Source organism: Curtobacterium sp. Leaf261, assembly GCF_001422205.1.
In the GTDB taxonomy this organism is placed as follows: Bacteria; Actinomycetota; Actinomycetes; order Actinomycetales; family Microbacteriaceae; genus Curtobacterium.
Map to the genome: position 1 here is coordinate 574,682 of NZ_LMMJ01000001.1, position 57,671 is coordinate 632,352.

A 57,671-nucleotide genomic window follows, 5' to 3' on the forward strand; every position below is an offset into this window, starting at 1 on the left:
GGGAGTTCTTCCGGCCGTACCGCGCCTGAGCGCCGCCCGCGGACAACTGCGCGTCCGGACGACATGTGCGCCGTCTGACGACCGAGCACTCGTCGCCGGGGCGAGCGCTCCGTGCCGAGCAGCTACGCCCCGGCGGCGTCGCGACCGACGAGACCGTGCTCGTGCGCGAACACGACCAGACGCACCCGGTCGCGGAGCCCGAGCTTCGTGAGCACCCGGGAGATGTGCGTCTTGACGGTCGCCTCGCTGACGAACTCGTGCCCGGCGATCTCCGCGTTGCTCAGTCCTTTCGCCGCGAGGTCGAAGATCTCCCGCTCCCGGGGCGTCAGGTCGGCGAACGCGGGTGGGACCGTCGGAGCATCCGCACGGTCCTCGAACCGCCGGAGGAGGTCGCGGGTCGCAGCGGCCGCGAACACCGTCGTCCCGGCGTTCACCGTCCGGATCGCGGCGAGCAGGAACTCCGGGTCGGCGTCCTTCAGGACGAACCCGCTCGCGCCCGCACGGATCGCCTTGGCGGCGGCCTCGTCGAAGTCGAACGTGGTGAGGACCAGCACCGACGGCCCGCCCTCGTCCGCCTGCTCGTCGACGATCCTCGACGTCGCGGTGATGCCGTCCATCACCGGCATCCGGACGTCCATGAGCACGACGTCGGGGCGCGTCCGCCGGACGAGGTCGATCCCGGCGGCACCGTCCCCGGCCTCTCCCACGAACTGCAGGTCCGGCTGCGACTCGATGAGCATGCGGACGCCCGTGCGGAACAGCGCCTGGTCGTCGACGAGTGCGACGCGGATCCGCTCGGCCGGCTCGGCTGGCGTGGTGGTCGTCATGGCGTGGTGCGCTCCGCTGTCTCGGTGTGGTCGACGGGCGGCCGGTCGGCGGCACCCGCGTGGTCGGTGTGCCCGGCGCCGGGCTGCTGCGTCGGGATGCGCACCTCGACCCGGAAGTCATCGCCACGGACGCCGGCGGACATCGACCCGCCGGACAGGGCCGCACGCTCCCGCATCCCGACGAGACCGTGCCCGGTCCCGAGCCCACGCATCCCTCGGGCGATCATCCCCCGGTCGAACTGGCCGGTGCCCGCGCGTCGGTTCACGACGAGGATGTCGACGCTGTCCGGGCGGTAGTCGAGCTCGAGCCGGACCGGAACGCCGGCATCGCCGTGCTTCAGGGCGTTCGTCAGGCACTCCTGGACGATCCGGTAGACCGCGAGCTGCGAGGTCGTCGGCAAGTGTCCGTGGGCACCGTTCCGCTCGAACCGGACGTCGAGGCCGACCCCGCGCATCTCGTCGACGAGCATCTCGAGACGATCGATGTCCGGTGTCGGCGCCGTCCCCTGCTCGTGCCGGAGGGCGCTCAGCAGGTCGCGGACGTCCGACAGGGCTCGCCGCGCCGTCGTGCCGATCGTCGTGAGCGCCGTGTCCGCGCTCTCCGGCGAGGCCCGGAGCGCGTACCGGGCGCCGTCCGCCTGCGCGATGACGACCGCGAGTGAGTGCGCCACGATGTCGTGCATGTCGCGGGCGATCCGGACGCGCTCCTGCTCCACGGCGACGGCGCGGTCGGACCGGGCGGCGTCGCGCTCCGCGAGCAGCTGCGCCTCGCGACTCCGCCGCGCCACACCGCGGGTGCGCACCACGAGTCCCGCGAGCCACGGGAGCAGCAGCAGCGCGAGCAGGACGAGGAAGAGCCCCACGCCCGTGATCACGACGTTCAGGGCGTCGCTCGCGCCCATGGTGAGGGAGCTTCCGTACCGGAAGTACGTCTGGAACGCCAAGAGGTAGATGGACCCGACGAACGTCCCGACGATCGCCGAGACCAACCCGAGCCGACGGAGCAGGTCGCTGCCGTACGCGCTGCTGGCGTAGACGATGGCCGGGATGAACAGGTCGGCCAACCGGTAGGGCGAGGTCCACCCCAGCGCGAAGAGCATCTGCGCCACCGCAGCGACCCACGCGACGGCCAGCGCGAGCGACGGCGACCACCGGCGGAGTGCGAGTCCGATGCCGAGCACGATCGTGACGACGATGCCCTCGGTCTCGGCTCCGAGCAGCAGGACCAGCGCGGTGAGGACGAACGCGAGCGCGACGTCGAACACCAGCTGGCTGCGCAGGAGGGTCCGGAACACAGGCCTACCGTACGGCCCCCGACGGGTGTCCGCAGCACGGATCGGCGCATCTCCGTCCACAACGGGACGGCGCGTCATCCGAGCGGATGACGCGCGGTGGTCGGAACGGTCTGGAGGCCCGGTGCCGGTCCCTGGGACCGGTGCCGGGCCTCCAGACCGTCACGTCGCGTCGTGCGTCGACTCAGAAACCCAGGCGCCCCAGCTGCTTCGGGTCGCGCTGCCACTCCTTGGCGACCTTGACGCGGATGTTCAGGTACACGTGCCGTCCGAGGAGGTGTTCGATCTCGGCGCGCGACCGGGAGCCGACGTCGCGGAGTCGCTCTCCGCGGTGCCCGATGACGATCGACTTCTGGCTGTCGCGTTCGACGTACAGGTTCACGTAGACGTCGAGGGTGTCGTCGGCCTCGTCGTCGCGCTCGACCATGTCCTCGACCGAGACCGCCAGCGAGTGTGGGAGCTCGTCGCGGACACCCTCGAGCGCCGCCTCGCGGATGAGCTCGGCCACCCGGTCGGTCGAGGTCTCCTCGGTCACCGCATCGGCACCGTAGAGGGGCGGTGACACGGGCATGAGCTTGATGATCTCGCCGAGGAGGTCCTCGAGCTGCAGGCTCTTCGTGCCGGACGTCGGGACGATCGCGGCCCAGTCCTCGCGGAGCTGCGAGACCGCGAGCAGCTGCTCGCCGACCTGCTGCTTCGACACCCGGTCGATCTTGGTGACGATCGCGACCTTCTTGGCGCGCGGGTAGTCGTCGAGCTGCGTGTTGATGAACCGGTCGCCGGGGCCGATCGCCTCGTTCGCGGGCACGCAGAACCCGATGACGTCGACATCGCCGAGCGTCGCCTGCACGAGGTCGTTGAGCCGCTCGCCGAGCAGGGTGCGCGGCCGGTGGATGCCGGGGGTGTCGACGACGATGACCTGCCCGTGCTCGCGATGCACGACGCCACGGATGGCCCGACGGGTCGTCTGCGGCTTCGAGGAGGTGATCGCGACCTTCTCGCCGACCACCGCGTTCGTCAGGGTGGACTTGCCGACGTTCGGCCGACCGACGAAGGAGACGAAGCCGGCACGGAAGGGGGTGGAGGCGTCGCCGTCAGGGGTGCTCATGCGGTGCGGTGTCCAGTGCTCGAGGTGGTTCGGTCCTCGTCGACGGTGCGGTCGGCGGCGTCCGCGGCCGATCGTTCGACGAGCATGGTGATCAGGTGACGTCGCTTGCCTTCGACCCGCTCGGCGGTGAGTTCGACACCGTCGACGACCACCGTCTCGCCGCGGACCGGCAGGTGACCGAGCCCCTTCGTGAGGAGACCGCCTGCGCTGTCGACGTCGTCGTCCTCGAGCTCGAGGCCGAACAGGTCGCCGAGGTCGTCGATGGGCATGCGTGCCGAGATGCGCCAGACGCCCGGACGGATCTCGACGCGGTCGACGACCGTGCGGTCGTACTCGTCCGAGATGTCGCCGACGAGTTCCTCGATGAGGTCCTCCATCGTCACGAGGCCGGCCACCCCGCCGTACTCGTCGACGACGAGCAGCAGGTGGTTCGTCTTGGCCTGCATGAGGCGGAGGGTCTCGTCGGCCGCCTTGGACTCCGGCACGAACTCCGCGGGACGCGCGCGGTTCCGGACGTGTTTGGTCGCCGAGTCCGGGCGTTCGTACAGCAGCCGGGCGACGTCGCGCAGGTACACCACGCCGACGACGTCGTCGCTGTCGCGGCCGATCACGGGCATCCGCGAGACGCCGGTCTCGAGGAACTGCTCCATCACGGCGGCGAGGGTGGCGTCCGCGTCGACGGTGGTCATGTCGGTGCGCGGCACCATCACCTCGCGCACCAGGGTGTCGCTGAACTCGAAGACCGAGTGGATGAGCTCGCGGTCGTCCGCCTCGAGGACGCTCCGCTCGGCAGCCTCGTCGACCAGGCTGAGCAGCTGCTCCTCGCTCGAGACGTTCGAGCCACCGCCACGGCCGGGGGTGACCCGGTCACCGAGCGCCACGAGGAGCCCGGCGAGCGGTCCGAGCACGATCCGGATCCCCCGGACCAGACCACCGGTCCAGACGAGGAGCCCGTCGGCGTGCGCCCGCCCGACGCTGCGGGGGCTCGAACCGACGAGCACGAACGACACGGCGGTCATGATGCCGGCCGCGACGAGGAGCGCCACCCACCAGACGTCGAGGAGCTGCACGAGGGCGACGGTCACCAGCACCGCAGCGGCCGTCTCGGCGAGCACCCGGAAGAAGTTCAGCGCGTTGACGTGCGCCCCGACGTCGTCGGAGATCGCCTGGAGCTGGCGGCGGTAGCGGCTGCGGTCGGCGATCTCGTCGAGGTCCGCACGGGACATCACGCCGAGCGCGGCGTCCGTCGCGGCGAGCAGTCCCCCGAGCACGACGAGCACCAGCGCGGCCGCGAGCAGGACGATCGCGAGGACCACCGGCGTCACCGGCTGCCGGACTGCGCGGCGAAGGCGGTGAGGATCTCGCCCTGGATCCCGAACATCTCGGCCTTCTCGTCCGGCTCGGCGTGGTCGAAGCCGAGCAGGTGCAGGACGCCGTGGCAGGTGAGGAGGAGGAGCTCGTCGATCGTCGGGTGTCCGGCCGTCGTGGCCTGCTCCGCTGCGACCTGCGGGCAGAGCACGATGTCGCCGAGGAGCCCGGCGGGTGTCGGGTCGTCCTCGGTCCCCGGGCGGAGCTCGTCCATCGGGAAGCTCAGCACGTCGGTGGGGCCCGGCTCGTCCATCCACTGGACGTGGAGCTGCTCCATGGCGCCCTCGTCGACGAGCACGATCGCGAGCTCGGCGTCAGCGTGCACGTGCATCGTGTCGAGCGCGAACGCCGCGAGCCGCTGGATGGCCCCCTCGTCGACCTCGACGCCCGACTCGTTGTTCAGTTCGATGCTCACCGGCTGCCTCCTGTGGCGGTCGTGGGGCGCTGCGCTGCCGGACGGTGCTGCTCGGCCAGGCGGTGCTGTTCGGCGAGCTTCTGCTCGTCGTAGACGGAGTACGCGTCGACGATCCGTCCGACGAGCGAGTGCCGGACGACGTCGTCGCTCGTGAGCCGCGCGAAGTGGATGTCGTCGACCTCGTCGAGGATGCCCGTCACGAGACGGAGACCGCTCGCCTGCGCCGGCAGGTCGACCTGGGTGATGTCGCCCGTCACGACCATCTTCGAGCCGAAGCCCAGTCGGGTCAGGAACATCTTCATCTGCTCCGGCGTGGTGTTCTGCGCCTCGTCGAGGACGACGAACGAGTCGTTGAGCGTCCGGCCGCGCATGTACGCGAGCGGGGCGACCTCGACCGTGCCGGCCGCCAGGAGCTTCGGGACGATCTCCGGGTCCATCATCTCGTTGAGCGCGTCGTAGAGCGGCCGCAGGTACGGGTCGATCTTGTCGGTGAGGGTGCCGGGCAGGAACCCGAGCTTCTCGCCCGCCTCGACCGCCGGCCGTGTCAGGATGATCCGGACGACCTCGCGACGCTGGAGCGCCTGCACGGCCTTCGCCATCGCGAGGTAGGTCTTGCCGGTCCCGGCGGGGCCGATGCCGAACGTGATCGTGTTCTCGTCGATCGCGTCGACGTAGGCACGCTGCCCGTCCGTCTTGGGTCGGACGGACTTGCCGCGGCTCGACACGATCGGGGTACCGAAGAGATCGGTGGGCCGACGGTCGTCGTCGAGGACCCGCGCCGAGGTCGAGACGTCCGCCTGGCCGAGTTCCTGACCGCGGCGGACCATCGTGACGAGCTCGTCGACGAGTGCTCGCGCACGGGCGACGTCCCGCTCGGCACCGGTGAGCGTCACACGGTTGCCGCGGACGAGCACCCGCACGTCGGGGTACTGGCGTTCGACGGTCTTGAGGAGCCGGTCCTGCGGGCCGAGCAGCTGCACCATCGCGATGCCGTCGACGGAGAGCTCCGACGTCGACTCCGGCGCGGTGGCTGGCTGCTCGTCGGGGTGCTGGGATGACCCAGTGGTGCTACGCGGCAAGGGTGCCTTCCTGGAGGTCGCCCGCGAGGACGTGGGCGTGGACGTGGAACACGGTCTGGCCGGCGGACTCGCCGGTGTTGAACACGAGGCGGAACTGGCCGTCGGCACGGTCGGCGGCGATCCCCTCGGCCATGGCGACCAGCTCGGCGAGGAGACCGGGGTCCCCCGCCGCCAGCTCGACGACGTTCGCGTACGCCTCGGTCTTCGGGATCACGAGCACGTGCACCGGTGCCTTCGGCGCGATGTCCTCGATGGCGATGAGGCGTTCGGTCTCGGCGACGATCGTCGCGGGGATCTCGCGCGCGACGATCCGCGAGAAGACGCTCGGTTCGGCAGTGCTCATGGGTCCATCGTAGAACGCGGCGGTGACACGCTCCCATTCCCGCCCGGAACCCGCAGCACACTCCTCCCACCCCGTCCACCGGTTCGGGACAGACGACCGACGAACGACCGCCGCCCGATGTCCCGAACCGGTCTCTTCGCGCGGGTCGCCGCACCAGCACCCCGTCCTCCACAGCCAGGAAGCCGTCCACAGGCAGACCTCCGGGCTCACGGAGAGGTCGCCGGCACCGCCAGCATCGCAGCATGGTCGTCATCGCCTCGACAGTCGAGGGACTGCTCCTCCGCCGCGCAGTCCAACCCACGGACTCGCGCGCCCGGCAGCTGAGCCGCGAAGCAGCCCGCGGCACACTGGAACGCGTCGCACGCGGTGTGTACGTCGACGCCGCGATCTGGTCCCGCGCCCGCCCCGTCGAACGTCACCTCCTGCTCGTGCACGCGGCGGCGACGAGGCCGGACTTCAGGGCGACCGTGTCGCACCAGTCCGCAGCCGCGATGCTCGGGTGGCCACGGATCGGTCCGTACCCACGCCTCGTCCAGGCGACCGATCCCCAGCGGGCGACCTCCCGCACGGGCGCCCTCGTGCGGTGGCACGTCGCAGCACTCGACGCAGCCGACGTCATCGAGATCGATGGTGTACGGGTCACCGCGCCCCTGCGCACCCTCCGCGACGTGCTGATGACGTCCGAGCGTCGGGACGCCGTCGCCGTCGCCGACTTCGCGATCGGGCACGCCTTCGTGCGGGAGGCGGATGCGGTCCGGACGCTCGACCTCCTCACACCCGTCCGCGGGAGCCGTCGCGCTCGCGACGCGCTGGCGTTCGCGGACCCGGACGCGGACTCCCCGGGAGAGTCCTACAGTCGCGTCGTCATCGATGAGCTCGGCTTCCCGCCCCCGCGCACGCAGGTCGAGTTCCGCCTCGACGACAGGTTCCTCGGCCGGGTGGACTTCTGGTGGCCGGAGTTCGGCGTGATCGGCGAGTTCGACGGGCACGTCAAGTACACGCGCGGAGGCATGGACGGCGCCCGCGTGCTGACGAACGAGAAGCGCCGCGAGGACGGCCTGCGCAGACACGCGAAGGTCCGAGGGGTCGCGCGCTGGACCTGGGACGCACTCGAGCATCCGGAACGACTCGCGCAGATCCTGCTGCGCGCGGGTGTCCGGCGTTCCTGATCGCCGCCGCCGCCACCCGACCGTTTCGGGACACCAGCTCCACGAACGAGCACGGTCGCCTGTCCCGAACCGGTGTCGGGCCGCAACCCTGCCGACTCCAGCCGCGCCGCACCGCACACCGCACCTCGCCTCGCTTTCCCGCCGCACCTCGCCTCGCACACCGGTTCGGGACAACAGCCCCACGAACGAGCCCGGTCCGATGTCCCGAACCGGTGTCCGGACCACCGCACACGGCACGGCACGGCACCGCACACGGCACGGCACCGACCGCGCGTGCTCCGGGAAACGGACTGGAGGGACAGCGCGGCTACCAGCGACCGAGTCGCGCCTGCAGGATCGCCAGTGCGGCCGGGCCGGCGGTCGACGTGCGGAGGACGGACGCACCCAGCCGGGCACGCACCGCCCCGGCGGACTCCAACCGCTCGAGCTCGGCCTCGCTGATCCCGCCCTCGGGACCGACGACCAGGGCGATTGCTGCGGCGTCCGTCGGCGGGTCCCAGGTGCTCAGCCGCTGGTCCGCGGTCGGGTCGAGCAGGACCAGGGTGGTGCGTTCCTCCAGTCCGGCGGCTGCGGCGCCACCGGCGGCCAGCGCGAGCGACGCGGTCGTGGCGAGCGGACCCGTCTCGGGGACGCGGGCCCGCAGCGACTGCTTGGCCGCCTCGTGCACGATCGCCGTCCAGCGGGCCCGACCCTTCTCGATCTTCGGACCATCCCACCGGGAGACGCTCCGCGACGCCGACCACGGCACGATCGCGTCCGCGCCGATCTCGGTCGCAGCCTGCACCGCCATCTCGTCGCGGCCGCCCTTGGCGAGGGCCTGCACGAGCACCAGCGCCGGCAGCGGTCGTGGCTCGACGTCCACGGAGGACACCGTCAGGGTCAACGTGTCCTTGCCGAGCGACGCCACCGTCCCGGTGACGACCGTGCCGCGACCGTCCGCGATGCGCAGGGTCTCCCCGGCGCGCACCCGCGTGACGGTCACGGCATGTCGACCCTCCGGACCGTCGAGCACGACGACCGAGCCGATCGAGACGTCCTCGAGGGAGTCGACGAGGTACTGCGATGCCATCTGCCGCGCGCTCCGCCGGTCTAGAAGGTGAAGAAGCGGTCGCGGAGCTTGCCGAACAGGCCCTGTTGGAACCGTGCGAGCTGGGGCTGCGGTCCCTTGCGTGCCTTGGCGAGCGACTCGATGAGCTCACGCTCCCGGTGGGACAGCTTGGTGGGCGTGACGACCTGGATGCCGATCTTCAGGTCCCCGCGGCCACTGCCGCGGAGCTTCGTGATGCCGCGGTCCTTGATCGTCAGCACGTCAGCGCTCTGCACACCGGCGCGGATCTCGAGCTCGACGCTGCCGTCGAGTCCGTCGATCTTCGTGGTGGTGCCGAGGATCGCGTCGGTCATCTGGACCTCGAGCGTCGCGAGGAGGTCGTCGCCGTCGCGGCTGTAGACGTCGTGGTGCCGCACCTTCATCTCGAGGTACAGGTCGCCCGCGGGTCCGCCGGCCTGGCCGACCTCGCCCTGGCCCGGCATCTGCAGCCGGAGCCCGGTGTCGACGCCGGCGGGGATGTCGACCTCGATGTTGCGGCGTGCGCGGACGCGGCCCTGTCCCTGGCACGTCGGGCAGGGGTTCGGGATGACGGTGCCGTACCCGCGGCAGGTACCGCAGGGTGCGCTCGTCACCACGTTGCCGAGGAGCGAACGGACGGTGCGCTGGATGTGACCGGAGCCACCGCAGATGTCGCAGGTCCGCGGCCCGGTGCCCGGCGCGCAGCACGAGCCGTCACAGGTCTCGCAGAGCACGGCCGTGTCGACCTCGAGATCCTTGCGCGCACCGAAGACGACCTCGTCGAGGTCGACCTCCACACGGAGCAGGGCGTCCTGACCACGCTCGGCCCGCGAGCGCGGTCCGGAGCCGCGGCCACCACCGCCGCCGCCGAAGAACGCGTCGAAGATGTCGCCGAACCCGCCAGCGGCGGCCCCGCCACCGAACGGGCTCTCGCCCTGCGGGCCCATGTCGTAGCGCCGACGCTGGGAGGGGTCGCTCAGGACGTCGTACGCGTGCGTGACGTCCTTGAACCGCTCGGCCGCCTCCGGCGCGGAGTTCACGTCCGGGTGGAGTTCGCGCGCGAGGCGTCGGTACGCCTTCTTGATGTCGGCCTCGGACGCGTCACGGGTGACGCCGAGAACGTCGTAGTGGTCTGCCACAGCACCTCAGTCGGTCGGGATGGTTCTGGTCAAGGGACGCTGCCGGAGCAGCGGGAGTGCTGCAGGAGCAGCGGGGGTGCTGCCGGAGCAGCGGGGTGCTGCCGGAGCAGCGGGTTCAGGGGCCGGCGGTCGGGCCGGGTGTCAATTCTCACCCAGGAGCCCGGAGAGGTACCTGGCGACGGCGCGGACGGCGGCGATGTTCGAGCCGTAGTCCATCCTCGTCGGTCCGAGCACGCCGAGGCGAGCCACCTCGCCCCCGGCGGCCGTGTAGCCACCGGCGACGACGCTCGTCGCGTCGAGTCCCGCAGCGCCACCGAGGTACGCGCTGTTCTCGCGCCCGATGCTCGCCGCCACCGCGACGGCGTCGAGCTGCATCTCGCCGAACAGCCGGAGCAGTGTCACCTGCTCCTCGATCGCCTCGAGCACCGGGAAGAGCCCGCCGGCGAAGTCGTCCTCGCTCTTCGCGAGGTTCGCAGCGCCCGCCATCACGAGCCGGTCCTGCCGGTTCGCGCCGATCTGTTCGACGAGCGCCGCGACGACGAGCCCCGCGAGCGCCTGCAGTTCCGGGTGGACGCGCTCCGGGATGCCGAGGAGCACTGCCCGGACGTCCTGCAGCAGGAGGCCACCGGCGGCGGCGTTCACCACGCCCCGGAGTTCGGCGAGCGCCTCGTCGCCGATGCCGACGTCGGTCTCGAGGATGCGCTGCTCGACCCGGGCGGTGTCGGTGATCAGCACCGTCATGAGCCGCGTGTCGCTCAGGCGGACGAGCTCGATGTGCCTGATGCGCGCGCGGATCATCGACGGGTACTGCACCAGGGCGACCTGGTTCGTGAGCTGGCTGAGCAGTCGGACGGTGCGGCCGAGGGTCTCGTCGAGGTCGTTCGAGGGCCGGAGGAAGGTCTCGATGGCGTGCCGCTGGGCGCTCGAGAGCGGGCGAGCCTCGGCCAGGTGGTTCACGAAGACGCGGTAGCCCTTGTCCGTCGGCACCCGTCCGGAGGAGGTGTGCGGGGCGACGATGAGCTGCTCCTCCTCGAGGAGGGCCATGTCGTTCCGGATCGTCGCCGCCGAGACGCCGAACGCGTGGCGCTCGACGATGGACTTCGACCCGACGGGTTCGCGGGAGTCGACGTAGTCACGGACGATCGCCTTGAGGACCTCGAGACTCCGGTCGTTGACCATGTCCCTCCCCGTCCTGGCTCCGCCGTGCTGGCACTCCTGCTGGCACTCGTCGATGCCGAGTGCTCATCCTACGCCCGGCGGATGCGGCGGCCGAGTGCCGCCCGATACGCTCTCGGCATGACCGCGACACCGCCGAACGACAACGGACAGCCCGACCAGCCCGACGACGGGTACGGCCAGCACGGGCAGGGCCAGCAGGCACCCGGGTACGGCCAGCCGCAGGGCCAGCAGGCACCCGGGTACGGCCAGCCGCAGGGCCAGGGCTACGGACAGAGCTACCAGCAGCCGCCGAGCCAGGGGTACGGTCCGCCGTCCTACGAGCAGCAGCCGGGGTACGCGCAGGGCTTCCAGCAGGGCTACGGCTACGCGCCACCGCAGCCGCTCCGGCCGGAGGACCAGCGCCTCTGGTCGACGCTGACGCACATCAGCGGGATCCTCTTCACCTTCATCGGGCCGCTCATCGCGTACCTCGTGCTGCGCGACCGCGGTCCGTTCGTCCGCGAGCACACCCGCGTCGCGCTCAACTTCCACATCACGATGGCCATCGCGTACTTCGTCGGCGTCATCACGTCGTGGCTCGGGATCGGTGTGCTCATCGGGCTCGCGGTCTGGGTCGTGTCCGTGGTCTTCGGCATCATCGCGGCCGTCAAGGCGAACGCGGGCGAGTTCTACCGCTACCCGCTGTCGATCGAGTTCATCAAGCAGTAGCCCCCTCCCGCGAAACACCAGGTTGGCCGCTTCTCGCAGGGAAATTTCCCTGCGAGAAGCGGCCAACGGTGCGTTGTGCGGACTCCGCAGCGCCGGACTGGAGGGACGGTGCCAGGCCGACCCGTCCCTCCAGTCCGACAGTCCTGCGGTCCGTCAGTCGAGCAGCTCCCGCACCACGGCGTCCGCCAGCAGGCGGCCGGTGAGCGTCAGGTCGATGCGACCGGCGAGCGCAGCGCGCCCGTCGACGAGCCCGCGTGCGATGAGCCCGGCGACCCGGCCACGGGCCTCCGGTCGGAGCTCGTCGGTCCGGAGCTCGCCACGCACCCGGGCGGCGAGGAGCACCCGCTCGACGTACCGCGTCTCGGTGTCGAGGACCTCGCGCCCGGCCGCGGGTGACACGTCGCCGAGCACCCGGTCGGCGTACGCGGCGGGGTGCTTGACGTTCCACCAGCGGGTGCCGGCGACGCTCGAGTGCGCACCGGGCCCGACGCCCCACCAGTCGTGGCCCTTCCAGTAGGACAGGTTGTGTCGGCTCGCGTGCTCATCACCGCGCGCCCAGTTCGAGACCTCGTACCAGCCGTAGCCCGCCGCCCCGAGGCGGGCGTCGGCCTCCTCGTACATGTCCGCCGCGACGTCGTCGTCGGGTGCCGGCAGCAGTCCCTTGGCGACGGACCGACCCATCGCGGTGCCCTCCTCGACGATGAGCGAGTACGCGGACACGTGGTCGGGCTCGCAGGCGATCGCCGCGTCGAGGGAGGTGCGCCAGTCGTCGAGGGTCTCCCCCGGCGTGGAGTAGATGAGGTCGAGGCTGACGTCGAGCCCCTCGCGGCGCGCGGCGTCGACCACGAGCGGGACACGGTCGGGGTCGTGCGTCCGGTCGAGGGTCGCGAGGACGCTCGGCACGGCGGACTGCATGCCGAAGCTCACCCGGTTGAACCCGCCGCGGTGCAGGGTCGCGAGGCTCTCGGCGTCGACGGAGTCGGGGTTCGCCTCCGTCGTCACCTCGGCACCCGGGAGGATCCCCCAGGTGTCGTCGATCGCGCGGAGGATCGACACGAGGTCGTCGGCGGGGAGCATCGTCGGGGTGCCGCCGCCGAAGAACACGGTCGACACCGGACGCGGTGCCACGCCGGAGCGCTCGAGGACCTCGCGCGCGAAGGCGATCTCGCGGAGGGCGTGCCCGGCGTAGTCGTCCCGACGGACTCCGCGGAGTTCGGACGCGGTGTAGGTGTTGAAGTCGCAGTACCCGCAGCGGACCCGGCAGAACGGTACGTGGACGTAGACCCCGAAGGGAACGGCATCGACCCCGAGGGGCTGTTCGTCGGGCCCTCCGGCGGGATCGATGAGTCCGTCGGCGGGGGCCGGGTCGGCGATCGGCAGGGCGCTGGGCATGGGCTCCATTGTCCCATCGCGCGAGGCGAGGCCGGTCCGCCATGATGGTCCGTATGACGAACCCAGTGGAGACCGTCGTGCTCTGGGACATCGACGGCACGCTCGTGTACAACGCCTCCTCGCCGGGCAACCTCTACCACCTGGCGCTCGAGCGGACCGTTGGGCACGACCTGGAGCAGCTCGTCGGGCACCAGCACGGGCGGACAGACGCCGGGATCATCGCGGACCACCTCGAGGCACACGGCCTCGACGGCGGTCTCCGCGGCACCGTGAGCGGGCATCTGCAGGACCTGTCCGCCGAGCGGAGTCGCGCCGGGGACCACCGGACGGCCGCTGCCGGGGTCGTCGCCCTCGTCGCGCGGATGGCCGAGCGGGGCTGGCACTCGGGGCTCCTGACGGGCAACTCCGCGTTCCGCGCCGAGGTGAAGCTGCGCGGCGCGGGGCTCGACGTCCGGGCGTTCGACTGGGAGCACTCCTACTTCGGCGAGCAGGACGTTGCGCGATCGGACATCACGCGCCGGGCGGCATCGGCGCTCAGCGGCCGGCGAGCCGTCATCGTCGGGGACACCCCGCGCGACGGCGAGGCGGCCGACGCCGTCGGCATCCCGTTCCTCGCGGTCGCGACCGGGGTCTTCGACGTCGAGGCGCTCCGGGCGACCGGAGCGGTCACGGTGGCGCGGGACTGCGTGGTGGACGCGGATCTCATCCTCGACGCGATCGCCGCGCTGCCGCCGCTCGCCTGACGGCGGTGTGCGGGCGCGCGGTCCCCCGGCCGTCCTGAACACCGTCGTCCAGCCGGAACACGCGTTCCCGGGTGTTCACGATGGACGGGGGTGTTCAGAACACCCTGATGCCACGCGGGACGCGCGGGACGCGTGGGTCCGTCAGTCGGCCGGGCCGGTGAGGCGGTCCGGTCCGTCGGCCGGGCCCGGCTGGACCTCGGTGCCGACCAAGGCCTGGAGGTACGCCTCGGCCATGCGACGCTGCTCCCGCTTCAGGAGCGGTGCGGCGAGCGCCCACTTCCGGCTGGCGGGCTGGGAGAACTGGCGGATCTGCAGCCACACCGAGCCGTCCGTGGTGCGCTCGACGACGAAGGACTCCTCGCCGGAGACCGGGTGCCCGTCGAGCGTGCCGTAGGCGAAGCCCTTGCGGTCCGGCTCGTCGTACACGGCGACGACGCGCACCGGCGCCTGGACGGTGCGCCCGTACGCGTGCATCGTGAGCGTCGCGACGGTGCCTGCTCGGAGGAGCGGGGTGCCGTCCGGGGCGAACCGGGCGGTCGTCTCGGTGCCGACCGACGCGGCGGAGACCGGCTTGCCCTCGTCGTCGAAGGAGACCGGGGTGTACCCGACCTCGTCCTCCGGCGGCACGCTGTCCACGTGCACGCTGATCCCGCTGCGCTCCTGGATCTGCCACGTCAGCGTCTGGATCCATGCCGTCTCGAAGCGCTGGTCACCGTGGCCGATGCGCGTGCGGTCCTCCGTCGGGACGAAGCCCTCCGGCGGGAACGTCATCAGGTCGGGGGCCTGGGTCGCACCGACGGCGCCGTAGCTCAGGTCGGTCGGCCGGTGGGTGCCGCGGGTGCTCATGCCTGACATCGTACCGATCGCGGGCTGATGGGCTGCGCGGCGGTGTCGACGCGGGCGGGTCCGGGCCGCGCGCGGTTCCGAGGGCTCGCCGTGCAGGGTTGCTCGGCCGTGAGCCTCGCGTGCTGGGTCGGGCTCAGCGCGGGGTGACGGCGATGTTCCGCCAGCTGGCCGTCGCACCGAGGGTCCGGATGCCGATCGACCCCGCCGACTGCGGACATCCGGCGCCGTAGTCGAAGGAGTTCTGCACCGCCGGGCCGCCGAGGGACGGGGAGGCCGTCGCGGTGACCTTGCACCCGACGACCTCGACCGTCAGGTGCCACCACTCCCCCTGGGTGACGGTCCGGCCGAGTGGTGTCGGGCCCCTGCCCGAGTAGCCGTTGTTCTGCGCCCCGAGGATGAGGCCGGTCTTGCCGAGGCCCACGTAGAACGCGGTCAGCGAGTCGGTGCCGCGAGTGGGGTTCGACACCCGGACGATGAACCCGATGTCCCGGTTGTCGAGCGTCCCGTCGAACCGAGCGTCCCCGGTCAGGGTCATGTCACCCCACGAGGTGTTCTCGACGTACTTGTCACCGCTCCCGCCGGCGGTGTTCGAGATCGTCTCGGCCTGCTGGTCGAAGGTGTAGGTCCCGCCGTACGCGGTCGCGTTCGGGAAGGACCCACCGCGGATGGCGACGTTCAACGGGGAGACACTCGTCGAGGTCGTGCCCCCCGCGGTCGCGGTCAGGAACCGCCAGGACGCCTTCGACCCCTGGTCGCGGACACCGATCGCACCCGCGGTCTGGGTGCAGCCGGTGTCCGTGTAGGTGAACGCCGTCCAGGTGTTCGCCCCGGTGGTCGTCTGGGACACCGTGAACGTGCAGCCGACCGCCTGGACGACGATGTGGTACCAGGTGTTCAGGGCGATGCTGCTCGCGATCGGCGTGCTCTGCAGCTGGGTGTAGCCGCCAGAACCGTCCATCTTGCCGAGGAACAGCTCGTTCGCGGTGTTGACCGCCGCGTAGTACCCGGTGAACGCGTCCGTGCCGATGCTCGGGTTCGTGACGCGGAAGACGAGGCCCGCCTGCGACCCGGCGTCGATCTTGACGTCGGTCTGCACGGTGTAGTCGGTCCAGCCCGTCGATCCGGTGATCGACTTGTTGCCGCCGTTGCCGCCCGCAGAGTCGGCGTACATGCCGAAGCCGCTGACGGTGCTGGTCTGCCACGAACCGCCGTAGGTCGTCCAGCCGGCATCGCTCCCGGCGAAGTTCGAGCGGTAGGGCAGTGTGCCGGGGTTGAAGCTCGTGGCGGTCGACATCGTGTTCTGCGAGTTCGCGACCTTGGCCACGAAGGCACCCTCGGTCGCCGGGACCGTCAGCCCGAGCACCACGAGGACCGCGACGACCACGGCCGTCAGTGCCGTCGTCGGTCGCGCGAACAGCCCGAGGAGCACGCCCCCGGTCCGGCGCGGTGTCCGGTGAGCGGACCGCCGGCGGCTCATGCCGTCCCGCCGATCGCGTCATCGGTGCGCGCCGTGTCGCCGAGCGGGTGGGGCCGGGGCAGCCCGACGACGAGGCACCAGAGCAGTGGCAGGGCGGCGACGGCGAGACAGACGGCCCAGCCGATCGGGTCGAGGTCGATCCCGACCATCAGGTGGTGCGCGCTCCCCCCGGACGGCGCGAGCGGGAGTCGACCGACCTCGCCGGCGTGCAGGTGCACCGAGGGGCCGCCCTCGACCGACACGGTCGTGGGCAGGAGGCCCGTCGACACCACGACCGCGACGGGACGGTCGGTGTTCGTGGTCGTCTCGACGAGCGTCGCCGCCACGAACGGCCGGATGACCGCGCCCGTGACCGCGACGACCAGCGAGACACCGAGCACGCGCGCCGCGGACCGGTGGTCCGGCCGACGGAGCAGCGACGAGCCGGCCCACACGGCGAGTGCGCCGATCACGAGGAGCGGCAGCGCACGGAACACCCACCCGACCCCGGGCATGATCAGGGCGGCTCGGCCGACGACGTCCGACTGGTGCAGGGTCCAGGGGTCCTCGGCACCGTTGATGTCACCGCGTGTCCGCACGGTGTCGGGCGTCGGGTGCTCGACGACCCGGTGCGTGTAGGTCTCGCCGCGCTCGGTCGGCGGTGTGAAGCTCACCACGTCCCCGACTCGCAGCCGCTCGATCGCGACGGGGCGGGTGACGACGAGGCTCCCGACCGGCGCCGCGGTGCCCATCGAGGGCGTCTGCACGTCGAACCACCGCGCGCCGGACGACGCCGCCCCTGCGAGCGCGGCGAGGAGGACCGCGAGGACCACCACGAGGAACACCACGAGCGGCAGGAGCGGCCGTCGGTGCACGCGGGTCGGCGCCGACTCCACGGCCGCCGACCACTGCTCCCGAGCTGGAGTGCCGCTCGACGAACGGGAGCCACCGAGCGCGCGCGGACGACCGGTACCGGCCGTGGTGGCCGGTCCGGTGACCGCTGCGTGGCTCCCGCTCATCGTCGAGGTGTCATCTCAGCTGGAGAACGTCCAGGTCAGGGGCATCGACGCGGTCAGACCCTGGTAGGTGTTCGCGGCACTCGAGTCGAGGGTCACGGTGAGCACGAGCGGGACCGTCGTGTTCGCCGCGGCACCGCCGGGGATCGTGACGGTCGTGCCGGCGAGGGCTGCGAGGGTCGTCAGCCCGGTCACGGCCGTGCCGTTCGCGGTGAGGCTGACGTTGAGCTTGCTGCACAGGTCCGTGGCGCCGCCGTTCGCGCTGCTCACGGTGCCCTGCGCGCAGGTCCCGCCGAGGAGCGTGAACGTGCTGGCCTTCGCCGAACCGCTGTTCTTGAACGACAGGTTCGTCGTGATCGTCTGGTTCGGGACCACACCGGTCGTCCCGCCGAACTTGTTGATCGTCGAACAGGTGAACGTGTTCGTCGCGACGGAGGCGCTCGTCCCGTCGTTGCTGTTGCACGTGGTCGAGCCCGAGGTCTCCTGCATGGTGATGGTGCCGGTGGAAAGCGTGTTCGTGTCGTTCCTGATGCTCGCCGTGAACGCGGACATCGTGCCCGTGAGCGAGAGCGAGAGCGCGAGCGCCGCCGCGAGGCCGGTCGCGATCGCGATCGGGGTGAACCGGAGGCGCCCAACGCGGAGTGGTGAGACGGCGTGCTTCGACATGGGAACGGTACCTTCGCTGACGTCCGGGGTCGGGTTCCGCGGGCGCGGACGTCGTGGTTCCCCCGGGGATCACCGCGACGCTGGTGCGAGCCGGATCAGCAGCTCGAAGCCGAGAGTATGCACAGCTGTACCCCGTTGAGTCCCCCACTCCGCGGGTACACCGACCGCTCTACCCGCGTTCACGGGGCGGAACCGGGGCCGCATCGCGCACCGCACGGCATCTCGCCCCTCGAACTGGGGACCCCGGATGGCCGCCCAGTAGTGGGGCACGCGGACGCTTCTGGTGCGACGTACTGTCGATCGCATGACCACGGACGGTGCTGCAGCTCCCGTGCGGCTCCGTACCCTCGACCTCGTCCTGCTCGGGAGCACCGCGGCCGCCATGTTCGTCGCCGTCGTGCTGCGGTTCGTCGCCGCGATCGAACACGGTTCGCTCTTCGGGCACCACGTCCTGTTCGGACTCCGCCTCGTCGCCCGTTCCGCCACGGGGTCCGGGTCGCGCGCCCTCGCCGATCGACCGGACCTGGACGACGTCGGCCTCGCGAACTGGGCGTCGGGTGCGGCCGGCATCGGGGTGCTGCTCCTCGCGACCACCCTCGTCGTGATCGCGGTCGGACCGTGGGGGCGGCCGTTCGCGATGCTCGTCGGCGGTACGGCGGTGGTGATCAGCCTCGCGGCCGTCGCGCTCGCGGTGCTCTCGACGCACGCCGTCGATCCCGACGTGGCCTTCCGACTCGGGACCTGGCGGACCGGACTGGCGGCGATCGCCGGGGCGTGCCTCCCGGCCGTGTTCGCCGCCGCGGTGCGGGCGTCAGCCGCTCGTCAGCGTTCCTGACCGCGATCCGGCGCGAGCACCCGCAGGTACTCCTCGGTGGTCCGGAGCGACTTCCGCTGCACGAACGGCCAGAGCGCACGCCAGAGCAGGTTCGCCGGCCGCGAGAACGACCGGATCACCAGCTCGACGGCATCGTCGCTCCGGAGCTCGACGATGAACGAGACCTCGCCCGACTCCGGGTGCCCGGGCAGCGTCCCGTAGGAGAACCCCCGCCGGGCCGGCTCGTCGAGCACCGTCACGACTCGGATCGGTGCGACCGTCGTCGTGCCGTAGGCCCGGATGTGCAGCATCGCGAGGTCGCCCTCGCGGAGCGGATCGTGCTCGTACGGCCGATGTCCACGGCGGCGGGGCTCAGCGCTCTGGTCGTGGTCGGGCACCACGACGATCCCGACCCGCTCCTGGATCGCCCACCGGAGCGTCGCGTCGGCGGCCGCCGTGAAGCCCTGCGTGCCGTGCCCGATCACCGCGCGGCTCTCGCGCGAGCGGTACCCGGGCGGCGGCGACGCGAGCAGGTCGGCGGCGAGCGAGCCACCGACCGGCGCGTAGGTCATCGCCAGCGGATCGCGCACTACTTCTTCTTGGCGTCCTTGTTCTCGGTGTCCCCGGAGAGCGCGGCGATGAAGGCCTCCTGCGGCACCTCGACCCGACCGATCGTCTTCATGCGCTTCTTGCCCTCCTTCTGCTTCTCGAGGAGCTTGCGCTTCCGGGTGATGTCGCCGCCGTAGCACTTCGCGAGGACGTCCTTGCGCATCGCGCGGATCGACTCACGGGCGATGATGCGCGCACCGATGGCCGCCTGGATCGGGACCTCGAACTGCTGCCGCGGGATGAGCTCGCGGAGCCGCCCGGTCATGAGCACCCCGTACGCGTACGCCTTGTCGCGGTGCACGATCGCGCTGAACGCGTCGACCTGGTCGCCCTGCAGCAGGATGTCGACCTTGACGAGGTCGGCCTCCTGGTCACCCATCGGCTCGTAGTCGAGCGATGCGTACCCCTGGGTCTTGCTCTTCAGCTGGTCGAAGAAGTCGAACACGATCTCGCCGAGGGGCATCGAGTAGCGGAGCTCGACGCGGTCCTCGCCGAGGTACTCCATGCCGAGCAGGGAGCCCCGGCGCTGCTGGCAGAGCTCCATGATCGAGCCGACGTAGTCCTTCGGGGCGAGGATCGCGGCGCGGACCACGGGCTCCTTGACGCTCATGATCTTGCCCCCGGGGAACTCCGACGGGTTCGTGACCTCCACCGACTGCTTGTCCTCGGTCGTGACCTCGTAGACGACGCTCGGCGCCGTCGTGATGAGGTCGAGGTCGAACTCGCGGGAGAGCCGCTCGGTGATGATCTCGAGGTGCAGCAGCCCGAGGAAGCCGCAGCGGAAGCCGAAGCCGAGCGCCACGGACGTCTCGGGCTCGTAGACCAGCGCGGCGTCGGACAGCTTGAGCTTGTCGAGGGCTTCCCTGAGGTCCGGGTAGTCGCTGCCGTCGATCGGGTAGAGGCCCGAGTAGACCATCGGCTTGGGGTCCGTGTAGCCGGCGAGCGCCTGCGTGGCGGGCTTCTGCGCGCTCGTCACGGTGTCGCCGACCTTGGACTGGCGGACGTCCTTGACGCCGGTGATCAGGTACCCGACCTCGCCCACCGCGAGCCCGTTCGACGGGGTCGGCTCCGGGCTCGACACGCCGATCTCGAGGATCTCGTGCGTCGACCTGGTCGACATCATCTGGACCTTCTCGCGAGGCGAGATGCGGCCGTCGATCATCCGGACGTACGTGACGACACCGCGGTAGCTGTCGTAGACCGAGTCGAAGATCATCGCGCGGGGCGGGGCCTCCAGGTCGCCGGTCGGCGCCGGGATCGTCCGGACGACGCGGTCGAGGAGCTCCTGCACGCCGACACCGGTCTTGCCGCTGACGCGGAGGACGTCGTCCGGCGACCCGCCGATGAGCTGGGCGAGTTCGGCAGCGTACTTGTCGGGCTCGGCGGCGGGCAGGTCGATCTTGTTGAGCACCGGGATGATCTCGAGGTCGTTCTCGAGTGCCAGGTACAGGTTCGCGAGCGTCTGCGCCTCGATGCCCTGGGCTGCGTCGACGAGCAGGATCGCGCCCTCGCACGCGGCCAGGGAACGCGACACCTCGTACGAGAAGTCGACGTGCCCCGGCGTGTCGATCATGTTGAGCGCGAACGTCTCGCCGTCGAGCTCCCACGGCATCCGGACCGCCTGCGACTTGATCGTGATGCCGCGCTCGCGCTCGATGTCCATCCGGTCGAGGTACTGCGCACGCATGGCACGCGCCTCCACCACACCCGTGATCTGGAGCATGCGGTCGGCCAGGGTCGACTTGCCGTGGTCGATGTGCGCGATGATGCAGAAGTTGCGGATCGCGGCAGCGTCGGTCGACGCCGGCTCGAGCGGCTTGGATGCGAGTGGGCTCACGGTTCCTCGGTTGCTGGGTACTGACCCGACTCAGGGAACCTGATCGGACGGTCCGTCGATTCTCCCATGCCGATGCGCGGACGCGCGCAGCGCGGACGTCTCCTGTGGAGAACCGGGACGAGACGGACGGGAGGCGCGGTGCGGCCTGGCACCGTCCCTCCAGTCCGTCATGTGGAGCGTCTCCGAGACGACGGCCGACCGTCCGTCAGACGGCGAGCGTCCGTCAGGCGGCGAGCGTCCGTCAGGCGGTCACCGCGGTCGGTCGGTCCGCCGGCCGCGGGAGCGCCTCGAGTCCTCGCCGGACGTCCTCGGGGTCGGCGGCGAGGCAGATGCGGATCCACCCCTCACCGGTGCGGCCGAAGGCGCTCCCCGGCGCGACGGCGACCCGGCGCTCGACGAGGAACCGCTCCGCCCACGCCGCGACGTCCCCGTCGGTCGCGTGAGCGACGTCGATCCAGAGGTAGAAGGCGCCACGGGGGTCGAGGTACCGGATCCCCGCAGCGTCGAGGACCTCGCGCGCGACGCCGAGGTTCGACCGGTAGTGCTCCCTGGCGTCCCGCACCGTCGAGTGATCGCCGACGATCGCCGCGAGGGCCGCGAACTGGTCGGGTTCGGCGACACAGCTGATCGTCGCCTCCTGCATCGTGCGCATCGTCGCCCCCATGCCCGTCGGCGTCACCAGGTACCCGACGCGGACGCCGGTCATGGCGTAGGTCTTGCTCAGCGAGAACACCGAGAACACCCGGTCGTCCTCGTCGAGCGCCGCGAGGCTGGTGTGGCGGACACCGTGGGTGAAGTACTCGTAGACCTCGTCGCTGATCACCCAGAGGTCGTGCCGCTCCGCGAGGTCGAGGAGCCGGCGGAGCGTGCCCTCGCCGAAGACCGAACCGAGCGGGTTCGACGGCGAGTTCACGATGATCGCGCGTGTGCGGTCGGTCACGCTGGCCTCGAGTGCGTCGAGGTCGGGCTCGAACCCGTGCGCCGGCGACAGGTGGTAGGGCACCGGGACCGCCCCGAGGATGTGGGCGTTCATCGTGAAGGTCGTGTACCCGGGATCGGGGACGAGGACCTCGTCGCCGGGTGTCAGGACGAGCGTCATCGCCTGGAACAGCGCCTGCGTGGCGCCGATCGTGACCCAGATCTGCTCGAGGTCGGCGTCGATGCGGTTCTCCCGCGCGAGCTTGTCCCTGATGGCGACCCGGAGCGGGGCGATGCCGCCGTTCGGCGTGTAGCCCGTGCGGTCCTCGGTCCACGCGCGGCGGGCGGCCTCGCCGATGTGCGGCGCGACGGGGACGTCTGGCTCACCGACGACGAGCATGGTCACGTCGTCGAGCAGGGCGGCCTGCTCGAAGATCCGGCGGATCCCGGACGGGGGGACGGTCTCGATCCTGGGCGCGAGCGAGGGCATGTCACAACGCTATCCCCCGGGTGTCCGCCGTCGGTGGCGTGGGTCCCCACTGGTCCGGCCTGTCGTGGCGTGGTGCTGCGCGTTGCTGCGTGTTCGTGTGTTCGTGTGCGTTCGTGCGCGTTCCACCGTGTTCGAGCGTGTTCCTGCGTTGAGAGCGACGTCCGATCCTGGTAACGTTGCTGGCTGGCTTGCGTGTTCCATCTCCCACAAGGTGGAACGCGATCCGCGATCGGACCCTCTAATCCACGTGATCGCGTTCACCCGTCCGAGACACCTCGTGTCCGTTACACAGAAGAAGGAACATCGCATGGCGAACATCAAGTCGCAGATGAAGCGCATCAAGACCAACCTCAAGGCCCAGGAGCGCAACAAGGCCTACAAGTCCGAGCTCAAGACCTGGATCCGCACCGCGAACACTGCGATCGCCGCCGGTGACAAGGACAAGGCCCTCGCCGCCGTCGCCACCGCGTCCAAGAAGCTCGACAAGGCCGTGAGCAAGGGTGTCATCCACCGCAACCAGGCCGCGAACCGCAAGTCGTCGATCGCCAAGAAGGTCGCATCGCTCTGAGCTCGTCGGTCTGAGCTCGTCAGTCTGAGCTCGAACGCCCCCGGTACCTCGGTACCGGGGGCGTTCTGCGTCTGTCGACGCCGCGCGTGTCGCGGCGGCGCCGCCCGGACCCGTGCGTGTTCAGAACACCGCTGTCCAACCGGAACACCCGGCTCCGCGTGTTCCGCTCGGACACGCGTGTTCAGAACACCACGATCGCGCGGGACCCGCCCGACGACGGCACGCCGCGCCACCGGACTGGAGGCACGCCCCACCCCCACGAGACCGGCACCGGCCGACCGGTGGTCCAGCCCGGAGCTCGCGTCAGCAGTCCTCGCGACAGCGGAGCTCGCGTCAGCGGGCCTTGCGTCAGCGGAGATCGCGTCAGCAGTCCTCGCGACAGCGGAGCGTGCGTCAGCGGTCCTCGCCACGTCGTGCGATCACCCGGACCATCACCTCGAGGGCGTAGTGCGCGTCGCGGGACCCGCCCTTCACGGCCGTGTCCGCCGCGGCGATGCTCGTGATCGCGTTCGCGAGCCCGGCCTCGCTCCAGCCCTGGACGTCCCGTTGGGCCCGCTGCACCTGCCACGGCGCCATGCCGAGCTGCGATGCCGCCTGACCCTGCGATCCGCGGAATGAGCTCACCTTCGCCATGGTCCGGATCTTGCTCGCGAACGCCGCGACGATCGGGACGGGTGCCTCCCCGGTCGCGAGCGCATGCCGCAGCTGCACGATCGCCGGCGCCGACCGCCCGGCGAGCGCGATGTCCGCGACCTTGAACGCGTTCGTCTCGACCCGCCCGCCGTAGTACCGGTCGACCGTCTTGTCGGTGATCTCCTGGTCGTCGTCCGCCAGGAGCTGCCGACATGCTGCGGCGAGCTCGGCGAGGTCCTCGGCGAACGCGGACACCAGGGTTCTCACGGCCGATGGAGCGATCTTCCGACGCGCCGCGCGGAACTCCGCCTGCACGAAGTCGATCCGGTCGGTGTCCTTCTTGAGCTCGTCGCAGAGCACCTCGATGCCACCCCCGACACCGCTCCGGATGGTGTCGAGGAGTTTCTTCCCCCGGACACCGCCCCCGTGCCGGAGCACGTAGGTGACGTCGTCAGCCGGGGCCTGGAGGTACGAGATGCTCTCGGTGATGAACGCGTCCGTGCACTTCTCGACGTTCGTGACGCGGAGCAGACGGGGTTCACCGAAGAGCGAGGGACTCGCCAGCGTCGCGAGCATGCCGGGCGAGTACTGGTCGGCCTCGATGTCGTGGACCTCGAGCGCGGGGTCCTCGGCGACGAGCAGGTCGCGGAGAGCACCCGTGGCGCGTTCCGCGAGGAACGTCTCCGGCCCGGTCACCAGGACGACCGGTGCCGGTCGGATGCCGGACCACGGCACCTGATCGATCTTCGCCGCCGCTCGCGGGGTCTTCTTGACCGCCATCTGTTCCTCTCCGTGCCGGGGCCTGCGGTGCTCCGTGCTGCGCCGCTCTCCGTGCCGGGGTCGGCGGCGGTCCGTGCCGCGCCGCCCCCGGGAACGAGTGTACGGGCGACCACGGACGCAGAACCGTCGTCGCCGTGGTCCGGCCGTTCGCGCCAGACGGAGATCGCTCCCCCCGGCCCTCCCGCCAGCGCCACGGTGCCGGAGCGATCGGTCCGGAGCACCTCCGTCCCGACCTCGCGGAGCATCTCGAGCGCCGAGGCAGTGGGATGGCCGTAGGTGTTGTCCGCACCGACGCTCACGATCCCGGTCCGCGCCGCGACCCGACGGTAGAGATCGGGATCCTGGTCTGCCGAGCCGTGGTGCGCGACCTTCACGACGTCGACCGCGCCGAACCCGCCGTCGTCTCCTGCCACACCTGCTTCGTCCAGGTCACCCGCACCGCCGACCCCCGCGCCCCGGTCGACCGCTCCTCTGCTGCCCGTCACTCCCTCGCCGCCCACTGCTCGGAGGAGCCGCCGCTGGGCGGTCGCCCCGAGGTCACCGAGGAACACGCTCGACAGGCACCCTCCGCACTCGGCGGACGGCGAGACCGCGAGCACCACACTCGCGTCGTTCCCCCCTCGGGCCGTGGTCGACTCCGGCCAGAGCACCCGCCAGTCGAGCGCTCCGAGTGTGCCCGAGGTACCGACCGACCCCCGCCGGACGACGGCGCCACCGGCGCGCAGGGTCTCGACGACCCGAGCATCCTCCGGGCGTCCCTCCGGCCCGACGAGCGCCGTGTCGACCATCCGGGCGACGGCACCGACCGCACCGATGTGGTCGCGGTCGAAGTGCGACGCGACGAGCAGGTCGATCCGATCGATGCCGACCAGGTCGAGACACGCGACGATGAGGTCCTCGTCGTCGCCCGTGTCGACGAGCGCCACCGCACCGACGTTCCGCACGAGCACCGCATCGCCCTGTCCGACGTCGCACGCCACGATCCCCCAGTCCGACGGCAGGCTCGCCCGGACGACCGTCACCGGGACGACGACCGCGGCCACCCCGACCACCGCGATCACGGCCGACGCCGCCGCCGCGATGGCTCGGACGGCACTGTGGCGCAACAGCACCACGACGACGATCCCGAGGCACATGAGGACGGCGACCAGGACGCCGAGGACACCATCCGGCCACGGGACACTCGCCAGGGGCAGCGCTGCGAACCCACGCGCGAGCCAGGCGATGCCGGCGGCGGGGACCCAGGCGGCGGCGGCGACGACCGCGGCACCCGCGGGCCAGACCGGCGCGATGACGCACGCGACGAGGCCGAGCACGGTGCCGATCGGTGCCAGCACCTCGGCGAGCAGGTTCGCCGGGACGGCGTAGGTCGGGATGGCGGGCGAGAGCGCCACCGTGACCGGCCAGCACGCCACCTGCGCGGCGATCGGCACCGACACGATGGTGGCGAGCGCGGTGGGGATCCGGTGTCCGAGGACTGACCAGCCGGCGATGATCCGGCTCATCGGTGGGACCAGGACGAGGATCCCGGCGGTCGCGAGCACGGACAGCACGAAGGCGAAGGAGCGCGAGAACCAGGGGTCGGCGACCATCATCGCGATGGCCGCGAGCGCCACGAGCGGGGCACCCCGAGCGGGTCGTCCGACGAGGTGCACCGCCAGGACGACCGTCGCCATGATCGTCGCGCGGACGATGCTCGGGTCGGCGCCGACGAGCCCGACGAACCCGAGTAGCACCATGGCCGCGACGACGGTCCGCAGCGTCCTCGGCACCCGGAGCACACGCCCGCCGAAGAGCACCAGCGCGACGAGCACCGCGCAGTTCGATCCCGACACCGCCGTCAGGTGGGTCAACGACGTCGTCTCCATGGCGGTCGTCGTGACCTCGTCGATCCCCGATCGGTCTCCGATGGCGAGACCACGGAGGAGGCCGGCCCCGGGCGACGGCAACCCCGCCGTGGCGGTCGCGAAGTCCCTCCGTGCGGCGCGCGTCATGGCCGGCCACCCAGAGGGCTCCGCGATGACCGAGGCCTCTCCCCGGGCGAACAGGACGAACGCGGCGGTTCCCCCGGCCGGCTCCTGCTGCAGCTGTCCCACGACGACCACCGACGCCCCGGCAGCGAGGTCCGACCGCACGCCATCCCGCCAACCGCTCCCCCGCTCGCTCGACGAGCCGCTCCCGGGACCACTCGACGAGCCGCTCACGGGCCTGCGCCGGTCTGCCGTGAGCGGTGGTCCGTGCACGTCGGGCACGACCCGGATCGGCACCCGGAGACCCGTGACCTCCACCGCGCTGCCATCCGACACCCGGATGCGCTCGAGATGCGCAGCGTACGACCGCGCCGCGGCATCGACATCGCGATCGACGTCGATCGTCGCCGTGACCCGCTCGTGTCCGGAGAGCGCCGTCAGCGGTGCCGGAGCACGGGCGGCACTGCCGACCGCGACCGCGACCGCGACGAGGGCCACCGCCGCGGCGGACAGCGCACCGAGCCCGAGCAGCCCGCCGAGCCCGCCACGCCCGCCACGCCCGCCACGCCCGACGAGCCCGCCACGCCCGCCACGCCCGACGAGCCCGCCACGCCTGCCGAGCCCGCCACGCCTGCCAAGCCCGCCACGCCTGCCGAGCCCACCCCGCCCGCCACGCCCGCCGAGCCCGCCGAGCCCGCCGTCGGCCCCCCGGTCGCCTCGCCCCGGCATGGACCGGCCCGGCATCGACCGGCCCGGACGTCGAGCCATCGTGACGAGCAGTGCTGCCGCCACCGCTCCGGCGACGACCATGGCGACCCAGGCCGCCGCGGGGACACCGACGAGGACCGCGGCACCCGCCCACGCCACGGCCACCGGTACGACCAGCCGCAGGTCGTCCGCCCCGGCACGGCGGAGCTCCTGTGCGACGCCCCACGGCCGCTCCGACCCCGCAACACCTCCCGGTGCTGCGCCGACACCCGCCTCGGAGCCCGCGGCAGAGCCCTCACCGGAGCCCGCGTCCGAACCGAGTCGCGAACCCGCACCCGCACCCGCACCCGCCGGCACGGTCACACCCGGACCAGCGGCTCGATGTCGGCGAACCGGGTCTCACCGATCCCGGAGACCTCGAGCAGGTCGTCCGGGCTCTGGAACCGCCCGTGTTCCTCCCGCCAGGCGAGGATCCGCATGGCGAGCGCCGGACCGATCCCGGGCAGTGTCTCGAGCGTCGTCTGGTCCGCGGTGTTGAGGTCGACAGGCACTCCCGCCGCCCCACCGGCACCCGGACCGACGGCCCCACCGCTCCCGGCACCCGAGGCAGCGCCGCCCACAGCCGCGCCCGTCGCAGGCCCGAGCACCTGCGGGAGATCGACCTCGCCCACCCGTGGCACGTAGAGCCGCTCGCCGTCCACGAGCACCCGAGCCAGGTTCAGCCGCGCGAGGTCGGCGTCCGCCCCGGCACCGCCCGCAGCCTCGAGCGCGTCCTGCACCCGATCGCCGGCCGCCAGCGAGTAGACACCCGCGGCGCCGACCGCCCCGGCGACGTCGACGACCACCGGGACCGGCGTGGCGGGGGCGGGCGGGCCTCCAGTCCGGGTTCCGGGCGACGCGTCCGCCGACGGCCCGACGTCGGAGTCCCCATCCACCGGGACCGTCGGTGCACCCGTGACGGTCGACACGGCCGCACCACGATCCGACTGCGCACCGAACAGCACGACGCCGAGCGCGACGAGCGCGATCACCCCGGCGGCGATGAACACCGCACGCGCGCTGAGCACCGAGCGGAGCGCCGTCGGCCGCTGGTCCGTGTCGTCGAGGTCGTCGAGGTCGTCGTCCATCACCCGACGGTAGGAGGCCCGGACACGAGCGCGGCCCCGGGGCGACCGTCCTGTGGAGGACGGCGACCCGGGGCCGGCTGGGGAGGGGCGACTACCCCTTGATCGCGATGTTCACGAGCCGCGGGGCGCGCACGATGACCTTGACGATCTCACGCTCCCCGATGAACCGCTGCACGGACTTCGATCCGCGGGCGAGCTCCTCGAGTGCGTCGGCCTCGATCGTCGGAGGGACGTCGAAGGAGTCTCGGACCTTGCCGTTCACCTGCACCACCGCCGTGACGGACTCCTGCACGAGGAGCGTCGGGTCGGCCTTCCGCCACCCGTACGTGGCGACGGACGCGTCGTAGCCGAGGCGTTCCCACATCTCCTCGCCCGTGTAGGGCGCGAACACGCTGAGGCCGAGAGCGACGGTCTCCGTCGCCTCGCGGACGGCGGGGTCAGCGGGTCCGGCACCGGTGTCGATCGCCTTGCGGGTGACGTTCACGAGGTCCATGAGCCTGGCGATGACGACGTTGAACTTGAACGACTCCATGAGCCCGGGCGCGTCGGCGAGGAACCGGTGCGTGACCTGACGGAGCGCACGGTCGCCGTCGGCCCAGACCGCATCCGGCGTCGAGGAGACATCGACGGCGAGGCGGTACGCACGCGCCAGGAAGCGCGCCGACGCGGCGGGCGAGACGTCCTCCCAGTTGATGTCGTCCTCCGGCGGACCGGCGAAGCCCATCACCAGGCGGATCGCATCGACACCGTGCGCGTCGAGCTCGTCACCGAGGCTCACGCCACCCTTGCTCTTGGACATCTTCGAGCCGCCCGAGAGCACCATGCCCTGGTTGAGCAGGGCGTTGAAGGGCTCGGTGAAGTCGACGTACCCGAGGTCGAAGAGCACCTTCGTCACGAAGCGCGCGTAGAGCAGGTGCAGGATCGCGTGCTCGACACCACCGATGTACTGGTCGACCGGCGCCCACTTGCGCGCCTCGGCCGGGTCGAACGCCTGGGTGTCGTCGTTCGGGCTCAGGAAGCGCAGCGGGTACCAGGACGAGTCCACGAAGGTGTCCATGGTGTCCGTGTCACGGAGCGCGGGGGTGCCGTCGACCGGGTTCGGGACGTTCACCCAGTCCGTCGCACCACCGAGCGGCGACGTGCCCCGCGGCTTCAGGTCGAGGCCCTCGGTCGACGGCAGCCGGACGGGGAGCTGGTCCTCGGGCACCGGGTACTCGGTGCCGTCCGCGCCGTGGATGATCGGGATGGGCGTGCCCCAGAACCGCTGACGGGAGATCAGCCAGTCGCGGAGCCGGTAGGTCTTGGCGGCACGACCGGTGCCGGCCGAGGTCAGCGCGGTGATCGCGGACGTGATCGCGTGCTGCTTGCTCATGCCGTCGAGCGACCCGGAGTTGATCATCCGACCGGTGCCGGTCAGCGCGACGCCGGTGGCCGCCGGGTCGAGTGGCGGCAGGTCGAAGTCCTCGATCGTCGCGCCCTCCGGGATGACCGGGATCGCACCCGTGACGGCCGCGTTGGTGTCCACGACGACCTTGATCGGCAGGTCGAACTGCCGCGCGAAGTCGAGGTCGCGCTGGTCGTGTGCGGGGACGGCCATGACCGCGCCGTGCCCGTAGTCCGCGAGCACGTAGTCCGCGCTCCAGATCGGCAGGCGCTCACCCGTGAGCGGATGGATCGCAACGCGCCCGAGGGGCACACCGGTCTTCGGGCGGTCCGCGTTCTGGCGGTCGATCTCGCTCGTCTTCTGGGTGGCGGTCAGGTACGCGTCGAACGCATCGCGCACCGGGGCGTCGGCCGTGGCGACCAGCTCGGCGGCGAGGTCCGAGTCCGGCGCCACCACGAGGAACGTGACACCGTGGATGGTGTCCGGGCGCGTGGTGAAGACCGTGACGGGCTCGTCACGACCCTCGATCACGAAGTCGACGTCCGCTCCGACGGACCGGCCGATCCAGTTGCGCTGCATCGCGAGGACCTTGGACGGCCAGCGGCCCTCGAGTTGGTTGAGGTCGTCGAGCAGCCGGTCGGCGTACTTCGTGATGCCGAAGTACCACTGCGTCAGCTTCTTCTTGACGACCACGGCGCCCGAGCGGTCGGACGTGCCGTCCGGCAGGACCTGCTCGTTCGCGAGGACGGTCTGGTCCACCGGGTCCCAGTTGACCCAGCTGTCCTTGCGGTAGGCGAGGCCCTTCTCGTACATCTTGAGGAACAGCCACTGGTTCCACTTGTAGTACTCGGGGTCCGAGGTGTGGATCTCGCGAGTCCAGTCGAACGACGGGGCGTACCGCTTGAACGACGCCTTCTGCTGCTCGATGTTCGCGTAGGTCCACTCCGCGGGGTCCACGCCGCGCTTGATGGCGGCGTTCTCCGCCGGCAGACCGAAGGAGTCCCAGCCGATCGGGTGCAGCACGTTGAAGCCCTGCTGCCGCCAGTACCGCGCGACGAAGTCCCCGAGCGCCCAGTTCTCGGCGTGCCCCATGTGCAGGTCGCCGGACGGGTAGGGGAACATCTCGAGGATGTACTTGCGCGGACGACGGTCGTCCGGATCGATCGTGAAGAGCCCGAGCTGTTCCCAGACGCCCTGCCACTTGTCCTGGATGCGTCGGAAGTCGTAGGCGTGCGGGTCCTCGACGGGCTGCTCGGACGGCTGCTCGGTGCTCACGGAACTCTCAATCGATCTGGAGGGCGGACCGGCTGACTGGCACCAGGCCCGGTCACCAAGGATATAAGGACGCGGCCGCGGGTCGGTTCCGTGCGTCGCGCACGCCCCCGTCCCGCACCACGTGTTCAGAACGCGTGGTGTTCAGAACACGGGCGTCCGGCGGGAACACGCGGACAGGGGTGTTCCGGGTGGACGGCCGTGTTCAGAACACGTCGCGACGCGCCGGACGCGCCGGACGCGCCGGACGCGCCGGACGCGCGGCAACGACGGACGGGAGGCACGGTGCCAGCTGGCACCGTGCCTCCCGTCCGGACGGAACGCCGTCAGGCGACTACAGGAGTCCCTTGTCGGTGAGGAACTTCTTGGCGATGGTGGATGCCTTGTCCTTGTCGACGGTGCTCTCCGTGTTGAGCTGGATGAGCGCGTCGGTCGTCAGGACCTTGTCGACCTTGTTGATGTCGGCGGCGGCCTTCGAGTCGACCTTCTTCGACACGATGGGCGTGACGTTCTGCGGCAGGATCAGGTTCTCCGGGTCCTTCAGCGTGACGAACCCGTTGGCCTTGATGCTCGGGTCGGCGCTGTAGATGTCGGCGAGCTGGATCGTGCCGTCCTTGAGCGCCTTGACCGTCAGCGGTCCGCCGGAGTCCTGGATCGTCGTGGACTCCACCGTGGCGCCATAGACCGACTTCAGGCCCTCGGGCCCGTACGGACGCTTGGCGAACTCCGCGTTGCCGCCGACGGTCAGGGTCTTCGAGACGTTCTTCAGGTCGGCGAGGCTCGTCACGTCGTTGTCCTCGGAGAACTGCTTCGTGACGGTGTAGCTGTCCTGGTCGGTGGCGGATGCCGCCGGCAGCGCCCGGATGCCGCTCGGGAGCGCCGTCTTCAGGCCGGATGCGATCTCGGAGGCCGTCTTCGCCGTCGAGTTCTTGTCGTAGTACTGCAGCAGGTTGCCGCTGTACTCGGGCAGGACGTCGACCTTGCCCTTCTTCATCTGCGGGAGGTACACGTCACGCTGCCCGATGTTGTAGTTCCGGTCGACCGTGAAGCCGTCCTTCTCGAGCACCTGCGCGTAGAGCTCGGCGATGATCTCGTTCGAGTAGTACTGCTGCGACCCGATGACGATGGTCTTCGAGTCGGACGAGCCGCCGCCACTCGACGTCGGGTCGGACGAGGAGCAGCCGGTCAGGGCGGCTGCGACGCCGACGGCGAGCGCTGCGGCGATCCCGACCTTGAGCTTGGTTGCTGTGATCACGAGGGGTTTCCTTCCGGGAGGGGGGTGCGGACGCGTTCTGCTGCGTCCTGGCGTCGCCGACTGGTGCGGCCGGAGACACCGGCTGGGACCACCGAACGCTCGAGGACCGCGAAGACGATCTCGAACACGATGGCGAGGATGATGACGATGAGCGAGGAACCGAGCATCTGGCCGTAGTCCTGCAGGTTGATGCCTGCGAAGAGGTAGCCGCCGAGTCCGCCGGCACCGACGTAGGCGGCGAGCGTCGCGGTGGCGACGACCTGGAGCACGGCCGCACGGATGCCGCCGATGAGGAGCGGGAGCCCGAGCGGGACCTCGACCTTCCAGAGGATCTGCCACTCGGTCATGCCCATCGCCCGGGCGGCGTCCACCGCGCCGCGGTCGACCGACTCGACGCCCGCGTAGGCGCCGGCGAGCACCGACGGGATCGCGAGGATCACGAGGGCGACGAGGGGCGCGGTCAGGCCGATGCCGAACACGAGGCCGACGAGGGTCAGCACACCGAGCGTCGGCAGGGCACGCACACCGCCGGACAGCGAGATGGTGAAGGACCGGACCCGACCGGTGTGTCCGATGGCGAACCCGATCGGGATGGCCACGACGGTCGCGATCGCGACCGCGAGCAGCGTGATCCACACGTGCTCCCACAGGCGTGTCGGGATGCCGTTCGAGCCCGGGTAGTTCGCGGGGTCGAACAGCCACGCGAAGGCTTCCTGGATGATCACGAGGTCGCCTCCGTGGTCTGGAGCGCCCGACGCGCCCGACGTTCCGCCCCGGCCGAGGGCGACACCGACCACGGCAGCACGACCCGGCCGAGGAGGACGAGCAGGCCGTCGAGCACGAACACGATCACGAGCACCGCGACGATGCCGGAGATGATCTCCGCCGGGATGTCACGGGCGATGCCGTCGGTGAAGAGCGACCCGAGGTTCTCGACCCCGAGCACTGCGCCCACCGTGGTCAGCGAGATCGTCGAGACGGCGACGACGCGGAGACCGGCGAGGAGCACGGGGCCGGACAGCGGCAGCTCGACGCGGAAGAACCGCTGCACCGGCGAGTAGCCCATGGCCACCGCCGCCGCGACCGTGCCCCTGTCGACCGAGCTCAGCGCGTCGGCCGTCGACCGGACCATGAGCGCCATGCCGTACAGCGTCATGCCCACGACGATGTTCACCGGGCTCTGCAGGTCGGTGCCGATCACGCCGGGGATGACGATGAGCAGCGGCAGCGACGGGATGGCGTAGAGCAGGCTCGCGACCGCCACGAGGGCGCCACCCGTGCCGTGGGAGACGTTCTTCGCGGTGGTGTTCTCCGACGTCGAGCCGCGGAGCCGTGCCACGAGCCACCCGACCGGGATCGACAGCACGAACGCCAGGACGATCGCGGGGAGGGCGATCGCCAGGTGTGCCAGCAGCGCGGACCAGATCGTGTCGAAGTTCGACAGCACCCAGCTCACGACGGTCCCCCACCCTGCGCCGGAGCACCCGCGGCGCCTGGCGCCGCAGCCTCGTCGGTGGATCGCGTCGGGAACCCGGTGGGCACGGGCCCGGTCAGCACGCCCGCGGCACGCCCGTCGCCGTCGATGACGATCGGGCCCGTCGGCGTCTGCTCGATGCGCAGCGCGCGGCGCCCGCGGCCGGCCCCGATGAAGTTCGCGACGAAGTCGTTCGCGGGCTCGGCGAGGATCTCGGAGGGCGTGCCCTGCTGGGCGATCGCGCCGCCCTTCTGCAGGATGACGACCTGGTCACCGAGACGGAAGGCCTCGTCGATGTCGTGGGTGACGAACACGACCGTCTTGCCGAGTTCGCGCTGCAGCCGGATCAGCTCGTCCTGCAGGTCCGCGCGGACGAGCGGGTCCACCGCGCCGAACGGCTCGTCCATGAGGAGGATGTTCGGGTCGACGGCGAGCCCACGAGCCACGCCGACGCGCTGCTGCTGGCCACCGGAGAGCTGCGACGGGTACCGGTCGGCGAAGGCGCGGTCGAGGCCGACGGTGTCCATCAGCTCGAGCGCGCGGTCCCTGGCGTCCTTCTTCGAGACACCGGTGAGCAGCGGAACGGTCGCGATGTTGTCGACGACCTTGCGGTGCGGGAGCAGGCCGGAGTTCTGCATCACGTAGCCGATGCTCCGGCGGAGACCGACCGGACTGACCTTCGCAACGTCCTCGCCGTCGATCGAGACGGTCCCGGAGGTCGGGTCGACCATGCGGTTGATCATCCGGAGCAGCGTGGTCTTGCCACAGCCGCTGGAACCGACGAAGACGGTGGTCGAGCGGGACGGGATCACCAGATCGAACTGCTCGACCGCGGTGGTGCCGTCCGGGTACTGCTTGCGAACGGAACTGAACTCGATCATCGGATCGGCGCCGTCCGTCGGGACGCGGATGGCGTCGGGTCGGAGGTCGCTGGGGAGGTGGTCATGAGGGGCTCATTCCTCGTGCAGAGCACGGATCGACACAGGCCATGTGCGCCAGGGGTGCCCGGCTCCGGATGAGCGTACCCGCCAGGTCCGACACTCGTTCGACCGGTGACGATCCGTGACACGACCGTGACGAGACTCCCCCGCCGGATCAGACCTCGGCGAGCACCGTTCGCATGTAGGTCCTGGTCATCGTGCGGTACTCCGTGATCAGGGCCTCGTCCGTCGCCCCGCGGCGACGGTGCGCCCGGGCGAGCACGGCATGTCCCGCCTCGGCGAGGACCTCCCATGCGGTCGCGAGCCGCGCCGAGTCCGGGAACCCGAACCGCTCGCGGAAGATCGTCGCCACGCTGCCGCCGAGCAGAGCCATCCGGTCGGAGTCCGGCGCGTCCGTGCCGTCGTCGACGTCGCCGAAGCGGATCGCCCGGAAGCCGGGCTCCGTGCGGTACATCTCGATGGTCATGTCGACGAGGGCATCGGCACCCTGCTCCCACGTCGTCGCGCCACTGGCCTCGATCGACTCGACGAACCGGGCACCGAGACGCTGCGTGCAGCGTGCCGCGAGCGCCTCGACGACGGCGATGCGGTCCGGGAAGTAGCGGTAGACGGTGCCGATGGAGGCGCCCGCGCGCTCGGCGACCATGGCGGTCGTCAGCCGTTCGAAGCCGATCTCGTCGATGACGGCAGCGGCCGCGTCGAGCAGCCCGGCGAGCCGAGCGGAGCTCCGGGCCTGCACCGGCTCGTTCCGGAGCAGCGACGATCCACCCGGAAGTGCGTTCGAGGTGTCGGTGACCAGCACGTGTTCTCCTTCTCGCGCGTGAGACGCGCTTCTCGCGCATGAGACGCGGAATTCGCAGAGCGGAGCCCGGAGTGGAGGGCGGTGCGGCGATCGGACAGACGCTCCATGACGAGGCACGACCGACACCCACCACCATCCGACGGTGTGGGGGCCCCGTCGGCATTCGGTGTGTACGGCCTCACTCTCGCAGACGGCACCTGGAATATCGCTGCGACTCGCGCCGTGTCCCCGATGCCCTCCCCATCCGGAGGCCCCGCCATGGGATGATGGGGCGATGCCCGCTCGGAAGCCCACGGACCCCGCGCTCGTCGAGCCGATCCTCCACCGAGCGGCCCGCATCGAGGACGCCGTCCAGGCGTTCCGCGAGCGACGGGCGCGTGCCCGAGGCCTCGTCCCCACCGTCATCCCCTACTCCGGCTACGGCGCACCCGGATGGGTCCGCGTGCTCTGCCGAGTGCTCCTGACGCGCCGCGGGCTCGCGTCCGACGTCAGCTACGAGGGCGTCCGCGGATGGCGGACCTTCACGAGCGTCGCGGTGGACGATGTCGACGTCACGATCTCCGGCGGCGGGGTCACCCGCACGGTGCAGGCGGATCGGGGTGGCGTGGTCGACGCCATCGTGCCGATCGACCTCGAGCCGGGCTGGCGCACCATCACGATCACCGCCGGCGGCTCGCAGCCGGTGGAGGCACGCGTGTTCGTGGTCCACCCCGACACGCGCTTCGGCCTGCTCTCCGACGTCGACGACACCGTCATGGTCACCAACCTGCCGCGCCCGTTCCTCGCCGCCTGGAACTCCTTCGTGCACACCGAGCACGCGCGTCGCCCCGTCCCCGGCATGTCCGTGCTGTACGAGCGCATCCTCGAGCAGCACCCGGGCTCGCCCGTGGTCTACCTCTCGACCGGGGCGTGGAACGTCGCGCCGACCCTCGAGCGGTTCCTCACCAGGAACATGTACCCGTCCGGCACCATGCTGCTCACGGACTGGGGTGCGACCCACGACCGGATCTTCCGGAGCGGGCGTCTGCACAAGCAGGAGAACCTCGAGCGGCTTGCCCGAGACTTCCCGAACGTGCAGTGGCTCCTCGTCGGCGACGACGGCCAGCACGACGAGGAGCTCTACAACGAGTTCGCCGCGCAGCACGAGCGGAACGTCGCCGGCGTGGCGATCCGGCAGCTCTCCACGAGCGAGGCGGTGCTCGCCGGTGGCCGCTCCCGGGCGCAGGAACGCAGCCGGACGTCGCCGGCTCCCTGGGTGTACGCCCCGGACGGCGCGGGGCTCTGGGACGAGCTGCGGCGGGTCGGCCTCACGGACTGACCGCTCCTGCGCGCATCCTCAGCCAACCCCCGTCAGGAGCGGCGAGATCCGCCCTCCCGATGGTTGTCTTGACCCATGACCATGGGCATCGAGGACTACGCACTCATCGGCGACTGCCACACGGCGGCGCTCGTCGGCCGGAACGGCAGCATCGACTGGTTGTGTCTGCCCCGGTTCGACAGCGCCTCGACGTTCGCGGCGCTGCTCGGCGACGACGAGGACGGCCGTTGGATCGTGCACCCGAGCGATGCCGGTGCCACTGCGACCCGCGCCTACGCCGACGACTCGCTCGTGCTCGTCACGACGTGGACGACCGGGTCCGGGGTCGTCGAGGTCACCGACTTCATGCCGGTCGGCGATCGACGCGCCGACGTCGTCCGTCGGGTCCGCGGGATCTCGGGCAGCGTCGGGATGCGCCAGGAGATCCGGATCCGCTTCGACTACGCGACCGCACTCCCCTGGGTCCGCCAGGTCGGACACGACGACGAGCCGGTGCTCGTGGCGACCGCCGGTCCGGACTCCGTGGTCGTCCGTGGCCTCGAACTCACCGCGACGCACCACCGGCACGAGAGCCACTTCACGGTCGCGGCCGGCGAGAGCGTCGACCTCTCGATGACCTGGTACCCGTCGCACCGTGAGCCGCCCGCCGCGCCGGACGTCGACCAGACCCTCGCCACGACGACGAAGTGGTGGCAGGACTGGGCATCGAACTGCGTCACGGGCGAGGCGTACCGGACCGCGACACGGCGGTCGCTGCTCATGCTCCGTGCCCTGACCCACGACGACACGGCCGGCATCGTCGCCGCCGCCACCACGAGCCTCCCCGAGGGCCTCGGCGGAGAGCGCAACTGGGACTACCGCTACGTCTGGCTCCGCGACGCGTCCCTCACACTCGCCGCCCTCATCGCGCACGGCTACGGCGAGGAGGCGAAGGCCTGGCGCGGATGGCTCCTCCGGGCGATCGCCGGAGACCCCGCAGACATCCAGATCATGTACGGCATCGCCGGCGAGCGGTACCTGCCGGAACGTTCCCTGGACCAGTTCTCCGGCTACGCCGACTCCACGCCCGTGCGCGTCGGCAACGGGGCGTACACGCAGTACCAGGGCGACGTGTTCGGCGAGGTCCTCGCGGCGCTCCACGATGCCCGTGAGCTCGGCGTGGAGGAGAACGCCGACTCCTGGGCCCTGCAGCGCGCGCTCCTCGGCTTCGTCGAGCAGCACTGGAAGGACGCCGACAACGGCATCTGGGAGATGCGCGGACCGCGTCGCCACTTCACCCACTCGCGCGCGATGATCTGGGCTGCGTTCGACCGCGGTGTCGCGGCCGTCGAGGAGTTCGGCCTCGAGGGCCGGGTGTCCCGATGGCGGAAGCTCCGCGACGAGGTCCGTGCCGAGATCGAGGAACACGGCTACGACGCCGAGCGGAACTCCTTCCGCCAGCACTACGACACCGACGAGGTGGACGCGTCGCTGCTCGTCCTGCCGCAGATCGGGTTCTGCAAGGCGGACGACCCGCGGATGCTCGGGACGGTGCAGGCCATCGAGGAGGACCTCCGCGTCGGGGAGGACGGCCTCGTGCTCCGCTACCGGACGTCCTCCGGGTTCGACGGCCTCACCGGGACGGAACACCCGTTCCTCGCCTGCTCGTTCTGGCTCGTCGAGCAGTACGCCGCATCCGGCCGCCTCGAGGACGCCGAGCGGCTCATGGACGTGCTCGTCGGCTACGCGAACGACGTCGGGATGCTCTCCGAGGAGATCGACATCAGCACCGGTGCGCACATCGGCAACACACCGCAGGCGCTCTCGCACCTCACGCTCGTGAGTGCGGCGGACGCGATCGAGGTCGCCAGAGGCCGCGCACGGACCTCCATGCGGACGCGCGTGGCGCAGTCCGACGGGTCCACCCGCAGCCTGACGGGCGAGGGGACGAAGGCGGGCGGCACCGCCTGACCGGTCGCGTTCCGGACGCGACGATGGACGGACGGGAGGCCCGGTGCCAGCTGGCACCGGGCCTCCCGTCCGTCATCCGACAGGTCGGAGAGTGTCAGACTGCGGAGGACTCCCAGTCCGCCGGTCCGCGCGAGCCGGCGCGGTAGTCCTCGAGCGGGACCTCTCCGGCCTTCCATGCGTCGACGACCGGCCCGACGATCTCCCAGCAGCGCTCCGCGACGTCGCCGCGGATCGACAGCAGCGGGTCGTCGTGGAAGATGCCGTTGAGGACCTCGCCGTACGGGGTGAGCTCGCCGTCGCTGAAGGAGGACTTCAGCGTGATCTGGCCCATCTCGAACGGGTTGCCACCGCCGTTCGCCGACACCGACAGCTCGATCTCGTCCGGGTTCAGCACGATGCGGAGCGTGTCGGCCTTCGGGCGCCCCGCGAGCCCGGACGGCAGGCGCGTGACCGGCTTGAAGGTGATCAGGACCTCCTTGCGGCTGGCGCCGAGGGCCTTGCCGGAGCGCAGCGTGAACGGGACGCCGGCCCAGCGGGCGGTGTCGACCTCGACGCTGATCTCGGCGAGGGTCTCGGTCTGGCGCTGCTCGACGACGCCGTCCTCGTCGGCGTAGGACGGGAGGTCCTTGCCGTCGATCGAACCGGCCGTGTAGCGGGCACGACGCGACGCGATGAGGGGGTCGTCGCCCTTCAGCCGTGTCGAACGGAGGGCGCGTGCGAGGCTCGACCGGAACTCCACGGCATCGATCGCGGACGGCGCGTCCATCGTGACGAGGCCGAGGATCTGGAGCAGGTGGCTCTGGATCATGTCGACGAGAGCACCCGCCTCGTCGTAGTACTGCGCACGGTTCTCGAGCCCGAGGGTCTCGTCGTAGAAGATGTCGACCTTCTCGATGTTCTCCGCGTTCCAGATGGGCTCGAAGAGACGGTTCGCGAAGCGGAGGCCGATGATGTTCAGGACGGTGGTGCGACCGAGGAAGTGGTCGGTGCGGTGCACGCGCTCCTCGGGGACGATCTTGAGCACGGTCTCGTTGAGCGCCTCGGCACTCGCGACGTCGGTGCCGAACGGCTTCTCGAAGGCGAGCGTCGTGCCCTCGGGGAGCTTGACATGCTGCAGCGCGTCGCAGATGTCGGACGCGATCTGCGGGGGCAGGGCGAAGTAGAGGACGGGTTCGCCCTCGGCGGCGTCGAGCATCTCCTGGAGGTGCTTCGGGTCCTTCGGGTCGCCCTGCATGAAGACGGTGGAGGCGAGGGTCGCATCGACCTCGGGGCCCTTGACGTCCTGCGAGGCGAAGGAGCTCGTGACGGTGTCGACCCACTGCTTGTGCGACCGGGCACTGCGACCGGTGCCGATGAGCTGGACCGGGACGGCACGCCCGCTCTGCAGGAAGGTGCCGAGACCGGGGAGCAGGAGCCGGGCGGAGAGGTCCCCCGTCGCTCCGAAGACGATGAGGGTGCGCTTGTCTGTCACCGGGTGTGGTTCCTTTCGGGTGATGTGGGGGTCCAGCTGGTCCGGGAGGGCAGTGCAGTCCAAGCGGATGGAGGGCCGAAGGGCACCCCGCGGACGGAGTCCGTCGGGGAGGTCTGGCCGGTCCGACCTGCGGTCCGGACACACGATCGGGCGGCACCGTGTGGTGCCGCCCGTCGATCCCGAGGGATCCGCGCGTCAGGACCGATGTGGTTGGACCCGGAGGGCGTCAGTGCCCGAAGTTGCCGCGGTAGTACTCGTAGGTCCAGCCCACGAGCGACACCGCGAGGAACGCTGCGCCGATCGCGCACATCCAGAACCCGGCTGCGACACCGAGGAAGATGATCGAGACCGCCGCGGCCATGAAGATCGGCCACCACGACCACGGGCTGAAGTGCCCGAGCTCGGCGTCGCCGTCCTCGATGTTCGCGTCGCCGCGGTCCTCGGGCAGGTCGCCGCCCTGTGCAGCGGTGACGCGGCCGAGGTAGAACGCGATGAAGACCGACATCACGCCGACGAGCGCGATGCCCATCGTGCCGACCGGCTCCCACTTGCCGTAGTTGATCAGGCTCCAGATCGTGTACGCGGCACCCGCGACGAAGAAGAAGATGCCGAGGATCCAGAACAGGTTGGTGTTCGCGCGCATGTGCTACTTGACCTCGCCCTTCGCGGCGTCGTAGGTGGGTGCGTCCGGGGCGTCCTTCGCGGGACCGACACCGATCGGCACGCCGGCCTCGGGGTGGTTCAGGTCGAACGCCGGGGACTCGGAACGGATCCGGGGGATCGACGTGAAGTTGTGTCGCGGCGGCGGGCAGGACGTCGCCCACTCGAGCGAGCGGCCGTAGCCCCACGGGTCGTTGACGGCGACCTTCGGAGCGTTCCGCGCAGTGACGTACACGTTGTAGATGAAGGGCAGGAACGAGATGCCGAGGATCATCGAGCCGACGGTCGACAGCTGGTTCATCCAGGTGAAGCCGTCCTGCGGCAGGTAGGTCGCGTACCGACGGGGCATCCCGATGACGCCGAGCCAGTGCTGGATCAGGAACGTCGTGTGGAACCCGATGAACAGCAGCCAGAAGTGGATCTTGCCGAGTCGCTCGTTGAGCATCTTGCCGGTCCACTTCGGCCACCAGAAGTAGAACCCGGAGAACATCGCGAAGACCACGGTGCCGAAGACGACGTAATGGAAGTGCGCGACGACGAAGTACGAGTCCGACACGTGGAAGTCGAGCGGCGGCGACGCCAGGATCACGCCGGTGAGTCCACCGAACGTGAAGGTGATCAGGAAGCCCAGGGCCCAGAGCAGCGGGGTCTCGAACGTCACCGAACCGCGCCACATCGTGCCGATCCAGTTGAAGATCTTCACGCCGGTCGGGACCGCGATGAGCATGGTCATGAGCGAGAACCACGGCAGCAGCACCGAGCCGGTGACGTACATGTGGTGCGCCCAGACCGTGATCGACAGGGCCGCGATCGAGATGGTCGCGTAGACGAGGGTCTTGTACCCGAAGATCGGCTTGCGGCTGAACACCGGGAAGACCTCGGAGACGATGCCGAAGAACGGCAGCGCGATGATGTAGACCTCGGGGTGCCCGAAGAACCAGAACATGTGCTGCCAGAGCAGCGCCCCGCCGTTCGCTGGGTTGAAGATCTGTGCGTCGAACACCCGGTCGAGTCCGAGCCCGAACAGCGCGGCCGCGAGCACCGGGAAGGCCATGAGCACGAGCAGCGCCGTGATCAGGGTGTTCCAGGTGAAGATCGACATACGGAACATCGTCATGCCCGGCGCCCGCATGGTGATGATCGTGGTGATGAAGTTCACCGCGCCGAGGATCGTCGAGAACCCGGTCAGCCCGAGCCCGAACACCCAGAGGGTGCCTCCCAACCCTGGCGTGAACGTCGTGTCCGACAGTGGCGCGTAGGCGAACCACCCGAACGAGGCCGCACCCTGCGGGGTGAGGAAGCCACCGACGGCGATCAGTCCGCCGAAGAGGTAGAGCCAGAACGCGAAGCCGTTCAGTCGCGGGAACGCGACGTCAGGGGCGCCGATCTGGAGCGGCATGATCGCGTTCGCGAACCCCGAGAACAGCGGCGTCGCGAACAGCAGCAGCATGATCGTGCCGTGCATCGTGAAGAGCTGGTTGTACTGCTCCTTCGTCGCGACGACGTTGAGGCCCGGCTCGAACAGCTGCGCCCGGATGACGAGCGCCATGACACCGGCGAGCAGGAAGTACAGGAACGAGGTGATCAGGTACATGTACCCGATGGTCTTGTGGTCCGTGGAGGTGATCCACTGGACGATGATGTTGCCCTTGCGTCCGACCCGCGACGCCTGGAAGTCCGGGGTCGACGTGACGGTCGACTGGCCGACGAATGAAGTGGTCATGGAGCGCGAGCCTTACTTCTCGGTACCGGCGGCGTCGGCGGGCGCCACGTTGTTCGGCTGGTTCGTGTTCGTGCTGTACTCGTTGCCGAGCAGCCCGACCTTGCCCTGGTCCTTCAGCGAGTCGAGGTAGTCCTGGTACTTGGCCGGCGACACGACCTTCACCTGGAAGAGCATGAGCGAGTGGTACTCACCGCACAGTTCCGCGCACTTGCCCTGGTAGGTGCCGACCTTCTCCGGGATGAAGTACTCGTAGTTCGTCTTGCCGGGGAGCATGTCCTTCTTGTAGAGGAAGTCCACGATCCAGAACGAGTGGTCGACGTCACGCGACGACAGCTCGATCTTGACCTTCTTTCCGACGGGCAGGTACAGCGTCGGGAGCTCACTGGTGTTGATCGCACCCGTGCCGTTGTCTTCTTCCTGGGCCTGGATGCCCTGGTAGTAGACGCTCTGCTTGACGTTCGCCTGGTCGATGTAGTTGAAGTCCCACGCCCAGCGCTTGCCGTAGACGTGGACGGTGACGTCGGGCTGCGCGAAGGGCTTCTCGATGGCCGACTGGTCCTTGGCCGTGAAGGCGAAGAACCCGAGCACGAGGATGAGCGGGACGATCGTGTAGAAGATCTCGATCGGCATGTTGTAGCGCATCTGCACCGGGAGACCCGTCTGGCCCTTGCGGCGGCGGTACACCACCGCGGCCCAGATGATCAGGCCCCACGTGATGAGACCGACGGCGAGGAGCACGATCCAGGAGGTCACCCAGAGGCCCATCACGCGGTCGACGTGGTTCGTCGTGCCGGGCGTCGTCGGGAGCCAACCCTGGAGCTGCTGCTGCGAGCAACCTGCCAGTGCGATGACCAGACCGACGGCCACCGGGATGGCCGCCCAACGTATACGGCGATTCGAACGCACTGTTACCTCTCGGAAAGACTGGGGCCCGCACAGGACTCATGCGGACCCGGGGCGAACCGGGTCCGGAAGGACCGGAGCACGGCTCGTCACAGTTGGGTTGGAGCACTCCTAGCTTACTCGCAGCTCAGGAGGCGTCTTGCACCTCCGACACACCTGGGGTCCCTTTCGAGAGCCCACAGGTGTCGTCGAACGGCAGGGCGGACGATCAGTGGAAGCTGTCCCCGCAGGCGCAGCTGCCCTGGGCGTTTGGGTTGTCGATCGTGAAGCCCTGCTTCTGGATGGTGTCTTCGAAGTCGATCGATGCGCCGTCGAGGTACGGGACGCTCATCTTGTCGACGACGACCTCGACCCCGCCGAAGTCCGCCGTGGCGTCACCGTCGAGGAGTCGCTCGTCGAAGTAGAGCTGGTAGATGAGTCCCGAGCAGCCACCCGGCTGGACGGCCAGGCGCAGACGGAGGTCGTCGCGGCCCTCTTGCTCGAGGAGGCTCGACACCTTGGCAGCGGCGGCGTCCGACAGGAGGACGCCGTGCGATGCCGCAGCGGGGGCGTCGGCGATGGTCGTGGTGGTGTCGGTCATTGCCGTCTCCCTCCGCGCGGTGGCGTTCACCGCGTCATGTCGATTGTAGGCACGCCCACGGACAATCCGCTGGCGCCTGTGGACAAGTGTCCGCCCCCCGCGGCGCACACCGCCGGCCGCTCAGCCGCGCGCGTCGAGGCGTGCCAGCAGGATCGTCTCGGCCGTGACCGCCCGGTGCAGGACGCCCAGGTGCTGCGACTCGTTCGGGCTGTGTGCGCGCGTGTCGGGGTCCTCGACACCGGTCACGAGGATCTGCGCCTCCGGGAACTCCGCGACGAGGTCGGAGACGAACGGGATGGACCCGCCGATCCCCTGCTCCACCGGGTCGGCGCCCCAGCCCTCGGCCATCGCGGTCCTGACCTCCTGCATGGCCCACCCGCTGGTGTCGACCAGGAACCCGTCGCCCATGTCCGGCTCCTCGATCTCGACCCTGGCGCCGAACGGCGTGTTCGCGCGGATGTGCCGCTCGACGGCGGCGTACGCCTCGGTGGCGGACTGTCCGGGTGCGACGCGGATGGAGACCCTCGCGGACACGGTCGGCAGGAGTGTGTTCGACGCGTTCGCCACGCTCGGGACGTCCATGCCGGTCACCGACACCGACGGCTGCGACCACATGCGGGCGAGCAGCGGCCCCGTGCCGATCGGGCGGACGTCGTCGACGAGCGCGGCCTCGCGGACGAGCTGCGACTCCTCGCGCTCCGGCACCGGGCCGTCGTACGAGGTGAGCCCCTCGATCGCCACGGAGCCGTCGTCGGCGTGCAGTGACGACAGCAGCCGGACCATGGGCATCATGGCGTCCGGGACCGCGCCGCCGTACATGCCGCTGTGCGACGCGTGCTCGAGCGTGGTGACGGTGAGCTTGAAGGTGACGTTGCCGCGGAGGCTGACGGTGATCGCGGGGACGTCGGTCGACCAGTTGTCACTGTCCGCGACGACGATCACGTCGGCGGCGAGGTGCTCTTTCTGCTCGCGGAGGAACGTGGTGAACGAGCGGGAGCCGAACTCCTCCTCGCCCTCGACGAAGAGCACGATGCCGACGTCGAGGTCGTCACCGCGGAGTGCGTGCAGGGCCCGGAGCGAGGCGATGTGGGTCATCACGCCCGCCTTGTCGTCCGAGGCACCGCGCCCGTAGAGCCGCTCACCGCGCAGGGTCGGCTCGAACGGCGGGGTCTCCCACAGCGCATCGTCGCCCTGCGGCTGCACGTCGTGGTGCGCGTAGAGCATGACGGTCGGCCGACCGTTCCGGGCCGGTCGCACCGCGAGCACGGCCGGCTGTCCCAGGGTGGCGTCCGGTGCGGAGCTGTCCGCCGTGCCGTCGTCGCCGGCGATGGCGGAACGGACGATCCGGACGTCGTCGAAGACACCGGTCCCCCGGGCGAGGTCGGCGACGGCCTCGGCACTCGCCCGCACGTTCGCGGGGTCGAAGGCGGACCACGACACCGACGGCAGCCGCACGAGGGCGGAGAGGTCGGCGATGGTGGTCGGCAGTCCGCCGGTCACCTGTTCGCGGACGGCGTCGAGGAGTGCGGGATCGGATGCGGGTGCGTACTGTGCCGAGTCGGTCATGCAGGTAATCTTAAAAGCCCCAGCAGTGATCGAGGACCCCGTGGCGAAGGCAGCACCCAAGACAGACGTATCGGTGAACCCGAGCGACGAGAGCATGCTCAACGGCGTGCCCGTCGGCAAGGGCCGTCCGACCCCTACCCGCAAGGAGCGCGAGGCTGCGAACCGCCGTCCGCTCGTCGGGAACAGCCCGCAGGACCGGAAGGCCGCGCGCTCACGCCTGACGAACGAGCGTGAGAAAGCCCGCGTCGGCATGGCCGCCGGCGAGGAGAAGTACCTGCCGGTCAAGGACAAGGGTGAGCAGCGCCGCTACATCCGCGACTTCATCGACGCCCGGTGGAACGTCGGCGAGATCCTCGTCCCGATCATGGTCATCGTCGTCGTGCTGAGCTTCCTGCAGAACACCGCGACCCAGAGCGCGAGCCTCCTCGTGATCTGGGCGTTCTTCCTCGTGCTCATCATCGACTGCCTGGTCGCAGGCTTCATGGTGAACCGTCGGATCAAGAAGAAGTGGGGCGAGGACGCCCCACAGCGCGGCAACCTCTGGTACGTCGCGGTCCGCGCCGCACAGATGCGCTTCCTGCGCCTGCCGAAGCCGCAGGTCCGGCGCGGGCAGTACCCCGCCTGACCCACGGATGGAACGGACTGGAGGCCCGGTGCACGCAACGTGCACCGGGCCTCCAGTCCGTCTGGTCGCGTCAGCGACGGCTCCGTGTTCGGAACACTGACGTCCAGCGTGAACACGCGGCTCCACGTGTTCACGCTGGACCCGCGTGTTCAGCGGCACGACCATGCACCGCGCAGCCGCAGACTCAGGCGCGCTTCGCCGCCCGGCGGAGGCGACGCTTGCGGAGTCGGTTGATCCGCATCGCCCACGTCGGCCCCTCGTAGAGGAACGCCGTGTAGCCCTGCACGAGCGTCGCACCGGCCGCGATGCGTGCCTCGACGTCGGCTTCGGTCGTGACCCCGCCGACGGCGATGACGCACATCGCCGTCGGAACGGTGCGGCGGACGCGGCGGAGCACGGCGAGGGACCGCTCCCCCACCGGCGCACCGGACAGCCCGCCGGCACCCATGGCCTCGACCTCGCTCGCAGACGTCGTCAGCCCGGAGCGCTCGATCGTCGTGTTCGTCGCGATGACACCGGCCAGTTCGAGCTCGACGGCGAGACCGGCGATCGCGTCGATCTGGTCGTCGGTGAGGTCCGGGGCGATCTTCACGAGCACGGGCACCCTGCCGGCGGCCTGCCGGACGCCGCGCAGGAGCGGTCGGAGCTGGTCGATCTCCTGGAGTCCACGGAGCCCCGGTGTGTTCGGCGAGCTGACGTTCACGGCCAGGTAGTCGGCGAACGGTGCGAGCATCCTCGTCGAGTCGAGGTAGTCCTCGACCGCGTCCTCCACGGCGACGACACGGCTCTTGCCGATGTTGACGCCGATCACCGGACGGCCCGGGAACCGACGGGCTCGCTCGAGGCGTCGTGCGGCACGCGCAGCGCCGGAGTTGTTGAAGCCCATCCGGTTGATGAGTGCACGGTCCTGGATGAGCCGGAACAAGCGCGGCCGGTCGTTGCCCGGCTGCGGCTTCGCGGTGAGCGTGCCGACCTCGACGTGCCCGAACCCCAGGAGCCCCAGTCCGATGACCGCCTTGGCGTCCTTGTCGAACCCGGCTGCGAGGCCGAACCGCGACGGGAAGTGGATGCCCATCGTCGTGACGCCGTCGGCTGCCGTCGGCCGGCCGTACCGCTCGGCGGCACCGCGGAGGAGCGGGATCTGCGGGAGCATCCGGATCGCACCGAAGGCCAGGTGGTGCGCGCGCTCCGGGTCCATGTTGGCGAACACCGTGCGGAAGACGACGCGGTAGCCGTTCCGGATGATGATCTCGGCGAAGTTCGTCATCCGTCGCTCGAGACGGTGTCTGCGGCGTCCCCACGCGCTGCGGCGGCGCTGTGGTGGTCGATCCGGAGCTGCCCGATGGCGTCCTCGAAGTCCTCGAGCGAGTCGAACGCCTGGTAGACGCTGGCGTAGCGCAGGTAGGCGACCTCGTCGAGGTCGCGGAGCGGCGACAGGATCGCGAGACCGATGTCGTTCGCCTCGATCTGACTCGCCCCGGACGAGCGGACGATCTCCTCGACGCGCTGGGCGAGCACCGCGAGGTCGCCGTCGGTGACCGGACGACCCTGGCAGGCCTTGCGGACGCCGGAGATGATCTTGTCGCGGCTGAACGGCTCGAGGACGCCGTTGCGCTTCACGACGCTGAGACTCGCGGTCTCGGTGGTGGAGAAGCGGCGGCCGCAGTTCGGGCACTGACGACGCCGTCGGATCGATGTGCCGTCGTCGCTCGTGCGGGAGTCGACGACGCGGGAGTCCGGATGACGGCAGAAGGGGCAGAACATGTCGGTCCGAGCTTATCGGCTGGCACGCTGCCGGACCTCCTGCCGGGTCCGGCCCCCGAGGAGTCGCATCTGCGACCCCTCGGCACGCGAGACGTCTCGGATGGGACCCCTCGGGACCGTGATGCCGGTCAGCGCCGCTCGAGGCGAGCCGTCACGGCGGCACCGTGCGCGGGGAGCTGCTCCTCCTCGGCCAGGGCGACGATGCGGGGACCGACCTCGGCCAGCGCGTCCGCGGTGTACCGGATGACCTGCTGGGGCCGGAGGAACGTCGACGCGGCGAGTCCCGACCCGAAACGCGCCTGGCCACCGGTCGGCAGGACGTGGTTCGACCCGGCGAGGTAGTCGCCGAGACTCACCGGCGTCGACGGTCCGACGAACACGGCCCCGGCCGAATCGATCTCCGCGAGGACCGCGTCGTCGTCGGCCGTCTGGATCTCCAGGTGCTCCGGCCCGTACGCGTTGCTGACGGTCGCCGCATCGGCGAGGGACGCGACGAGGACGATCGCGGACTGCGGGCCGTCGAGTGCGGTCTGGAGGCGCGCAGCCGTCCGGAGCGACGCCGTCCGTCCGGGGATGGCGGCTTCGACCGCGTCCGCGAGGACTTCCGAGGTGGTGACGAGCACGCTCCCCGCCTGCTCGTCGTGCTCGGCCTGGCTGACCAGGTCGGCGGCCACGAACTCGGGGTCGGCGGTCTCGTCGGCGATCACCAGGATCTCCGTCGCTCCGGCCTCGGCGTCGATGCCGACGACACCGCGCACCAGGCGCTTGGCGGCGGCGACGTAGTTGTTCCCCGGGCCGGTGATCAGGTCGACCGGCTCGAGGTCGGTGCCACGTCCGTCGATGTCCTGGACGCCGTGGGCCAGGGCACCGACCGCACCGGCACCGCCCATCGCGTAGACCTCGGTGATCCCGAGGAGTCCGGCGGCCCCGAGGATCGTCGGGTGCACGCGGTTGTCGTGGTCGCGCTGCGGGGGCGACACCAGCGCGATCGAGGGCACGCCGGCGATCTGCGCCGGGACCACGTTCATCACCACGCTCGACGGGTAGACCGCCTTGCCGCCGGGCACGTAGAGGCCGACACGGCGCATCGGCTGCCAGCGCTGGTGGACCTCCGCGCCGTCGGCGAGGGTCGTCACCGCGGGGGGCGGGACCTGCGCAGCGCTCGCGATGCGGACCCGGCGGATCGCCTCCTCGAGCGCCGAACGGACGTCGGGGGCCAGCCCCTCCACGGCGGCGTCGATCTCGGCGGCCGACACGCGGAGCGACGCCGGTGCTCCCCCGTCGAACCGCTCGGCCTGCTCGCGGAGTGCGGCCGCGCCCCGCTCGCGGACGTCGTCGACGAGCGTGCGTGCGGCGGCGGTCGCACTTGCGACGTCGCCCGTCGAACGCGGCATCAGGCGGAGGAGGTCGGCGCGGGCGGGGAGGCCGTCGCGGAGGTCGATTCGTTGCATCATGGCGCGGCCAGCCTACCGATCCGGTGCTGCGCGCCGGACGTGCACCGCGCCTCCAGTCCGTGTGCTGCGCGCCGGGGCGGCGGCTCCCGCCTAGACGAGGCAGCTCGGCCCGAGCAGGCTCTTCAGCTCGCCGAACAGGTCCGGCGTCAGGTTCACCGGGAACGGGATCTCGAAGGTCCGGGCGAAGTCGTCCTTGAGCAGCCGGAGCCGGACCTCGGTCTCGCCCCGGTGCCGCCCGAGGACCGCCGCGAGCTCCGTCACGGTGTCGGTCGTCGCGCGACGCTCCGGCAGCGACAGCGTCAGCGGGCCGGAGCCCATGACGTCACCCACGTTCGGCGAGAACATGCTCACCGCATGCAGTGCCTTGCCGTCGTCGCGGACGTTCACCCGGCCGCGGAGCACCACGATCTGGTCCTGCACGAGGCTCGGCCCGAACTCCTGGTACGTCTTGCCGAGGAACATCACCCCGATCTCGCCGGCGAAGTCCTCGATCTGCACGATGCCGTACGGGTTGCCGGAGTTCTTGGCCACCCGGTGCTGCACGCTCGTGAGGAGGCCCGCGACCGTGACGGTCTCGCCCTCGATCGAGTCCTCGGCGCCGAGGACGTCGGTGATCGTCGTCGACGCGTGCTTCGCGAGCTCGATCTCGAGGCCGGCCAGCGGGTGGTCGGACACGTAGAGCCCGAGCATGTCGCGCTCGAACGCGAGCTTGTCGCGCTTGGACCACTCCGGACGCTCCGGAACCTGCGAGACGGGGGCCTCGTCCTGCACGTCGTCGAACAGGCTGTCGAAGTCGAACCCGACGTTGCCGTGCGCCTCGTCCCGCTTCACCTTCACCGCGGCCTCGACGGCACCCTCGTGGATCTCCACGAGTGCACGTCGGCTGTCGCCGGTGGAGTCGAACGCACCGGCCTTGATGAGCGACTCGACCGTCCGCTTGTTCGTCGCCGTGATCGGGATCTTGCGCAGGAAGTCGTGGAAGCTCTCGAACGACCCCTTGCTGGTCCGCGCCTCGACGATCGCGTCGACGACGTTGAATCCGACGTTCCGGATCGCGCCCATGCCGAAGCGGATGTCCTCGCCGACGGCCGCGAAGAACCCGATCGACTCGTTGACGTCCGGTGGCATGACCCTGATGCCCATCCGGCGGCACTCGTTCAGGTACAGCGCGAGCTTGTCGCGGGCGTCGCCGACACTCGTCAGGAGCGCGGCCATGTACTCGGCCGGGTAGTGCGCCTTGAGGTACGCGGTCCAGTAGGACACCACGCCGTAGGCGGCGGAGTGCGCCTTGTTGAACGCGTAGTCGGAGAACGGCAGCAGGATGTCCCAGACGGTCTTGATCGCCGCGTCGGAGTACCCGTTGTCCTTCATGCCCTGCTGGAAGCCCGCGTACTGCTTGTCGAGCTCGGACTTCTTCTTCTTGCCCATCGCGCGCCGCAGGATGTCCGCCTGACCGAGCGAGAAGCCGGCGAGCTTCTGCGCGATCGCCATGACCTGCTCCTGGTAGATGATCAGGCCGTAGGTCCCACCGAGGATGTCCGCCAGGGGCTCCTCGAGCTCCGGGTGGATCGGCACGACGTCCTGCTCGCCGTTCTTCCGGAGGGCGTAGTTCGTGTGCGAGTTCGCGCCCATGGGCCCCGGACGGTACAGGGCGATGAGCGCCGAGATGTCCTCGAAGTTGTCGGGGCGCATGAGACGGAGCAGTCCACGCATCGGACCGCCGTCGAGCTGGAACACGCCGAGGGTGTCCCCCCGCCCGAGCAGCGCGTACGCGTCGGGGTCGTCGAGCTCGAGGGCCTCGAGGTCGAGGTCGGTGCCGCGGTTCGTCTTGATGTTCTCGATCGCGTCGCTGATGATCGTGAGGTTCCGGAGCCCCAGGAAGTCCATCTTGATCAGGCCGAGCGACTCCGACGCGGGGTAGTCGAACTGCGTGACGATCTGGCCGTCCTGCTCCCGCTTCATGATCGGGATGATGTCGATGAGCGGGTCGCTCGACATGATGACGCCGGCGGCGTGCACACCCCACTGGCGCTTCAGCCCCTCGAGCCCCAGCGCCGTGTCGAAGACCGTCCGGGCCTCCGGGTCGGACTCCACGACGGCGCGGACGTCCGTCGCCTCCTTGTAGCGCGGGTGGTCGCGGTCGAAGATCCCGGTGAGCGGGATGTCCTTGCCCATCACGGGCGGCGGCATGGCCTTGGTGAGCTTCTCGCCCATGCCGAACGGGAACCCGAGCACCCGGCTGGAGTCCTTGAGCGCCTGCTTCGCCTTGATGGTGCCGTAGGTGACGATCTGGGCGACGCGCTCCGACCCGTACTTCTCGGTGACGTACTTGATCGCCTCACCGCGGCGCCGGTCGTCGAAGTCGACGTCGAAGTCGGGCATCGAGACGCGGTCCGGGTTGAGGAACCGCTCGAAGATGAGCCCGTGCTGGAGCGGATCGAGGTCCGTGATGCGCATGGCGTACGCGGCCATGGAGCCGGCACCGGAACCACGACCGGGCCCGACGCGGATCCCGTTGTCCTTGGACCAGTTGATGAAGTCGGCGACGACGAGGAAGTACCCCGGGAAGCCCATCTGGCTGATGATGCCGGTCTCGTAGTCGGCCCGGGCACGGACGTCGGACGGGATGCCTGCCGGGTACCGGTAGTGCAGGCCCGCCTCGACCTCCTTCACGAACCAGGACTCCTCGTTCTCGCCCTCGGGAACGGGGAACCGCGGCATGTAGTTCGCCGCGGTGTTGAACTGCACGTCGCAGCGCTCGGCGATCGCCAGGGTGTTGTCGCAGGCGTCCGGGTGGTCGCGGAAGAGGTGCCGCATCTGCTGCGGGGTCTTCAGGTAGAACTCGTCGGCGTCGAACTTGAAGCGGTTCGGGTCATTCAGGGTCGAGCCGGACTGGACGCAGAGCAGCGCGGCGTGGCTCGTGGCGTCGCCGGCGTGCGTGTAGTGCAGGTCGTTCGTCGCGACCATCGGGAGCCCGAGGTCCTTCGCGAGTCGGATGAGGTCGGACATGATCCGACGCTCGATCCCGAGACCGTGGTCCATGATCTCGCAGAAGTAGTTCTCGGCCCCGAAGATGTCTCGGAAGTCCGCGGCGGCCTTGATCGCCTCGTCGTACTGGCCGAGCCGGAGGCGCGTCTGCACCTCGCCGGACGGGCACCCCGTCGTCGCGATGAGGCCCTTGCTGTACTCGGACAGGATCTCGCGGTCCATCCGGGGCTTGAAGTAGTAGCCCTCGATCGACGCGCGGGACGACAGCCGGAAGAGGTTGTGCATGCCCTCCGTCGTCTCGGCGAGCAGGGTCATGTGCGTGTAGGAACCGGCCCCGGAGACGTCGTCCCCGCCGCCGTCGCCCCACTTGACGCGGGTCTTGTCGCTCCGGTGGGTGCCCGGCGTGATGTACGCCTCGGTCCCGATGATCGGCTTGACCCCCGCGGCGGTCGCGGTCTTCCAGAAGTCGAACGCGCCGAACATGTTGCCGTGGTCCGTCACCGCGACGGCCGGCATGCCCTGGGCGGCGGTCTCCTCGACGAGCTGTCCGATCCTGGCGGCACCGTCGAGCATCGAGTACTCGCTGTGCACGTGCAGGTGGACGAAGGAGTCGGAATCCGCCACGGAGCCTCCGTTGATCGAGCTGCTGACCGGACGACGGAGCGGGTGCCGACCGGGTGTCAGGTCAGCCTAACGGGCAGCCTCCGACACTCCGAACGGACCCTCGGGCACCGAACTGCACGAACGTGCGGGACGGCACACGCGGAACTCCCCGAACGTGCGGGACGGCGGGCTACGCGGCGCGGATGACGTCGAGCGCGTGCTGCAGGTCGTCCGGGTACTCGGCCCGGAACTCCACCCACGCACCCGTCCGAGGGTGTTCGAACCCGAGTCGGACGGCGTCGAGCCACTGCCGTGTGAGCCCGAGTTCGGCAGCGAGCCCCGGGTCCGCGCCGTACATCGTGTCGCCCACGCAGGGGTGCCGCGTCGCGGCCATGTGCACGCGGATCTGGTGCGTCCGCCCGGTCTCCAGGTGCACCTCGAGCAGGGTCGCCGCCCGGAACGCCTCGAGCGTGGCGTAGTGCGTCACGCTCGGCTTGCCCTCGGCCGTGACCGCGAACCGCCAGTCGCTCGACGGGTGTCGTCCGATCGGCGCGTCGATGGTGCCGGAGGTCGGGTCGGGGTGGCCCTGGACGAGCGCGTGGTAGACCTTCTCGACCGTCCGCTCCTTGAACGCGCGCTTGAGGTGCGTGTACGCGAGCTCGGACTTGGCGACGACCATGAGCCCGCTCGTCCCGGCGTCGAGCCGGTGCACGATCCCCGCACGCTCGGCGGCACCGGACGTCGCGATGGTGAACCCCGCGGCGGCGAGACCACCCGGGACCGTCGGGCCGGTCCACCCGGGTGACGGATGGGCCGCGACACCGACGGGCTTGTCGACGACGACGATGTCGTCGTCGTCGTACACGACGGTCATGCCGGGGACCTCGACCGGGACGATGCGTGGCGGTTCCTTCGGCGCCCACTCGACCTCGAGCCAGGTGTCCGCGTGCAGTCGGTCGGACTTGTCCACGACGGCACCGTCGACGCGGACCCCGCCGGCGGCGACCACGTCGGCCGCGAACGACCGGCTGAACCCGAGGAGCTTCGCGACGGCCGCGTCGACGCGCTCCCCCGCGAGCCCGTCCGGGACAGGCAGACTCCTGGACTCGGTCATGCGTGGGACCCCGGCTGCGACGGGCTCACGTGGCGTCGTGCCCGAGCCGGTCCGGCCTGGAGGCACGGCTCGGCTCCGCGACGTCGGCCGACGTCCCGGACATGGTGCCGGACGCAGGTTCGTCCGCGACGACGGCCGACTCGGCGGACCCGACCCGGGCCTCCCGTCCGGCGTCCGCGGCAGCAGCCGCGTCCAGCTCGGCCTGCTTCCGCTTGCTCACCGCGCGGGACCCGTCGAGGTTCACACCGAGGATCGTCAGGACCACGAAGACGGCCATGCTGATGCAGATGAACGAGTCCGCGATGTTGTAGATCGCGGGCATCATCCACGGCGTGTGGATGAAGTCGACGACCTGGCCGCGCCCGAAACCCGGCTCGCGGATCAGGCGGTCGGTCAGGTTGCCGAGTGCGCCGCCGAGCAGCATGCCGAAGAGCAGTGCCCACCAGAGCGACCTGATCCGCCGCGCGAGCACGATGATCACCACGACGACCACGGCGGCGACGATCGAGAAGATCCACGTCTGCCCGGTCGCGAACGAGAACGCGGCCCCGGGGTTGGTGACGTAGTGCAACTGGAGGAAGCGACCGAGGACCGGCACGGTCTCGCCGAGGGTGAGGTTCCGGACGACGAGCGCCTTGACGCCCTGGTCGAGCGCGTACACGCACACAGCGGCGAAGGCCAGTGCCGCGATCGCGCGGGCACTGACCTTCGCCGGTCGTCCGGCCGCCCCGGAGGAGCGTTCGTCGGACTGTGGGGTGTTCGTCAACGTCAGTTGGAGCCGAAGCCCTGCGCCGACGCCGGTGCGGACTGGAACCCGCTGGTCTGCTGCTCGGACCCCGAGGTGTCGAGTTCGTTCAGCTGACCCTGGATGTAGCTCTTGAGCTGCGAGCGGTAGTCACGCTCGAAGGTACGGAGCTCTTCGATCCGGCCCTCGAGCTGGTTGCGCTCCTGCTCGAGCACACCGACGCGCTGACGCTGCTGCGCTTCGGCCTCCTGCACGATCTGGCGCTGCTGGGCCTCGGCCTCGGAGACGAGACGGGCTGCCGTGGCGTGCCCCTCGGCGATGAGCGAGTCACGCTTCTCCGCACCCTCACGCACGTGCTCCTCGTGGAGACGACGTGCGAGCTGGAGGAGGTTCGAGGTGCCCTCGGTGTCCGAGTCGGGGTCGACGGCGGGCGTCGCGGCCGCAACCGGTGCCGCGACGGGCTCCGGAGTGGCTGCGACAGGCGCCGGAGCCGCGACCGGCTCGGGGACCGATGCCGGCGCCGGGGCCGATGCGGGAGCCGCGTCGGCCTGCTGGGGAGCCGACTCCGCGGTCGTGAGGCGCTGGCGCAGCTCCTCGTTCTCCGCGCCGAGACGCCGGAGCTCGACGACGACCTCGTCGAGGAAGTCGTCCACCTCGTCCTGGTCGTAGCCCTCGCGGAACTTCGTCGGCTGGAACCGCTTGTTGACTACGTCTTCCGGCGTCAAAGCCATTGCCGTCACCTCAATAGAACTGCTGATCGTGTGGAACCGAACGGTCGCGACTGAACCTACCAGTCACCACGGTCGGCGCGGATACGTGCACATCGCCCGCATCATGGTCCCGACAACCGTACACCGACAGTGTCCGGGAGCCCGAACCCGATGGGCGTGGCGTACGGAAAACGAGCGTGCGGAGCCGTCAGGCGAACGCCTGGATCGCCCGCATGACGCTCATCAGGATGATGACGACGAGCATCACGATGGTCCAGCCGAAGTCGAGTGCGACCACGCCCATGCGGAGCGGCGGGAGCACACGTCGTACCGCGCGGATCGGCGGATCGGTGACCACGAAGACGAACTCCGCCCCGACGAGCAACGCTCCCGTCGGCCGCCACCGCTGGTTGAAGTTCCGCACCAGGTCGAGCACGAACCTGGCCCACATCACGAAGAAGTAGATCAGGAGCAGGTAGTAGACGATCGCGGCAAGGGCGGACACCATCGGGGCTGATCAACTCGCTCGTTCAGGGGCGGGGACCGGTACGGCGAAGTGCCGACGCGGGGGGACCGACCGGGGCCGGTCCGGGCGAGGACTCGCGGACGAGTCCGTCAGGACTGGGCGAAGAAGGACGCCTCGATGTCGGACTCTACCTCAGCGGGCTCACCGCTCACCGCGACGTGTGCCGGCGACAGCAGGAAGACCTTGTTCGTGACGCGCTCGATCTTGCCGAACAGCCCGAGGGACAGGCCACTCGCGAAGTCGATCATCCGGCGAGCGTCGTTCTCGGTCATCTGCGAGAGGTTGATGATCACCGGGATGCCGTCGCGGAAGCTCTCGGCGATGGACTGGGCGTCCTTGTACTCGCGGGGGTGGACGGTGAGGATCTCGTTCATTTCCTGGACCGGGGTCGCCTTCTGTGCGTGGTTGCGGCGGAGCGGGGTGACCTGCGCGCGCTGCTGGGTCGGAGCCGCGACGGGCGCGACGGGTGCAGGTGCGGCCGCGGGGACCGCCTGAGCGACCGGGGCGGCCGCGGGGGCGCTCTCGGAGCTCCTGGAGGTGGTGGTGTGCTGGCGCGACGTGTCGTCGGCCTGCTCGTCGTACTCGAGGTCCTCGTCGGCGAGGCCCAGGTAGACCATCGTCTTGCGCAGCGGATTGGCCATGGTCGTTCCTCCGGTGGATTCGGTGCTCGTGGTTGCCCTCTTGGAGGTTAACGAGCCGGGGGTCGGTTTCCCGTGATTGCCGAGCCGATCCGTAGGTGTGTCGCGCCCTCGGCGATGGCCTCGGCGTAGTCGCCGCTCATGCCCGCGGAGATGTCGCCGGCATCGGGTGCGATCGTCCGGACACGCTCGGAGATCCCGCGGAGCCTGGCGAACGCCGGTCGGGGGTCCTCGTCGAGCGGCGCGACCGCCATCACGCCGCGGAGCCGGATCGTGCCGGTCAGCAGGATGCGCTCCACGAGCGCGTCCACGTCGTCCGGCTGCACCCCGCCGCGAGACGCATACGGCGTGAGGTTGACCTGGACGAACCCGTCGATCACCGGCGGCGTCGGCTCGGTCTCGGTCGGGGCGAACGCGTCCACCACCGACGCTCGGTCGAGGGACTGCACGACGTGCGCGTACCGACGGGCCTGTCGTGCCTTCTTGCTCTGCAGCTGTCCGACGAAGTGCCACGTGAGTGCCAGGTCGGCGAGCTCGGCCGCCTTCGCCTCGGCCTCCTGATGGCGGTTCTCCCCCACGTCGGTGACGCCGAGCACAGCGAGTTCGCGCACGAGGGAGGCCGGATGGAACTTCGTCACGACGACGAGGGTGAGCTCGTCGGGACTCCGATGCGCGGCGTGCGCCGCGTCGGCGATGCCGTGCCTGACGGACGCGAGACGTGCCTCCAGTCCGGTGTCGGCCTGGAGGCCCGGGGTCGCGTCCGCCGGATCCGTCACTTCAGGAAGTCGGGGACGTCGAGCTCGTCGTCGTCGTCGAACGCCGGGTCGGCGGCGCGCTGCGCCGGCGGCTGGTGCTCCTGCGACGCCCACGACGAGGTCGGGGCACCGGAGCCGGAGTCCTCGATGGCTCCGGTGGCGGCGGCGGCCGACGAGCCGCTGT

The 57,671-nt window shown here is 70.4% G+C and carries 53 protein-coding genes (2 of these 53 running past the window's edge); 9 read left to right on the forward strand and 44 right to left on the reverse strand.

Annotation, left to right across the window (positions count from 1 at the left end):
- Nucleotides 1–29, forward strand: the 3' portion of a protein-coding gene (locus ASF23_RS02520) for an epoxide hydrolase family protein (protein WP_055948356.1). 1,135 nt of this gene lie to the left of the window's left edge; the window shows 29 of its 1,164 coding nt (coding positions 1,136–1,164); the start codon falls outside the window, past its left edge; it ends in the stop codon at nt 27–29.
- A gap of 93 nt (nt 30–122) precedes the next feature.
- Here the strand turns inward: ASF23_RS02520 and ASF23_RS02525 are convergent, their stop codons facing one another.
- From ASF23_RS02525 to ASF23_RS02555, 7 genes are all read right to left on the reverse strand, one after another.
- Nucleotides 123–827: a response regulator gene (locus ASF23_RS02525; RefSeq protein WP_055948358.1), complete on the reverse strand. Its 705-nt coding sequence runs from the start codon at nt 825–827 to the stop codon at nt 123–125.
- Entirely contained in the window at nt 824–2,122 is a 1,299-nt protein-coding gene (locus ASF23_RS02530; RefSeq protein WP_055948361.1) for a sensor histidine kinase, read from the reverse strand. The genes ASF23_RS02525 and ASF23_RS02530 overlap by 4 nt, the downstream gene beginning before the upstream one ends.
- A 181-nt stretch (nt 2,123–2,303) precedes the next feature.
- On the reverse strand, nt 2,304–3,227 hold the full coding sequence (era, locus tag ASF23_RS02535) for a GTPase Era (protein WP_055948364.1): 924 nt from the start codon (nt 3,225–3,227) through the stop codon (nt 2,304–2,306).
- Nucleotides 3,224–4,543, reverse strand: coding sequence for a hemolysin family protein (locus ASF23_RS02540; RefSeq protein ID WP_055948367.1), 1,320 nt, complete (start codon nt 4,541–4,543; stop codon nt 3,224–3,226). The genes era and ASF23_RS02540 overlap by 4 nt, the downstream gene beginning before the upstream one ends.
- A gap of 5 nt (nt 4,544–4,548) precedes the next feature.
- Nucleotides 4,549–5,010, reverse strand: coding sequence for an rRNA maturation RNase YbeY (gene ybeY, locus ASF23_RS02545; protein WP_055948368.1), 462 nt, complete (start codon nt 5,008–5,010; stop codon nt 4,549–4,551).
- The gene (locus ASF23_RS02550; protein WP_055949156.1) at nt 5,007–5,993 is read right to left on the reverse strand and encodes a PhoH family protein; all 987 of its coding nucleotides are present in this window, start codon (nt 5,991–5,993) and stop codon (nt 5,007–5,009) included. Before ASF23_RS02550 ends, ybeY begins: the two co-directional genes overlap by 4 nt.
- Nucleotides 5,994–6,078: 85 nt before the next feature.
- On the reverse strand, nt 6,079–6,432 hold the full coding sequence (locus ASF23_RS02555; RefSeq protein ID WP_055948371.1) for an HIT domain-containing protein: 354 nt from the start codon (nt 6,430–6,432) through the stop codon (nt 6,079–6,081).
- Between the two features lie 242 nt (nt 6,433–6,674).
- Between ASF23_RS02555 and ASF23_RS02560 the strand changes: the two genes are divergently transcribed.
- Complete coding sequence (locus ASF23_RS02560; protein WP_055948372.1) at nt 6,675–7,601, forward strand: hypothetical protein; 927 nt, start codon at nt 6,675–6,677, stop codon at nt 7,599–7,601.
- Between the two features lie 307 nt (nt 7,602–7,908).
- Here the strand turns inward: ASF23_RS02560 and ASF23_RS02565 are convergent, their stop codons facing one another.
- The 3 genes from ASF23_RS02565 to hrcA form a co-directional block, all read right to left on the reverse strand.
- The gene (locus ASF23_RS02565) at nt 7,909–8,670 is read right to left on the reverse strand and encodes a 16S rRNA (uracil(1498)-N(3))-methyltransferase (RefSeq protein WP_055948375.1); all 762 of its coding nucleotides are present in this window, start codon (nt 8,668–8,670) and stop codon (nt 7,909–7,911) included.
- Between the two features lie 20 nt (nt 8,671–8,690).
- A complete protein-coding gene (gene dnaJ / locus ASF23_RS02570; protein WP_055948378.1) occupies nt 8,691–9,806 on the reverse strand; it encodes a molecular chaperone DnaJ in 1,116 nt (371 codons plus the stop codon).
- A gap of 141 nt (nt 9,807–9,947) precedes the next feature.
- Entirely contained in the window at nt 9,948–10,985 is a 1,038-nt protein-coding gene (gene hrcA / locus ASF23_RS02575) for a heat-inducible transcriptional repressor HrcA (protein ID WP_055948381.1), read from the reverse strand.
- A gap of 117 nt (nt 10,986–11,102) precedes the next feature.
- Here hrcA and ASF23_RS17650 point away from each other — a divergent pair, with 117 nt between their 5' ends.
- The gene (locus ASF23_RS17650; RefSeq protein WP_082473779.1) at nt 11,103–11,693 is read left to right on the forward strand and encodes a DUF4870 domain-containing protein; all 591 of its coding nucleotides are present in this window, start codon (nt 11,103–11,105) and stop codon (nt 11,691–11,693) included.
- 153 nt (nt 11,694–11,846) lie between these two features.
- On the opposite strand, the gene hemW is transcribed toward ASF23_RS17650, so the two are convergent.
- Nucleotides 11,847–13,085, reverse strand: coding sequence for a radical SAM family heme chaperone HemW (gene hemW, locus ASF23_RS02585; protein WP_055948384.1), 1,239 nt, complete (start codon nt 13,083–13,085; stop codon nt 11,847–11,849).
- A 53-nt stretch (nt 13,086–13,138) separates the two neighbouring features.
- Between hemW and ASF23_RS02590 the strand changes: the two genes are divergently transcribed.
- Complete coding sequence (locus ASF23_RS02590) at nt 13,139–13,828, forward strand: HAD family hydrolase (protein WP_162236680.1); 690 nt, start codon at nt 13,139–13,141, stop codon at nt 13,826–13,828.
- A 141-nt stretch (nt 13,829–13,969) separates the two neighbouring features.
- Here ASF23_RS02590 and ASF23_RS02595 read toward each other — a convergent pair whose 3' ends face one another.
- The 4 genes from ASF23_RS02595 to ASF23_RS02610 all read right to left on the reverse strand — a co-directional run bounded on the left by ASF23_RS02595 (nt 13,970) and on the right by ASF23_RS02610 (nt 17,812).
- On the reverse strand, nt 13,970–14,674 hold the full coding sequence (locus ASF23_RS02595) for a DUF1990 family protein (protein ID WP_055948389.1): 705 nt from the start codon (nt 14,672–14,674) through the stop codon (nt 13,970–13,972).
- 133 nt (nt 14,675–14,807) lie between these two features.
- Nucleotides 14,808–16,103, reverse strand: coding sequence for a family 16 glycoside hydrolase (locus ASF23_RS02600; RefSeq protein ID WP_055948392.1), 1,296 nt, complete (start codon nt 16,101–16,103; stop codon nt 14,808–14,810).
- Nucleotides 16,104–16,147: 44 nt separating this feature from the next.
- Nucleotides 16,148–17,149: a S26 family signal peptidase gene (locus ASF23_RS02605; protein WP_055948394.1), complete on the reverse strand. Its 1,002-nt coding sequence runs from the start codon at nt 17,147–17,149 to the stop codon at nt 16,148–16,150.
- Between the two features lie 15 nt (nt 17,150–17,164).
- A complete protein-coding gene (locus ASF23_RS02610) occupies nt 17,165–17,812 on the reverse strand; it encodes a hypothetical protein (RefSeq protein WP_055948397.1) in 648 nt (215 codons plus the stop codon).
- A gap of 304 nt (nt 17,813–18,116) precedes the next feature.
- On the opposite strand from ASF23_RS02610, the gene ASF23_RS02615 reads away from it, so the two are divergent.
- Nucleotides 18,117–18,647: a hypothetical protein gene (locus ASF23_RS02615; RefSeq protein ID WP_055948400.1), complete on the forward strand. Its 531-nt coding sequence runs from the start codon at nt 18,117–18,119 to the stop codon at nt 18,645–18,647.
- On the opposite strand, the gene ASF23_RS02620 is transcribed toward ASF23_RS02615, so the two are convergent.
- From ASF23_RS02620 to ASF23_RS02630, 3 genes are all read right to left on the reverse strand, one after another.
- Nucleotides 18,635–19,216, reverse strand: coding sequence for a DUF1990 family protein (locus tag ASF23_RS02620; RefSeq protein ID WP_055948408.1), 582 nt, complete (start codon nt 19,214–19,216; stop codon nt 18,635–18,637). The two genes, ASF23_RS02615 and ASF23_RS02620, sit on opposite strands and share 13 nt — an antisense overlap.
- Nucleotides 19,216–21,072, reverse strand: coding sequence for a translation elongation factor 4 (lepA, locus tag ASF23_RS02625; protein WP_055948411.1), 1,857 nt, complete (start codon nt 21,070–21,072; stop codon nt 19,216–19,218). The genes ASF23_RS02620 and lepA overlap by 1 nt, the downstream gene beginning before the upstream one ends.
- 241 nt (nt 21,073–21,313) lie before the next feature.
- Complete coding sequence (locus ASF23_RS02630; RefSeq protein ID WP_055948414.1) at nt 21,314–22,480, reverse strand: pyridoxal phosphate-dependent aminotransferase; 1,167 nt, start codon at nt 22,478–22,480, stop codon at nt 21,314–21,316.
- Between the two features lie 307 nt (nt 22,481–22,787).
- On the opposite strand from ASF23_RS02630, the gene rpsT reads away from it, so the two are divergent.
- Nucleotides 22,788–23,048, forward strand: coding sequence for a 30S ribosomal protein S20 (gene rpsT, locus ASF23_RS02635; protein WP_055948417.1), 261 nt, complete (start codon nt 22,788–22,790; stop codon nt 23,046–23,048).
- 393 nt (nt 23,049–23,441) lie between these two features.
- Here the strand turns inward: rpsT and holA are convergent, their stop codons facing one another.
- The 9 genes from holA to ASF23_RS02680 form a co-directional block, all read right to left on the reverse strand.
- A complete protein-coding gene (holA, locus tag ASF23_RS02640) occupies nt 23,442–24,461 on the reverse strand; it encodes a DNA polymerase III subunit delta (RefSeq protein WP_055948420.1) in 1,020 nt (339 codons plus the stop codon).
- Complete coding sequence (locus tag ASF23_RS02645; protein ID WP_055948422.1) at nt 24,374–27,502, reverse strand: ComEC/Rec2 family competence protein; 3,129 nt, start codon at nt 27,500–27,502, stop codon at nt 24,374–24,376. The genes holA and ASF23_RS02645 overlap by 88 nt, the downstream gene beginning before the upstream one ends.
- Entirely contained in the window at nt 27,499–28,266 is a 768-nt protein-coding gene (locus tag ASF23_RS02650) for a helix-hairpin-helix domain-containing protein (RefSeq protein ID WP_055948424.1), read from the reverse strand. The genes ASF23_RS02645 and ASF23_RS02650 overlap by 4 nt, the downstream gene beginning before the upstream one ends.
- 91 nt (nt 28,267–28,357) lie before the next feature.
- Nucleotides 28,358–30,937, reverse strand: coding sequence for a leucine--tRNA ligase (leuS, locus tag ASF23_RS02655; RefSeq protein WP_082473729.1), 2,580 nt, complete (start codon nt 30,935–30,937; stop codon nt 28,358–28,360).
- A 319-nt stretch (nt 30,938–31,256) separates the two neighbouring features.
- Nucleotides 31,257–32,177 carry an ABC transporter substrate-binding protein gene (locus tag ASF23_RS02660; protein WP_082473730.1) on the reverse strand — a complete coding sequence of 307 codons (921 nt, stop codon included), beginning with the start codon at nt 32,175–32,177 and terminating at the stop codon, nt 31,257–31,259.
- The gene (locus ASF23_RS02665; protein WP_055949165.1) at nt 32,174–32,902 is read right to left on the reverse strand and encodes an ABC transporter permease; all 729 of its coding nucleotides are present in this window, start codon (nt 32,900–32,902) and stop codon (nt 32,174–32,176) included. Before ASF23_RS02665 ends, ASF23_RS02660 begins: the two co-directional genes overlap by 4 nt.
- On the reverse strand, nt 32,899–33,633 hold the full coding sequence (locus tag ASF23_RS02670; protein WP_055948430.1) for an ABC transporter permease: 735 nt from the start codon (nt 33,631–33,633) through the stop codon (nt 32,899–32,901). Before ASF23_RS02670 ends, ASF23_RS02665 begins: the two co-directional genes overlap by 4 nt.
- Entirely contained in the window at nt 33,630–34,532 is a 903-nt protein-coding gene (locus ASF23_RS02675) for an ABC transporter ATP-binding protein (protein WP_055948431.1), read from the reverse strand. The genes ASF23_RS02670 and ASF23_RS02675 overlap by 4 nt, the downstream gene beginning before the upstream one ends.
- Before the next feature lie 214 nt (nt 34,533–34,746).
- Nucleotides 34,747–35,394, reverse strand: coding sequence for a TetR/AcrR family transcriptional regulator (locus ASF23_RS02680; RefSeq protein ID WP_055948434.1), 648 nt, complete (start codon nt 35,392–35,394; stop codon nt 34,747–34,749).
- 274 nt (nt 35,395–35,668) lie between these two features.
- Here ASF23_RS02680 and ASF23_RS02685 point away from each other — a divergent pair, with 274 nt between their 5' ends.
- A complete protein-coding gene (locus tag ASF23_RS02685) occupies nt 35,669–36,712 on the forward strand; it encodes an App1 family protein (protein ID WP_055948437.1) in 1,044 nt (347 codons plus the stop codon).
- A gap of 75 nt (nt 36,713–36,787) precedes the next feature.
- Complete coding sequence (locus ASF23_RS02690) at nt 36,788–38,662, forward strand: glycoside hydrolase family 15 protein (RefSeq protein ID WP_055948439.1); 1,875 nt, start codon at nt 36,788–36,790, stop codon at nt 38,660–38,662.
- Nucleotides 38,663–38,756: 94 nt separating this feature from the next.
- Here ASF23_RS02690 and ASF23_RS02695 read toward each other — a convergent pair whose 3' ends face one another.
- From ASF23_RS02695 to ASF23_RS02720, 6 genes are all read right to left on the reverse strand, one after another.
- Nucleotides 38,757–40,133, reverse strand: coding sequence for a glucose-6-phosphate dehydrogenase (locus ASF23_RS02695; RefSeq protein ID WP_055948442.1), 1,377 nt, complete (start codon nt 40,131–40,133; stop codon nt 38,757–38,759).
- 226 nt (nt 40,134–40,359) lie between these two features.
- Nucleotides 40,360–40,776, reverse strand: a complete 417-nt coding sequence (locus ASF23_RS02700; protein ID WP_055948444.1) for a cytochrome c oxidase subunit 4 — start codon at nt 40,774–40,776, stop codon at nt 40,360–40,362.
- A gap of 3 nt (nt 40,777–40,779) precedes the next feature.
- Entirely contained in the window at nt 40,780–42,516 is a 1,737-nt protein-coding gene (gene ctaD / locus ASF23_RS02705) for an aa3-type cytochrome oxidase subunit I (protein WP_055948448.1), read from the reverse strand.
- 12 nt (nt 42,517–42,528) lie between these two features.
- Nucleotides 42,529–43,422, reverse strand: coding sequence for an aa3-type cytochrome oxidase subunit II (gene ctaC, locus ASF23_RS02710; protein WP_055948451.1), 894 nt, complete (start codon nt 43,420–43,422; stop codon nt 42,529–42,531).
- 205 nt (nt 43,423–43,627) lie between these two features.
- A complete protein-coding gene (locus ASF23_RS02715; protein WP_055948454.1) occupies nt 43,628–43,999 on the reverse strand; it encodes a HesB/IscA family protein in 372 nt (123 codons plus the stop codon).
- 120 nt (nt 44,000–44,119) lie between these two features.
- A complete protein-coding gene (locus tag ASF23_RS02720) occupies nt 44,120–45,565 on the reverse strand; it encodes a dipeptidase (protein WP_055948457.1) in 1,446 nt (481 codons plus the stop codon).
- A 73-nt stretch (nt 45,566–45,638) separates the two neighbouring features.
- On the opposite strand from ASF23_RS02720, the gene ASF23_RS02725 reads away from it, so the two are divergent.
- Nucleotides 45,639–46,190 (forward strand): DUF3043 domain-containing protein, encoded by a 552-nt coding sequence (locus ASF23_RS02725; RefSeq protein ID WP_235510744.1) that lies wholly within the window; start codon nt 45,639–45,641, stop codon nt 46,188–46,190.
- Between the two features lie 184 nt (nt 46,191–46,374).
- On the opposite strand, the gene ASF23_RS02730 is transcribed toward ASF23_RS02725, so the two are convergent.
- From ASF23_RS02730 to ftsZ, 11 genes are all read right to left on the reverse strand, one after another.
- On the reverse strand, nt 46,375–47,457 hold the full coding sequence (locus tag ASF23_RS02730; protein ID WP_055948460.1) for a quinone-dependent dihydroorotate dehydrogenase: 1,083 nt from the start codon (nt 47,455–47,457) through the stop codon (nt 46,375–46,377).
- Entirely contained in the window at nt 47,454–47,954 is a 501-nt protein-coding gene (nrdR, locus tag ASF23_RS02735; RefSeq protein WP_055948463.1) for a transcriptional regulator NrdR, read from the reverse strand. Before nrdR ends, ASF23_RS02730 begins: the two co-directional genes overlap by 4 nt.
- 128 nt (nt 47,955–48,082) lie before the next feature.
- The gene (hisD, locus tag ASF23_RS02740) at nt 48,083–49,408 is read right to left on the reverse strand and encodes a histidinol dehydrogenase (protein WP_055948465.1); all 1,326 of its coding nucleotides are present in this window, start codon (nt 49,406–49,408) and stop codon (nt 48,083–48,085) included.
- Between the two features lie 90 nt (nt 49,409–49,498).
- On the reverse strand, nt 49,499–52,969 hold the full coding sequence (gene dnaE / locus ASF23_RS02745; RefSeq protein WP_055949172.1) for a DNA polymerase III subunit alpha: 3,471 nt from the start codon (nt 52,967–52,969) through the stop codon (nt 49,499–49,501).
- Between the two features lie 220 nt (nt 52,970–53,189).
- Nucleotides 53,190–54,113 carry an RluA family pseudouridine synthase gene (locus tag ASF23_RS02750; protein ID WP_055948467.1) on the reverse strand — a complete coding sequence of 308 codons (924 nt, stop codon included), beginning with the start codon at nt 54,111–54,113 and terminating at the stop codon, nt 53,190–53,192.
- Between the two features lie 25 nt (nt 54,114–54,138).
- Nucleotides 54,139–54,879: a signal peptidase II gene (gene lspA / locus ASF23_RS02755; protein WP_235510745.1), complete on the reverse strand. Its 741-nt coding sequence runs from the start codon at nt 54,877–54,879 to the stop codon at nt 54,139–54,141.
- A 2-nt stretch (nt 54,880–54,881) separates the two neighbouring features.
- Nucleotides 54,882–55,589: a DivIVA domain-containing protein gene (locus ASF23_RS02760; RefSeq protein ID WP_055948470.1), complete on the reverse strand. Its 708-nt coding sequence runs from the start codon at nt 55,587–55,589 to the stop codon at nt 54,882–54,884.
- Nucleotides 55,590–55,776: 187 nt separating this feature from the next.
- Nucleotides 55,777–56,076: a YggT family protein gene (locus tag ASF23_RS02765; protein ID WP_055948473.1), complete on the reverse strand. Its 300-nt coding sequence runs from the start codon at nt 56,074–56,076 to the stop codon at nt 55,777–55,779.
- 107 nt (nt 56,077–56,183) lie between these two features.
- On the reverse strand, nt 56,184–56,735 hold the full coding sequence (locus tag ASF23_RS02770) for a cell division protein SepF (RefSeq protein ID WP_055948476.1): 552 nt from the start codon (nt 56,733–56,735) through the stop codon (nt 56,184–56,186).
- A 47-nt stretch (nt 56,736–56,782) separates the two neighbouring features.
- Nucleotides 56,783–57,508 carry a YggS family pyridoxal phosphate-dependent enzyme gene (locus ASF23_RS02775; protein WP_055948479.1) on the reverse strand — a complete coding sequence of 242 codons (726 nt, stop codon included), beginning with the start codon at nt 57,506–57,508 and terminating at the stop codon, nt 56,783–56,785.
- Nucleotides 57,505–57,671, reverse strand: partial view of a cell division protein FtsZ gene (gene ftsZ, locus ASF23_RS02780; protein ID WP_055948482.1) — the 3' portion only. The gene runs 994 nt beyond the window's last position; 167 of the gene's 1,161 nt are visible here — the last part of the coding sequence; its start codon lies beyond the right edge, outside the window; its stop codon occupies nt 57,505–57,507. Before ftsZ ends, ASF23_RS02775 begins: the two co-directional genes overlap by 4 nt.

Coding starts and splice junctions, on each gene's coding strand:
- ASF23_RS02525 (WP_055948358.1), bottom strand. CDS start 827: ATGACGACCACCACGCCAGCCGAGCCGGCCGAGCGGATCCGCGTCGCA.
- era (WP_055948364.1), bottom strand. CDS start 3,227: ATGAGCACCCCTGACGGCGACGCCTCCACCCCCTTCCGTGCCGGCTTC.
- ASF23_RS02550 (WP_055949156.1), bottom strand. CDS start 5,993: ATGGTGCAGCTGCTCGGCCCGCAGGACCGGCTCCTCAAGACCGTCGAA.
- ASF23_RS02555 (WP_055948371.1), bottom strand. CDS start 6,432: ATGAGCACTGCCGAACCGAGCGTCTTCTCGCGGATCGTCGCGCGCGAG.
- ASF23_RS02560 (WP_055948372.1), top strand. CDS start 6,675: ATGGTCGTCATCGCCTCGACAGTCGAGGGACTGCTCCTCCGCCGCGCA.
- ASF23_RS02565 (WP_055948375.1), bottom strand. CDS start 8,670: ATGGCATCGCAGTACCTCGTCGACTCCCTCGAGGACGTCTCGATCGGC.
- hrcA (WP_055948381.1), bottom strand. CDS start 10,985: ATGGTCAACGACCGGAGTCTCGAGGTCCTCAAGGCGATCGTCCGTGAC.
- ASF23_RS17650 (WP_082473779.1), top strand. CDS start 11,103: ATGACCGCGACACCGCCGAACGACAACGGACAGCCCGACCAGCCCGAC.
- hemW (WP_055948384.1), bottom strand. CDS start 13,085: ATGCCCAGCGCCCTGCCGATCGCCGACCCGGCCCCCGCCGACGGACTC.
- ASF23_RS02590 (WP_162236680.1), top strand. CDS start 13,139: ATGACGAACCCAGTGGAGACCGTCGTGCTCTGGGACATCGACGGCACG.
- ASF23_RS02595 (WP_055948389.1), bottom strand. CDS start 14,674: ATGAGCACCCGCGGCACCCACCGGCCGACCGACCTGAGCTACGGCGCC.
- ASF23_RS02605 (WP_055948394.1), bottom strand. CDS start 17,149: ATGAGCGGGAGCCACGCAGCGGTCACCGGACCGGCCACCACGGCCGGT.
- ASF23_RS02610 (WP_055948397.1), bottom strand. CDS start 17,812: ATGTCGAAGCACGCCGTCTCACCACTCCGCGTTGGGCGCCTCCGGTTC.
- ASF23_RS02615 (WP_055948400.1), top strand. CDS start 18,117: ATGACCACGGACGGTGCTGCAGCTCCCGTGCGGCTCCGTACCCTCGAC.
- ASF23_RS02630 (WP_055948414.1), bottom strand. CDS start 22,480: ATGCCCTCGCTCGCGCCCAGGATCGAGACCGTCCCCCCGTCCGGGATC.
- rpsT (WP_055948417.1), top strand. CDS start 22,788: ATGGCGAACATCAAGTCGCAGATGAAGCGCATCAAGACCAACCTCAAG.
- holA (WP_055948420.1), bottom strand. CDS start 24,461: ATGGCGGTCAAGAAGACCCCGCGAGCGGCGGCGAAGATCGATCAGGTG.
- ASF23_RS02650 (WP_055948424.1), bottom strand. CDS start 28,266: ATGGACGACGACCTCGACGACCTCGACGACACGGACCAGCGGCCGACG.
- ASF23_RS02675 (WP_055948431.1), bottom strand. CDS start 34,532: ATGATCGAGTTCAGTTCCGTTCGCAAGCAGTACCCGGACGGCACCACC.
- ASF23_RS02685 (WP_055948437.1), top strand. CDS start 35,669: ATGCCCGCTCGGAAGCCCACGGACCCCGCGCTCGTCGAGCCGATCCTC.
- ASF23_RS02690 (WP_055948439.1), top strand. CDS start 36,788: ATGACCATGGGCATCGAGGACTACGCACTCATCGGCGACTGCCACACG.
- ASF23_RS02700 (WP_055948444.1), bottom strand. CDS start 40,776: ATGCGCGCGAACACCAACCTGTTCTGGATCCTCGGCATCTTCTTCTTC.
- ctaD (WP_055948448.1), bottom strand. CDS start 42,516: ATGACCACTTCATTCGTCGGCCAGTCGACCGTCACGTCGACCCCGGAC.
- ASF23_RS02715 (WP_055948454.1), bottom strand. CDS start 43,999: ATGACCGACACCACCACGACCATCGCCGACGCCCCCGCTGCGGCATCG.
- ASF23_RS02720 (WP_055948457.1), bottom strand. CDS start 45,565: ATGACCGACTCGGCACAGTACGCACCCGCATCCGATCCCGCACTCCTC.
- ASF23_RS02730 (WP_055948460.1), bottom strand. CDS start 47,457: ATGACGAACTTCGCCGAGATCATCATCCGGAACGGCTACCGCGTCGTC.
- nrdR (WP_055948463.1), bottom strand. CDS start 47,954: ATGTTCTGCCCCTTCTGCCGTCATCCGGACTCCCGCGTCGTCGACTCC.
- hisD (WP_055948465.1), bottom strand. CDS start 49,408: ATGATGCAACGAATCGACCTCCGCGACGGCCTCCCCGCCCGCGCCGAC.
- dnaE (WP_055949172.1), bottom strand. CDS start 52,969: ATGCTCGACGGTGCCGCCAGGATCGGACAGCTCGTCGAGGAGACCGCC.
- ASF23_RS02750 (WP_055948467.1), bottom strand. CDS start 54,113: ATGACCGAGTCCAGGAGTCTGCCTGTCCCGGACGGGCTCGCGGGGGAG.
- ASF23_RS02760 (WP_055948470.1), bottom strand. CDS start 55,589: ATGGCTTTGACGCCGGAAGACGTAGTCAACAAGCGGTTCCAGCCGACG.
- ASF23_RS02765 (WP_055948473.1), bottom strand. CDS start 56,076: ATGGTGTCCGCCCTTGCCGCGATCGTCTACTACCTGCTCCTGATCTAC.
- ASF23_RS02770 (WP_055948476.1), bottom strand. CDS start 56,735: ATGGCCAATCCGCTGCGCAAGACGATGGTCTACCTGGGCCTCGCCGAC.